Raw genomic sequence first — 57,671 nt, 5'->3', positions numbered from 1 at the left:
TGCCCATTTTTCCTTGCGCAGTGTCATCGCTGTCTACGCGACAATGCCGTACCTAAAGACTTTGATCGTGACGATCGGAGCGTCGCTCGCCGTCTCCTTCCTCGCATGTTTCATCGGGATCGCCTTGGCTTGGCTTATCTCGCGGACCGATATTCCCGCCAAGGCGTGGATGGAAAATGCAGTTATCGCACCGCTCTATCTCTCTCCATTCGTCGGCGCTCTGGCCTGGCTCATTCTCGGTTCGCCCAATGCCGGCTTGATCAATGTCCTTGCCCGCGAGGTTTTTGGCGTGACGGGCTATGCGATTAACGTGATGACGGCAACCGGGGTCATTCTCGTCATGGCGCTCTACAACATTCCTTACGCTTACATGACCGTTTCTGCTGCGCTCAAGGGTATGGACCCGTCGATGGAAGAGGCATCCTACCTCAACGGAGCCGGTGTTTTCTCAACCGCGCTGAAAGTGACCCTCCCCGTCGTACGACCGTCGATCATCTCGGCGTTCTTCTTCGTCTTCGTTCTGACCTGCGGGACATTCTCTATTCCCGCCGCGCTCGGCGGGACACAAGCTATGCCGTTTCTGGCGATAGACATTTATCGTGCGACCGCGACCTATCCGGTCGACTACGCCCGGGCTGCAGCCATCGGAACATTGTTATTTTGGATTTCACTGATAGGTGTCGCCTTCTACCGGTTTGCATCCCAGGTCGCCACGCGCTTCGTAACGGTAACAGCGCGTGGCTTTCGCACACGATTTCTCAAGCTACGAAGTTGGCGGCTTCCCGCCATCGGCTTCATCCTCACCTATGTGACGCTGGCGATCATCCTCCCGTACCTTGCCCTGTTTTATGTCGCTTTTACCCGCTTCACCTCGTCGAACATCCTCACTGCCAGTTACACACTCGATAATTTCCGTTCCGTAATCGCCTCTGTTGCGGTTCGACAATCGATCGGCAACACATTGCTGGTGGGAGTGATCTCCCCGACTTTTTGCGTACTTCTGGGGATTGTTCTCGCCTATTCGATACGGCGGCTTCGTATCCGTGGCGCAGGAATTCTCGACTATATCGCCATGTTCCCGATTGCCGTGCCGGGCATCGTATTTGGCACGGGCATTTTTTGGACCTATCTCATGACTCCCGTCTACGGGACAGTTTGGATATTGGTTATCGCCTTTGTTGCAACCTATATCCCTTATGCCTATCGCATGATCGATACGTCGATTATTCAGATCGACAGGTCTCTGGAAGAGGCATCGGCGCTTTGCGGAGCGTCCCATTATCGCACGGCATCTCAAATAACTTTCCGGTTGATCCGGCCAAGCGTCCTTTCTGCGTGGATTCTCGTGTTTATTTTCTCAATCCGGGAAATCAGTGCGGCGATCATTCTCTCGTCACCAAGCAACAGGGTCCTGTCTGTGATGTCGTGGGACTATCTGGAATTCGGCAATGTTCAAAATGCAGCGATCATCGGCATTCTCCAGACAGTTATCCTGATGGCTGGAATTCTCGTCAGCCGGTTCCTTCTTCGTGTGAAACTTTCTCAGAGTGGCTGACATGCGGCCGCGTGAATATGGAGTGATGACTTGGCTCAGCTAAGCGTTGAAGACCTCGTGGTTACCTACGGGAGCGTCACAGCCGTCAAGGATGTGAGCTTCGTGGTCGAAGACGGCGAATTTGTTTCGCTCCTTGGTCCCAGTGGTTGCGGGAAGACCACAACTCTGCGCTGCATTGCTGGCCTGGAGGCCTCCTCCGGTGGAACAATCCGTATCGACGGAGAGATCGTTGCGGCCCATGGACGGGACGTGCCGCCAGAAAAACGCGACATCAATATGGTTTTCCAATCCTATGCGGTCTGGCCCCATATGAGCGTCTACGAGAATGTTGCCTACGGTCTCAGGACGCGGCACGAGCCAGCAACAACAATCGAGTCGAAAGTAAGCGAAGCCCTGAGCACTGTCGGCCTGACGGGATATTCCGATCGCTACGGGACTGAATTGAGCGGCGGCCAGCAGCAGCGCGTTGCGCTTGCGCGAGCGATTGTTACGTCGCCGAGACTTCTATTGTTTGACGAGCCTTTGAGCAATCTGGATGCCGGATTGCGCGACCGTATGCGGTTCGAGCTTGTGGAACTACAGCGACGGCTAGGCAAGACGTCGCTTTATGTCACGCATGACCAGTCTGAAGCGATGCTGATGAGCGACCGGATCATTCTTATGAAAGACGGGAAGATGGTTCAGTCCGGAACGCCGAGGGATCTGTATGACCGCCCGGCGAGCCGGTTTGCGGCGGAATTCATCGGTAATGCGAATATCCTTGAAGGAACGATCGTCAAATCAGCGGGTGGCGGAAACACCCTTATTAACCTGACAGACGGGGTCACGATCGAGGGTCGCTTCGCCTGGCGTGCTCAATCGGCGGCACTCGGACCCGTTCTGGTCTGCATACGTGCCGAGAGCATCATACCGGTCACCAACGGTTCAAGGGTGGGCAACTGCTACGAGGCCTACGTCAAATCGGTCAATTTCCTTGGACCAATCGTCAACTGTCTCCTCCAGATTGGCGGCGTGTTGCTTCGCGCCGATTTGCCCGCGCGAAATCCTCCCGACGTCGGGCAGACAATTACGGTCCGCATCGATCCGGAGGCCGTGACACTTATTTCGGAGCACTAGTTGACACAACAAGTGCCTTATCCAAGCAAAGGGAATTCTCATGCGTATCGAAAGCGTCGAAAGCATCTTTGTCGACAAGTATCTATTTGTCGAGGTTCGCACGGACAATGGGCTTGTCGGCCTTGGTGAAGGTGGTGCTTGGGGTTTCCACGAAGCTACGGCCGGTGCCGTACTCCGATTCAAGGACTACCTTCTTGGTCAGGATCCACTCAGGATTGAACACCATTGGCAGTATATGTATCGCTGGGCCCATTTCCGCGGGTCGGCCATCATGGCCGCAATCAGTGCCATCGACATTGCGCTCTGGGACATCGCCGGGAAACATTTCGAGGCACCCGTCCATGCGCTCCTGGGCGGCAAGGTGCGCGACAAGGCGCGAGCCTATTATCACGTCTTCGGTGAAACAAAGGAGGAGCTATTCTCCGGGATCGAAGACGCCAAAAAAATGGGGTTCACAGCTGTCGGACATCTCACACCTTTTCTCGACACTCGACATGATGTGCCCTATTTTCAGACCCATGCGCAGAAGATTGGCGATGCCGTGGAGACAGTGCGGGAATACCGCAAGATCGCCGGACCGGAAATGGACCTTTGCATCGAAATTCATCGGCGCATGATGCCCTATGAAGCAGTGCAACTGGGACGGGCAATCGAACTTTTCTATCCGCTTTTCATTGAAGATCCTATCCTGCCTGACAATCTGGACGAGATGGCATACGTCGCGGAAAAGATATCGATCCCGATTGCGACCGGGGAGCGCATGACCTCTCTTTGGGAATTCCAGATGCTGCTGGCGCGGAACGCCGTCCAGCTTATCAGACCTGATGTCTGCATCGTCGGCGGTATCTCAGGCGCCCGCAAAATCGCGGCGTTGGCGGAAGCCTCGCATGCCGGTGTCGTCCCGCATAATCCACTCAGCGCGGTATCAACGGCTGCTTGCCTGCAGATTGCCGCGACAGCGCCGAATTTCGTTTTACAGGAGTTTCCAAACGACACGTGGGATGTGACTGACAAGCGTCCAGATTCCGACAGTTTTTTGATCGGTGCGGCCCGTCACGATGGTGAGGGCTTCCTGACGATCAACGATGAACCTGGCATTGGCGTCTCACTGCGCGCGGACGCTGCCGAAAGATTTCCTTATAGGCCCCGAAAAATACACACGAGGTTGCACAAGGATGGATCCGTTGTCGATCAATAGCTGCTCGGGAGCTATACGGAGGCGACTTCCATGGTAAAGTAGCATCGTGATGTCATTCCCGCCTGACGGGGGTTTCACGATCAGTCAAACAGAGAGGGTCTAGTAGCCCAAACCTGTTTTACTTGAGTAACCGTTGACTCAGGACGACTTTGAATGGCGCGCATGCGCGTTGTCTTTGTCGGTCGCGCGTATTTGCGCGATAGGACCAATACCGCACGATCAATCGTCCATCATAGCCTGTGGTACCCCGAGCAGCTTGCCGCATCGTCGTGCTGGACCAACTTGATCGCTTCCATGGTCGCTGCGTCCAAAGCCGTACTCTTGACTGTTTTCTGACGTACTGTCATACAATCCGACATCGAGACATGTGGGAGACACGGTAAGGATGACCATGAACGATCTGATCTCACCCAAAATCATGGGATTTGCCAACACTCGCGATGGAATACAACTTTCCTATCGCATTATACCTGGGAACGGCGAAGGTCGCTGTGTTCTCCTCCACTCTCTGGCGATGGATAAGTATTTTTGGGAGCCGACCGCCACGGCATTGGCCGGTGCATCCGAGATACTGATTTACGATTGCCGTGGGCACGGTGTTTCCGGCAAGCCGGCGGGGCCATACAGCACCGCACGGTTCGCCGATGATCTCGCTGACCTCATGGATCACGTCGGCTGGACGTCGGCCGTTGTCGCCGGTGCGTCGATGGGTGGTTGCGTCGCCCTCGCCTTTGCCGCCGCCTATCCGGATCGTGTAGAGGCTCTTGGCTTGTTCGACACCACGGCCTGGTACGGAGAAAACGCTCCCGCCGCTTGGGCTGAGCGCGCTGAAAAAGCCAGGAACGAAGGTTTGAAGGCTCTTGTCGGTTTTCAGAAGACCCGCTGGTTCAGCGACGGCTTTCGCGAGGCAAACCCGGATGTGGTGGAAGCCGCCGTCTCGACTTTCCTCGCCAACGAAATCGATGCCTATGCCGCGACCTGCAACATGCTCGGTGCAGCCGATTTGCGCGAAGCATTGCCGAAGTTTGACCTACCATGCCGCGTGCTTGTTGGAACCGAGGATTATGCGACACCGCCGGAAATGGCACGTGTGCTCGCAGATAACATACCTGGGGCCACGTTGACGGTCCTCGAGGGCGCCCGCCATTTCACCCCGCTGGAAGTACCGGCCATCATCGCCCACAATTTGCAACTGCTGATCGAGTCCGCCAAAGCCTAGACATAAGCGAGAGACGGCGCGATCGCGCCGTCTTGAACCTTATTCGGCCGCCTTTTTGCTCGCACCACGCGGCAGATCATACATGCCGCGCGGCAGTTCCGACAGAAATTCGATGACTTCGCTGCTGTCGATGACATCCGCATATTTTGCATTCATATCGCACAGCGTCATGGCGTGGCTTGCTTCCGAACGCTCGAAGCACCCGTCTTCGACCATCGTCACCCGCAGATCGTGGCTGAAGGCATCGACGACCGTCGCGCGCACGCATCCACTGGTTGCGGTGCCGGCTACGATGACGCTGTCACATCCGAGCAGCGTCAAATAGCTGATAAGGTTGGTCCCATGAAAAGCGCTGGGCTTCTGCTTGTAGATGACGATGTCGCGCGGTTCGGGCGCGATTTGCGGCATGATCTGGTTGCCGTCGCGATTACTGCCGCCCGGCTTTTCGCCGCTGCGTTCGTTCTTCCAGGCCCAGCTGCCCGCATCCCAATTGTCGGAACGCCGCACTCCGGTCGTATAGATCACCGGCACCTCGCGGTCGCGGGCCGTCCCGATCACTTTCTGAAGAACAGGCAGAGCATCCCAGGCTGCTTCGCCACCCGACTGGCGCCAGCGCTTGACCGATTCAAGCAGAGGTTCGCGCTTGTCACCGCAGAACGCATAATTGACGTCGACGATCAGCAGCGCCGGTCGCTTGCCAAACCCGGCGCGCGCGCCATACCCGGCCACTTTGAACACTTGCTTGTCGCGCTCGGTCAGGAACTTGTCCCAAATCCGCTCTGCCATCGAATCTCTCCTCCATTCTCTAAAAATCATTGAAAACCGTGCCATGACATCGCCGTTCGGATGAAACCACGCTTCCGCGTATCCTTTCTTCCGACAAAAAGACGCCTTGGCTTCTTGACTTCTTCCACATATTTGTTTGTATGGCAAACATACATTATAACAGAATGACAAGAGAATAAGCTTACTGCATTTTGCCTGAATGCCCGGCACGGGCGCCCTTTGAGGAGGAATTCATGATTCACCGGTCTTTTAATGCTCGTCTTGCCTGCGCTTTCGCCGGCGTGATCCTTGCGTCGACAGCAATGACTTCGGTAGCACCCGCGCAAGAGGCGTGGCGCCATGGTATTGTTGAAGCCAAGGGCGATTCCGGCTTTCTGTTCCAGGCGGCAGAAGGTGGTTTTGACGACAAGCACAGCATCAGCATCGATATGGTGCAATTCACGGGCGGTCCAACCGCGCTGAAGGCGCTCATAGCTGGCGATCTCGACAGTTTCGAAGCGAGCCCCGTTATTGCGCTCTCCGCGTTGCATCAGGGCGCCGACGTCAAGATCATTGGCTGCGACTGGCCCGGCATGACCTATACGGTTTTTTCCGGCAAGGACATCGCGAGCGCGGCTGATCTTAAGGGCAAGACGATTGGCGTTTCTGCGCCCGGCTCGCTTCCCGATATATTTACTCGCCTCGCCCTTGAAGCATCGGGTGTTGCGAGTACGGACGTGACGTTCGCCAACGCCGGCGGCAGCGCCGATCGCGTCAAGGCCGTCGGCGGCGGAGTCGTTGCCGCGGCGGCAAGCTCAAGCGAGTTCGCCGTCGATGCGGACGCCTTGAACGTAAAACCGCTTTTGAAGGGTGCCGAAGTAACGCCGCAATTCCTCAAGGTCTGCATCATGACCACCGGCAAGAAAATCGCCGAGCGCCGCGAAGCTATGACAAATTTTTTGGCCGCCGAGATGGAAGGCCTCGCCCATGCGATCGCCAACAAGGACGCCATGCTTGAGGTTGCACGCAAAGTCGGTCACTTGCCCGAGGACGACAAGACTGCGGAGTTCATTTACAATGAAGCTCTCGAGTACAAGGCGATCAACGCGGATCTGGCCATCCCCTTGGACAAGCTGCAGTGGGTTGACGATGAGATGGTCAAGCTGAAGTTCCTCGACGCCAACGCCGATACCAAAAATTTCGTCGATGACAGCGTTCGCACCGAGGCTCTCGCACGCGTCAAGAAATGACTGGAAAGAATATGGCCCATCTGGAAGTACAGAACATCACCAAGTCTTTTGGCACGCATCATGCCCTCGACGGTGTCTCCTTCAATGTCGAAAAGGGTGACGTCGTTGCCCTGATCGGCCCAAGCGGATGCGGCAAGACGACTGCCCTGCGCATCATCATGGGCCTTGAGACGGCCACCTCCGGTCAGGTCAGGGTCGCGGGGCGTCCCGTCTCCGGCTGCGGGCATGATCGTGGCATGGTGTTCCAGCATGCCGAACTGCTGCCTTGGCGCGATACGCTCAGCAATATCGGCTACGGGCTGGAGATGAAGGGCATGAAGGAGCCTGAACTTTCCCGGACGGCCATGCACTATCTCGAGCTGGTGGGGCTGACCCAGGCGAAGGACCGGCGCCCGCACCAACTTTCCGGTGGCATGAAACAGCGCGTGGGCATTGCCCGCGCGCTGGCGATCGATCCGGAAGTCCTCCTTATGGACGAACCCTTCGGCGCGCTGGATTCGCAGACGCGCGAAGGGCTGCATGGCGAATTGCTGTCCATTCATGCCAAGACGCACAAGACCATCATCTTCGTGACCCATGATCTCGACGAGGCGGTGATGCTCGCAGATCGCGTTGCCGTCATGCATGCCGGCAAGATAAGCCAGATCATCCCGATCGAACTGGTACGCCCGCGCCTCGATATGCGCGCCATCCGCACTTCGGCCGAATATTCCAAGAAACGTACGCTGATCTGGGAAGCCCTGCACGATGCGGGCGTTTCAGCGGCTGCCTAGGCGCCAGGACTTAAGGAAAGACAATGACGATAGACACAGAAATTCAGGCGCCGGCCCGAGTGGCGCGCCGCCCATCCAGGGCAAGCTGGACAACCACCATACCAGCGTGGGTGATCACCACCATATCGGTGGCCGTAGCGACCGGTCTATGGGAGTTCTTCGGCCGCGACGTCAATCCACTCCTTGGCACCTATCCGAGCGCCATCATCAAGGCGTTCTTCTCCATGCTGCAAGCCGGCCGGCTGCAGGATGCACTCATTCAAAGCAGCCAGCCATTCGTAGCCGGCTATGTCGCCGCCGCGATTATTGGCATTCCGGTCGGACTGTTGCTCGGCCGATACCGAATTCTCGAATCTGCACTGGGCATCTATGTCACCGCTGGCTATGCCACACCGCTGATTGCCCTCGTTCCCTTGCTCATCCTTTGGTTCGGTCTTGGCTTTATGGTCAAGGCCGTCGTGGTGTTTCTGCTCTCCTTTTTCCCGATCTGCATCAACACCTGGTTCGGTGTGAAGGCCGTGCCTAAGACCATGATCGAGGTCGGCACCGCCTTCTGCGCCTCGCAGACCGCCATCATGCGCGGCATCATTCTGCCGGCGACGATCCCCTACATCATGGCCGGTCTGCGTCTCGGTATCGGCAAGGCGGTCATCGGTATCGTCATTGCCGAGTTCCTCACCGCGATCTCGGGCCTCGGCGGCATCATCATCACCTCGGCCAATAGTTTCCGGACTGCCGAAATGTTCGTGCCGGTCATTCTGATCATGGTGCTTGCTGTGGCCCTGACAGCGCTGGTCGGCTGGCTGGAGAAATACGTTGCCCCATGGCAGAGCGAAATCACCGGGCACGACAGCGTCTGAATCATAGCAGCTGATGCTGACAAAAACCGCCGCGGGCACCGCGGCGGTTTTGTTTGTTCAATTCCTGCGAATCTTCGCTTAGCCCGGCAACCAAAAAGAAGGCCGGTGGCACGTGACATGCCATCGGCCCGGTCACTTGGGAGCGTCTTATCGTTTTCTATTCGATAACGGTGCCGCCGAGATGTTCCACGGCACGCCGGGTCACAACCCCGACGAGATGCGCGCGGTAGTCGGCGGGAGCGTGCATGTCGCCCATCAGATCGTTGTCATCCGGCAACAAGCCCTTCACTGCATTTGGCTCGAACTGTGCCTGCAGGGCTGTCTCGGCCTCGGCCCAGCGGAAGACGCCGGCGTTGCCGGCCCCCGTTATAGCCACACGGATATTGCCATCGCGATGCCGGGCGACGAAGGCAGCCGCCAAAGCATAACGCGATGCCGGATTGCGGAACTTGGCGTACCCGGCAATCTCGGGCACCTTGAACTCGATACGGACCAGGATCTCACCAGGCTCCAGCGCCGTGGAGTAAAGCCCGTCGAAATATTCAGAGGCGGGGATGCTGCGCCGGTCCGTATGCAGCGTCGAATCGAGTGCCAGCACGGCCGCCGGATAATCGGCTGCCGGATCATTATTGGCAACCGAGCCACCGATGGTACCGACGTGTCTGACCTGAACGTCACCGATCGAACCCGCAAGACCGCAAAGCGATGGAACAAGCGCTCTGATCTTTTCGGATGCAGCGACAGTGGCATGCGTGGTCGCAGCACCGATGATGATGCGATCGGGACCGACTGTAATGCCCGAAAGTTCGGGAATGCGGCGGACGTCGATGAGATGGGCAGGAGCTGCCAGTCTTCCTTTCATCGTCGGGATCAGCGTATGCCCGCCGGAGAGGTAAGCGGCTTCCTCGACTTCGGCGAAAAGACTGACTGCTTCCTGCAGCGTCCCCGGCTTATGGTAAATTGTCTCATACATGGGCGTGCGCCTTGTTCATGCCGCCGCGGCGGCATGCGCCGTGCGATACTTTTCAGAGGCGGAGAGCACCGCCTTGATGATGTTGTGATATCCGGTGCAACGGCAAAGATTGCCTTCGAGTTCGTGGCGAACCGTTGTCTCGTCGAGAACGCCGTCATGACGTTCAATTATGTTGACCGACGCCATGATCATGCCGGGCGTGCAAAAACCGCACTGCAATCCGTGATGTTCATGAAAGGCGGCTTGAACATCGTGCAGCTTTTCGCCGTCGGCCAGGCCTTCGATTGTGGTGACCGATGCACCTTCAATGGAGGCCGCGAGTATCGTGCAGGACTTGACAGCCTTACCATCGACGATGACCGTACATGCGCCACATTGCGTCGTGTCGCAGCCCACATGCGTACCCGTAAGGCCAAGATGATCACGCAGAAATTGCACAAGCAACGTACGGTCTTCTATCTCCTTCGTATGAGGTGTGCCGTTGACGGTGATGGCGACGTTAGACATGAATGGTACCTCTGACTATCTGGAGAACCAGCGCGCCTTGGGGCGCTCTGCCGGAGTTTCAATCGCTACAGCAGTGGGATCGGCTGGTGCCGCACGGGCAGCGAGGCTGGCAAAGAACTCGTCCGCGAGCTTCTTGGCCGTTGAATCGATGAGCCGGGAACCAAGCTGTGCCAGCTTGCCGCCGACCTGCGCCTTGGCGACATAGGTCAGGACTGTTTCACCGTTGACATCGGCAAGGTTGACGTCGGCGCCACCTTTGGCAAAACCCGCTATGCCGCCCTTGCCAGCCCCAAAGATCGTATAGCTCTCGGGCGCTATCACGTTGCTCAGAGTGACTTCACCTTCAAATGTCGCTTTGACCGGGCCGATCTTGGTGGTTACGCGAGCAGTAAAGCCATCCTCCAGCGAGCCTTCCAGGCTGTTGCAGCCGGGGATGCATTCGCGCAGCGCCTGCGGGTCATTGATCAGCGCCCATACGTCTTCACGCGGCGCAGCGATGCGGTATTCGCCTTTGAGATCCATCCAACTCTCCTCTCATTTTGCGCCGGTCACGGCCTCGTAGTGCGACAGGTCCAGATATTTTGCCGGGTCGGTCAGTGGTGCCCCCGTCGAGCCGTAACGCGAGCGCAGTTCCAGCACGCGTTTCATGCCTTCCGGGATGATTTTCGCATAGGGTGTCAGGCCCGATTTCGACGACAGCAGGCTGTTCATCACGGACTGCAGCGCAGCAGGCTGAATTTCCGGCATCTTTGCCTGCAAAAGCTGTTCTCCCGCCTGGCAATTGGCTGGATCGAGCGTCCAGGCAAGCCCCTTCAGGTAACCGCGAATGAATGCACGAACGGTTTGCGGATTCTCCGCTGCCCAGGCGCGCCTCGCTGTAACAACGCCGCCCTGATAGCTGTCATAGATCCGGGTCGACACGTCGAGGACGTTGAAGCCGGAACGGCGGGCAATGCTGGTGAATGGCTCGATCGTCAGGGTCGCAGCGTGCTCCCCGCCCTTCACCGATTGCCAGCGCTGCGGCGTGGCTCCAACCGGCGCGTAGTTCGCGTCGTCGCGCTTGAGCCCGCCATCTTCGAACATGTCGAACAGCACGAATGCGAACCCCGTCGAGAGAGCATCCAGCGCAACAGATTTGCCTTTTAGGTCCGCATACTGCTTGATCTCAGGGGCAGTGACGATCGCAAGCTCAAGCTGCGTCCCGCCCATCAGGACCACGTAGTCCGGATCGACCCCGGCGCCAGCAGCGCCCTGTCCCTCGCCGTAGGCCACGACATTGTCGAAGGCCGTAAAGACGATGTCGAACTCACCCGCAGCAGTCCGCTGCGCCTGCTCGACCGAGCTTCCCGTCAACGTTAGGTCGACCGACAGGTTCTCCTCAGTGAAGAACCCCTGTTGCATCGCTGCGAACGTCGGCAGGTTGGGAGCGCCGGGAAAAGCGATGATGCGAATACCGGCCTTGGTTTCGGGGGTCATTTGTGACAAATCCTCTCAGGACGCGCGAGCATCGCGCTCGCCTTTCGATTGATGAATGGCCCGCCAAACGGCGTGGGGCGTGACCGGCATGTCAATATCGGTGACGCCGTAGTCTTTGAGTGCGTCGAGCACAGCATTGACGACCGTCGCCAGCGCCGGGGTTGTTCCGCCTTCACCGCCCGCCTTGATGCCAAGCGGATTGGTCGGCGAAATCACTTCGGCAATCTCGCATTTGAACGAGGGCATGTTGTCGGAGCGCGGCATGCCGTAATCCATGAATGATCCGGCGAGCGGCTGGCCTGACGCGGCGTCTACGGCGCACAGCTCCCACATCGCCTGCCCGACGCCCTGCGCGATGCCGCCATGGGTCTGGCCGTGGACGATCAGCGGATTGATGCAGCGCCCGACATCGTCGACCGTCGCGTAGCTGGTGATGAGAACATGTCCGGTCTCGGGATCCACTTCGACCTCGCAGATTGCTGCGCCATTCGGAAACACCGGCGTGTGCATCTCATTGTCGCGCGCCACCCGCAGCGGTCCGTCCTTCTCACGCGTCAGATCACCGAGCGTGAAGATATCGATCGTCTGGTTGGTGCCGCGCAGCTTGAAATGGCCGCTTTCGAAATCGATGGCTTCGGAGTCCGCGCCAAAATATTCCGCCGCTCGCCGCCGGCCTTCCTTCAAGAGATCTGCAGATGCCATGGCCATCACGGTTCCCGCATGGCGCATCGACCGGCCTGAATGCGAACCACCCCCGACGCTGACGATGTCGGTATCGCCAAGCACGATCCACACCTTCTCGACAGGGACCTGGATCATGTCGGCGACGACTTGCGCGAAACTCGTCTCGTGGCCCTGGCCGCTCGGCTGGGTACCGATGACGACCTCGACCGTGCCATCTTGTTTGATCTCGATCTCGGCTCGCTCCTTTGGCGAACCGATGGAGGACTCCACGTAATTGGCAAAGCCGCGGCCCAGCAATTTACCGCGGCCGGCCGCTGCCTCGCGGCGCGCTTCGAAGCCATTCCAGTCTGCGAGCTCGAGCGCTCGGTCCATGTTCCTCTCATACTCGCCACTGTCATAAATCGACCCGACGGCGTTGGTGTAAGGCATCATATCGGGTGTAACGAGGTTCTTGCGGCGCAGTTCGAGCTTGTCGAAACCGAGTTCGCGCGCGGCCTTTTCGACCAGACGCTCGATAGCGTAAGTCACCTCCGGCCGGCCGGAACTGCGGTAGGCCTGGGTGCACATTGTGTTGGTAAAGACGGCGCGGGCGCGCAGCGTCGCCACCGGAATGTGATAGGAGCCGGTAATCAGACCGGATCCCTTGCTGAGCGGCGACAGCGACACACAGCGGCCACCGACATTGCTGAGATTGTCCGCCCGCATCGCCAGGAACTTGCCTTCGCGATCCAGCGCCAGTTCGACTTTGGTGATGAGATCGCGACCTTGATAATCTGTAAGAAACGCCTCGGAACGTGTCGCGGTGTATTTGACCGGCCGCCCGATTTTCTTCGATGCCCAGAGCACCAGGCCAAACTCCACATAGACGCGATTGCGAGCCCCGAAATTCCCGCCGACATCGTATGAAAGCACGCGCAAATTGTTCGATTCGATACCAAGAACCCTGGCAAGCTCACCCTTCTGGCGCACGGCGCCGCCGCTGCCGGCATAAAGCGTATAGCGCCCGGTTTCGTCATCGAAATGCCCGAGCGACGAGCGCGGCTCGATGGGTACGGCAGTCACGCGGCCGATATGGAACTCCGCCCTGACCACGTGATCAGCCTCCGCGAAAGCCGCGGCTGTACCGGCTTCATCGCCAAAGCTGGAGTCGATGAAGACATTGTCCGGAACTTCGTCCCAGACTGCCGGAGCGCCGGGCAAGGCGGCCTTTGCGGTTTCGGTGACGTGCGGCAGTTCCTCGTAGTCGACCAACACCCTTTCAGCCGCATTCGCCGCCTCGGCCGCTGTCTCGGCGACCACAACCGCTAAGGCCTCGCCGACATGCCGCGCTTTATCGGCCGGGAGCAGATAATGCGGGCCCGTGAAGGGCGTTCCGCCCCCGGCAGCGGTCAGTTTCACGTCGAATTTCGTCGAAGGAACCGGATTGTGCGGGATAGGCTCAAGTCCGTCGGCCAAGAGGTCTGCGCCAGTCAAGACTGCCAGCACCCCCGGGCTTAACAGCGCTTCCGACGTGTCGATGCCGAGGATGCGTGCATGCGGATATGGCGAGCGAACCATTGCTGCGAATGTCTGCCGAGGCAGATTGAAATCGTCAGAAAACCGCCCCTTGCCGGTAATGAGCCTTCTGTCTTCCTTGCGTGGAAGCGGCTTGCCGACGTGGCGGAACAGCGCATCGCGCACAAGCTTCATTTCCGGCGACAAACCGGCTGCCTCAGGCATTTCCAGCACCACTGTCCCATGTCCAGGCGTGCTGTTACTAGGTGGGCTTTCCATAAATTCTCTACCCTCGCAGGCTGAAATTACGTCGGTGACATTCTGTTGCTCTTCGTATTAATGTATGACAATATGGCGAAGTAATGCAATCGAAAAGATGCAGCGGGGCACGCAAAATCTTTCCGGTTGGGCGGATCGCTCTTATGGTTATGAGTGGGTTTTGTGCTTTTCACCTGGCCTGCACGGCATTGGAGGGGCGCATATCAGGGAGAACGGAACTTACATGACGACGCACAAGCGCAAGGCTCCACTGGACCTGCAGGAACATCTCGGAAGGCTGGACGAACGCGGCCTGCTGACGCGAATTCAGGTGCCGATTGACAAGGATAGCGAACTGCATCCGCTGGCGCGCTGGCAGTTCCAGGGCGGGTTGCCCGAAGCGCAGCGGCGCGGCTTTCTGTTCACCGACGTCAAAGATGCGAAGGGCGAGAAATACGATATTCCGGTTGCAGTCGGCGTCCTCGCCGCTTCGCCTGAGATCTACGCCATCGGGCTCGGCGTGCCCGTGGACGAGATAGGAGATGTCTGGGTCAACGCCATGGAAAACCCCATCAATCCTGTCATGGTCGAGGACGCGCCGTGCCAGGAAGTCGTCATCACGGGCGATGATCTCAAGCTCGAGGGCCGGGGCCTTGGCAGCTTGCCGGTTCCGGTATCGACACCCGGCTTCGACAGTGCCCCCTATTTTACCGCGACGCTTTGTGTCACGCGCGATCCGGAAAACGGCATCCGCAACATGGGCACTTATCGCGCCGCGCTGAAAGCCGAAGACCGGCTCGGCGTGCGCATGGCAAGCCGCCTGTCGGGTGCCGGCGGTTATCAGCATTGGCTGAAGTATCAAAAGCGCGGCGAACCCATGCCCTGCGCCATTGTTATCGGTTGTGCCCCAGCTGTGCTTTTCACCGGGCCGCAGAAGTTGCCTATTGATCAGGATGAACTTGGCGTTGCAGGCGGCCTCATCGGTGAGGCCGTCCGGATCGTCAAGTGCAAGACTATCGACCTCGAAGTGCCGGCCGACGCTGAAATCGTTATTGAGGGCTTGATTGATACCGAACTCCTCGAGCCGGAGGGTCCCTTTGGCGAAAGCCATGGCCACGTCGCACTTGAAGATTTCAATATGTCGATGCGCGTGACGGCGATCACCCGCAAGCGCAAACCCGTGCTTGTCTCGATCGTCAGTCAGGTCACCCCAAGCGAATCCAGCGTTCTCAAGCGCGTCGCCTATGAGCCGCTGTTCTTCAACCATTTGAAGAAGGTGCTCAACATCAAGGGCATCAAGCGCGTGGTGATGCATGAGCCGCTAACCAACATCCGCAAGGTGATCTTCCTTGAGTACGACCGCAGCGCGCCTCAATCGGAAATTTGGCGTGGTCTGCAAGGCGCGGCGATGCTCCAGGCTCAGTGCGGCAAGATCGTCATCGCCGTCTCTGACGATATAGACTCCCGCAATGCCGATGCCGTATTCTGGTCACTCGCATACCGTGCCAATATGATCGACGACGTCCACGTCACTCCCTACCGTTCCGGCGGGCACGGTCCGAAATCGGCAAGCAGGAACGCCGAAGGTACGCTGCTCATCGATGCCACGCTGAAGGCACCCATGCCCCCGCTCGCCCTGCCCGCGGAACCTTACATGCTGCGTGCCCGCGAGATCTGGGAAAACCTGCAATTGCCTCCGCTATCGCCGCAGCCGCCATGGCACGGCTATTCACTTGGCGACTGGAGCGATGTCTGGAGTGACTTTGCCGCCAAGGCTGTTGCCGGCGACTGGCGCTCCAACGGAGAAAACACCTTTTCGCGGCGTAAGGGCGGTATGAAACCTGAAACACCGGCGCGCGATATTGAAAAGACAGACTAATCAGGCGACTATCGCTCGATTCTGATAAGCCGGAGTGCCGATCGGACTTGGCGCTCGGGGCAACCAACACAAACGCAGGCAGCAGCATTGCGAGGGAAATATGAACGATCCGGTCATGGAACCATTTGGTCCGCTGACACACGAGTCTGCGCCTCTGAGGAACAAGATCATCAAGTCGCTGCGGCGGGCAATCGAGACAGGATTGCTGGAGCCGGGCACGCGTCTCGTTGAGAAAGATCTGTGCCAGCAGCTCAATGTCAGCCGCACATCGCTGCGGGAAGCGCTGCGCCAATTGCAATCGGAAGGCATTTTGACCGACCTTAATAATCGTGGACTTGCCGTGGTCACAGTGACTTCGGAAGACGCGGAGAATATTTACCGCATCCGCGGCGTGCTTGAACCCTTGATTGTCGAACAGTTCATCGAGAATGCTCCTGATTCAGAGGTCGAAGCCTTGAAAGCACACTTTCTGGGTTTGAAGGAAGCTTACCTGCACGGCAATGCCGAGGAAATTGTGGCCAGCAAACGCGATTTTTATGACCGCATTTGCACCGGAGCGCGCAATCCTATTGCGTTCGGCGTTCTGAGCAAGCTGACCGTTCTGACGTCCCCGCTGCGCCGGCGTTCCGTAGTGCGCCCGGAGCGACGGGCCCAGAGCATTGCCGAGATCGAAAAAATCGTCACTTCCATTGCAAAACGCGACAAGGCTGCTGCAAAGGCTGCTGCCGAGGAGCACGTGGCGCACTCCGCCCGCTCGGCGCTGCATGCTTCAGAGGCGGCGAACTAGTCATGCGCCGTCTGATTATCGCCATAACCGGCGCCTCCGGGGTCATTTATGGCGTTCGCGCGTTGCAACTCCTGCGTGATGTCGAAGACGTCGAGACACATGCAATCGTATCGCCATCGGCACTGCGCACCGCCGCTGACGAACTCGACATGAGTGCCGAAGAAATTCGCGGTCTCGGCGACAAGCTCTACAACTACCGCGATATTGGCGCGGCAATTTCGTCCGGGTCCTTTCGCACCGCCGGCATGCTGGTCGCGCCATGTTCGGTAAAGACACTGAGCGGCATTGCCAATTGCTATAATGATGAATTGATCGTGCGCGCCGCCGATGTTTGCCTGAAGGAGCGCCGGCGCGTCGTCCTGCTGCTCCGCGAAACGCCACTGCACGCCGGACATATAGCCCTGATGGATCAAGCAACTCGCAATGGCGCCATCATCATGCCGCCGGTTCCGGCGTTTTACAACAAACCAATCACCATCGACGACATGGTCAATCAGACGGTAGGACGAGCGCTTGATCTTTTCGACATAAACCTGCCATTCGTCAAACGCTGGAAAGAAGACGAAACGGATTAGACCTCATACGATGCGGGACTTGCCGGCGTGGCAACTCGGTGGGATAGTTGATAGGTCGGACGTCGTGGCTGCACGGGTAGGTTGATTCCGACGCACCGTTCCAGTCCTTCCCGATCTTCTTCCAGTTGACGATCATCAGGAATCGCCATTGGGGACACTCACTCCTCAATATGGAGGGGACTTGACACATCTTGCCTTTCGAACAGTGCATACTCAACGCCGCTGGAAATCGCAGAGGGCGAGGATCGCCGTTGGCAACGACCGTGAAGGTGGCGAGTGTCAAATACAATCAGAAAACCCGCAGCGGTCATCGGCCGACCAACCGGCCTAAATATTGGTTCATTAAAGTGCTTGGCCGGAGATGAATGTCACGAAATTGACGATACGGTCTCGCTTCTGGGTTAGGCTTGCGGCTCAAGGCAGTCGGCCTGCCAATCGATCATATGACGATTAATCTGCGGATGCTTCATCCAGATATCCTTGGTCATACCATCGCCGGGGCGCCCAATGAGCCGGTGGAGATCCGTGATCGGGAACACGGGATCGAAGTTTCGCGTGGCTTTGCCGAAAGCCCCTCACGACGCGTGATGGAGACCTGCAAAAAGATCATTGTGCAGCTTGATGATCCAGCGGCCCCTCTTGGGTGCACACAGATCTATTTGCGAAACGTTGCCTCGTCGAATACGTCTTCCTCCCGCTATGCAGTGTAGACGGTGCAGTCAGAGTGGTGTCTTTTTGCACTTGCAAAGCTCCGGGTTTACCCAGACTGAACTCGCAGTCCTCGACCGCATCGTGCCCTCGCTGCGCAATGCTTGCGATCTTCGCACTTTGCGTAGAACCTAATTGACTTTGCTCGATACCTGTAGCGGCGCCACCACCGCGCAACGCATTCCTGGAGGCAGAATGCGTCGCGGTCAGGTCGAATCGTTGGAGGCGGCGCTATTTCTATGTGATTTGCGTGGCTTCACCGAACTATCGATCGCGGCAATGCGAAGTTGGTTCTTATGCGTGACACAGTTACTGTGTCTCGCGACCAAAAATGCATATCCTGTGGCGATACAGTATTTCGTCGGACAGGAGACCTTAAGTCCGTGACGCTCCTGGGCGCGGGCCTCGGCCCACCCTCCGATGGCGCCGACGGAAAGGTGTTCGAGGTTAACGCCTATGTGATCCTGAGAATGCCGAGCCGGTCGTTTCGAAGAATGAGAGACCGGCAATTGCTCTCGGGTGGCTCAGCCACCGCCCTTTACGTTTCCCGCAAGCACCTGCCGATGGCGGCGCGTGACCTGATTGATTTTCTGTCGGCTGGTTTCGGTAATCGGGGGAGCCGCATTTTCAGAAAGTTGCGAAGGTGCTGATTGGCAGCTATCTAATTATAGCAATTGGCGAAGGAGGGACGACCTATGGCCGCAAAGACCCCCTCTCACACCCAGGTCTCCGACCGAGATGACGAGGGCACCGATTTTGGCCGCTACAGGATCTTTCCACGCCTGCGTATTCTCATGCGCAACGGAATCAAGATCGAGATTGGCCCGCGAGCAATCGACATTTTATGGCTCCTGGTAAGGGCCAAGGGCGAGCTTGTTACAAAAGACTATCTCCTCGAAATCGTCTGGTCCGGCGTTGTCGTCGAAGAAAACAACCTGCAAGCACAAATGTCAGCCATAAGACGTGCTCTTGGCTCCGATCGGGATATGATCAGAACCGAATTTGGTCTCGGATATCGGCTTGTCGAGAAACAGAACCACGAGGCAGCCCCCGAACCGGTGCTCGACAAGGCGGTAACGCGAGCGCTTCCTATTCCGCTGACCCCACTGCTCGGCCGACAAACAGAGCTGCTGGAACTTGGCGAATTGTTCGATAAGTCTCGCCTTCTAACAATCGTTGGTTCTGGAGGCGTCGGAAAGACCAGATCCGCACTCGAATTTGCTCAGCGCCTCGCTGATCGATATGGACATGATGTGCGGCTGGCGGAGATGGCCAAAATCTCCGACGCCCAGCTCGTCGAGCTATCGCTCGCAAACGCACTCCTGATCCCCAGTCTGGACATGCACCACGTCAGGCAGGCTCTTTGTGGCAGCCAGTCAAGTCAACTCACACTCATCGTCGACAATTGCGAACATTTGTCCGACGCGATCGCCGAAGCAATCGAAGCGCTGCTGACAAACGCACCGCAGATCAAGATCTTGACGACCAGCCAGGAACCACTGGGGATCAGCGGAGAGCAGGTCTATCGGCTTGGTCCGTTGGCCGTGCCGCCGCAAAATATCACCGATATCAAAACTGCTCTGCAATTTCCGGCCTTCGAGCTTCTCGTGGAACGCGCTTCGGCCAATGTGCAGACCTTTCAAATCGATGTAGAGTTGGCCAACGCCATTTGCCATCGACTTGACGGATTGCCGTTGGCTTTGGAGTTGGCTGCAGCCCGCGTCGCAACACTTGGCCTGAGTGGCGTTCTGGCAGCGTTGAATGACCGCTTCAACCTGCTGACGGCTGGGCGCAAGACTGCCCTTGCCAAGCACAGAACGCTCAGGGCGACCGTTGATTGGAGCTACCATCTGCTGGATCCGGACGAGCAATTGATGCTCAGACGCATATCGGTGTTTTCCTCACCCTTTGATGTCGTCGCCGTCCGTGCGGTGGCGACGCCGGAAAACAGCGATCCATGGCATGCGGTGGACATTCTGGGACGGCTGGTTAGCAAGTCCTTATTGGTGCTCGATCTGAGCCAGACCCGGCCGCGCTATCGATTTCTTGAGTCCATTCGATTTTACGCGTTGGAGAAGCTGGCGGACGATGCAGATCTGAAATGCATAATGGAACAATATGCCGCCCAGATCTTGACCGCTGCTCGCCATGCGAACGAAGATTGGAAGACGCTTTCGACGGATGAGTGGCGGTCAACCCACGCCGGAATCATCGACGACCTCCGCGGCGCGCTCGACTGGTCATTTTCCACCCATGGCGATATGCAGGTCGGGACCAGTATTCTGGCATGTGCCACACCGTACTGGGTGCAGCTATCGCTCCATGACGAATGCCGAAATCGTATCTCGGACGCGCTTGAGCGGTTTGCGAATTCTCTGGCGCCCAGGGAGGAGATGGCTCTGCAGGCAGCATTGGGAACCGCACTTAGCTGGGCTGTGGGACCGGTTTCAGAGGCGGATGGCGCGTGGCAAAGGGCGCTTCATCTGGCGCAGACATATGGAGCTTCCGAGATCGAGCTCCAGGCGAGGTATGGTCTGTGGCTTGTCAACCTTAGATCCGGTCGATTCAAGGCCTCCTTGGACCATTCGCGGGAAATGCTGCGGTGTTCACTCGATGCCGGTGATCACGAGGCGGTGGCGGTTGCGGAACGAATTGCCGGAGTGTCGCAACATTTTTCAGGCAATCACGATCTTGCACGTGAACTTCTCGAGCGAAGCGTTCATTGGTTTCAGGTGAATCTGCCGCCACAGAGGTTTCGGTTCGGGCTCGACCAAAGCGTCGCCGGAAAATCGTTTCTCGCGCGTACGCTATGGGTGTTGGGACGCGTCGATGAGGCGAAAGACGTTGCAGATCGTGCCGTGTCGGAAGCGATGCAACTCGATCATGCCAATACTCTATGTTGTGCGCTTGCAGAAGGAGAATGCACCGTCCACGGCCTTGAGGGCGACGTCGAGGCGGTGCGGCGCGCGGTCGCTGCCCTTCGGCATGCAGCCCGCCAGCATGGATTGGGATTTTGGGACACCTACGCCGCGGTTTTCGACACTTGGGCGACTATGGAAAGTGGACAAGTCGTTCCTTCATCTGAACTCTCATCCTTGGTCGAAGCGGTCTTCAGAGCCGGATTTCATCCAAAATACTCGAACCTTTTCAGCGACATTCTTCTCGCCGTGCAGCGAAATGCGTGGGATAAAACTCCGCTTTTGCCTATATCAACTATCCTCCTGGAAGAAACAGATGCCGAGCCGTGCTGGGCGGATGTCGAATTTCGCCGCGCCGCATTTCATCTGGCTGGATCGCCGTCGGCGACAATTGCTGACCTTTGGGACGAACTGGAACAAGCCCGCACGCAGAACGCCCTGTCATGGGCACTAAAGATCGGCATAGACCTTGCATCCCATGAAGCGTGCGGTGGGCTTCTCCATAAGGCGGTGCGTGCGCTTGCCGAACTGATCAAAGAATTTCCTGATAACTCCAGCGGCAGGTACGTCAAGGCCGCGCGTTCGATCTGCAAAAACCCTATACGTGCTGCAGTGGGTCAATAAAGTTCAACCGTTCGGCCGCCCGAGCGCCGACCGCCCTAGCTGACGGCCGGGTTAAGGGCGATCAGGTCGACGCGCCATTCACATTTTCAGACATCTGAAAATCCTCGCCATAGTCTCTGATCGAAACAGACAATACCGTCACCCTTCAATGAAGCGGTCCCAATGGCCGGACACTTGCTCGCGCGATGAAGGAGAATGAAGGCAGTGGCTGAACTTGTGGCAGTGTATGCCGTCCCACACACACCGAGCTTTGTCGCCGACGCACAGCGCGACGGCGAGAATTCGGAGGCGGTGCGTTATTTTGCGGAAATTCGTAACCATCTCGAGGCTTCGAAGCCGGATGTTATTGTGACGGTTAACAACGATCACTTCAACACGTTCTTCTTTGACAATTGGCCAACATTTGCCATCGGCACTGCCGAGATGACGGCTGGACCTAACGATCAGACCCCTGGAATGCCTTGGTACAACATTCGGGTGGAGGCCACCGCCGCCAAACATATCTTGTCGAGCTTAATAGGCGCGGGCTTCGATTTCTCTTCCACAGTCGATTTCGAAATCGACCACGGCGCGCTCGTACCTCTCCATTTCCTTACTCCGAAAATGCATATTCCGATCGTGCCCATCTTTGTAAACTGTGTCGTGCCGCCACTCCCTGCCGCGCAACGCTGCTTTGCCTTGGGCCGCGCGCTGGCTGAGGCAATCCGCTCTTGGGACAAAGATGCGCGCGTTGTGATTGTCACAAGCGGTTCTCTCAGCCTGGAAATTGGAGGCCCAAGAGTGGAGGTGGACAAGACCTTCGGCGTACCCGACCCGGCCTGGGCAGCATGGATTCTCGAAGAGATCAGAGGGGTGCGGTACGATGAAATCCTCTCACAGGCGAGCGAGCCGCGCATGCTGCAGGCAGGCAATGTTGCCGGTGAACTTCTCAACTGGATCATCGCGCTGGGAACGATCAAACCTTCCGCTCCGACGATCATGATAGACCAGCCGCAGCTCGGCAATGCTTTCGCAGCCTGGGACGCGAGGAGCGAGCGATGAATATCTATCTCATCCATACCCTTTGCCGGCGCATTCTTCATGACAAGGAGTTCCGCAAGCGTGTCCTGACATCGCCCGAAGCTGCCCTCCAGACGATGCCGTTCTCCCAGGATGAACGGGCAGCGCTTTTATCTGGGGACGTCGGACGTTTGAACCGCGCAGGCGCATCCGGCTTCCTGCTTCTGATCTTATCGCGGTTCGAAGTATTCGGCTTGGCTCTGCCGATCTTCAATCGTCGTATGCGCACCGGGGCGCCGGACTAAACCGCTCGGGTGACTTCGAGCGAATTCACAATAATAGATAGACGGATTGGAGCAGCCCTTTCAAGGGGCTGTCGCCGGAGGAAATCTCGTCGTCTGCAGGCTCATGATGGAGGATGAAATGAGCGAACGACAAGTTCAAAGCATAGGCCCTGTTCAACGACGAGCACTCTTTAGCAGCTTTATCGGCTGGATGTTCGACGGTTTTGAAACCAGTACCCTGATTTTGGTGGGCGGCGTTGCCGCTATGTCACTGCTGGGCAATCCAACACCCGAAGAAATCAGGATGGCGGTTGGTATCGCCATCGGCGCCACTCTTTTGGGGTGGGCCGCAGGCGGCACGATCGGGAGCATCATGGCAGACCGTATTGGCCGCAAGAAGATGCTGATGATATCGATCGTCGGCTACTCTGCGCTGACGGCGCTGACCGCGTTCAGCCCTACATGGACGATACTGATCGCTCTGCGCTTTCTGACGGGCATGTTTCTGGGATCTGAGTGGAGCACCGGAACCGCACTTGTGGCTGAAACCTGGCCGGATCGATCACGCGCCAAAGCCCTTGGCATAATGCAATCCGGATACGGTTTTGGATTTTTCCTCGCCGCCGGCCTGTGGCTGTGGATCCAGCCACATTGGGGACCGGAAGCATGGCGCTTGATGTTCGTCATTGGCGTGCTGCCCGCATTTCTTCTCTTGTACATCCGCCGGAAGGTCCCGGAGTCGAAGCTTTGGTTGGAGGCAGTCCGTGAGCAGGCGTCTGGTGAAACCATATCAGCAAAACACCAATCCGGCCTGACTAGGCTCTTTGGCGACCCGGAAGGACTGAAGCGCGCAGTTGCCACCTTGGTAATGGCAGCTGTAACCGTATCTGTATTTTACGGGATATCGGCGCTTATCGGCCCCTATATCGGTGCCCTCGCGGCAAAGGAAGGTCTGACTGCAAGTTCATGGGCATCCATGAGTGCGCTCGTGTACAACGGCGGATCCATTGTCGGCTACATATCCGCAGGCTTCATCGCCGATCGCATCGGTCGCAAGCCTTACATGCTGATCATGTTTAGTGGCGCAATCATTGCAGGCGTGATCCAAGCCTTTGTGCCCGAAACGCTGACGTGGTCATTGGTCTCGGTCTTTATTCTAGGAATGTTTACGCTTGGCGTCTTTTCCTGGATGCCGATCTATCTGCCCGAACTCTTCAAGACGAAAATCCGCTCAACCGCCTCAGGCATCGTCTTCAATCTCGCCCGGCTGGTCTCGTTCCCTTTGCCGATCATGACAGCTTTCCTGTTTTCGACCTTGGGCGGCTACCACATGACGGTCCTCTCGATGGTCCTTCTCTATGTCGTCGCGATTTTTGCGCTTTGGTTCTTGCCGGAGACCCGCGGCAAGCCCCTGCCCAACTGATGAACCTAATTCAATAAGGAGATGTAAGATGGACCTCGAAATCCAAGGTAAGACAGCAGTCGTGACCGGAGCAAGCGCCGGGATCGGCTTTGCGGTTGCGGAAGAACTTCTGGCCAATGGCACTCGTGTGCTGATCATCGCGAGAGACGAGGGGCGGCTGGCGGACGCGGCCAATAAGCTCGCATTGACGGCGGCTGGCCGTGCCAGCGACATCGTCGCCCTGGCCGCAGACGTCTCCAAGCCGCAATCAGCTCAGCTCATCGTCGATCGTGCTATCGAGACGTTCGGCGGGCTCGATATCCTGGTCAACAATGCTGGGCGCGCTCACGCCGGCGGGCTCCTGACTTCGACGGATAAAGACTGGGAAGATATGACTGGCGTCAAGCTGACCTCCATGAGGCGGCTTTGCAAGGCGGCAATTCCCCATATGCAGAAGAGAAAATGGGGCCGTATTGTCAATATGTCCTCTATCGGAGGTATCTACCCCAATCCTAAGCTCTTCGTTTCTCACGTCCTGAGCGGAGCCATCAACAACCTGACTAAATCACTTGCGCTGGAAGTTGCAAAGGACGGCATCCTTGTGAACGCGATCGGAATTGGCGCGGTGGCAACTGACAACTGGGCGAATAATATGGTACCTGCGGTTCGCCGGGCGCGCGCAGACTTTGCGGATCTGTCGGATGACGACGTGATTGCTCGCATCTCCGCTGAATGCACTCCAGTTGGCCGAGCTGGCTCGGCTCGCGAAATTGCAGCAATTGCAGCATTCCTGAGCTCCAACAGGAACGGCTTCGTCACCGGCGATACAATCGAGGCGTCCGGCGGCGCTGACCGCTTCATGTAACTCCACAGGCCCCCGTCGCCTGCCTGAGCTTGGAGGCGATACGGTAGGTCAGCCATCCCATCGCGCCCGGCCCCCTTCAGCCGGGCACGATGAAAGCCATTCCAGATCATTATCTATTTTTCGGAGTTATCACGATGAGCAAGATCAATATCACCGCTGAGGAAGCTCTTGCGTATCATCGCGAACCCAGCCCTGGAAAATTCCAAATCGTCGCTTCCAAGCCGTTGAGGACACCACGCGACTTGTCGCTGGCCTACAGCCCAGGCGTGGCTCACCCGGTTCATGCCATCGCAAAATGCCCTGACGCTGCTTACAATTATACCGTAAAAGGGAACATGGTAGCAGTCATCTCGAACGGTACGGCAATCCTCGGTCTCGGTAATCTCGGCGCCCTTGCTTCCAAACCTGTGATGGAAGGCAAAGCTGCGCTTTTCAAACTCTTCGCGGATATCAATGCCATCGACATCGAGCTCGACTCGGAAAAGGTCGACGAGCTGGTCAAGGCGATCCATTTGATGCAGCCGACGTTTGGCGGCATCAACCTGGAGGATATCAAGGCTCCTGAATGCTTCCTGATTGAGGAGCAACTGAAGGAAATACTGGACATCCCGGTTTTTCACGACGACCAGCACGGAACGGCTGTTGTCTGTGCCGCCGGTTTGATAAATGCGCTGAAGCTCGCCGGCAAGACGATCGACAACGCTAAAATCGTGCTCAACGGCGCCGGTGCTGCTGGAATTGCGTGCTTAAAACTATTGCATGCGATGGGTGCTCGTCCGGAAAACACCATCCTGTGCGACTCACAGGGGACCGTCTGGTCCGGTCGCGAAAATGGTATGAACCGCTGGAAGTCCGAACTGGCAGTCGAGACCTCCGCAAGAACATTGCCAGAGGCGCTGGTCGGAGCCGACGTTTTCATCGGGGTTTCTGTCAAGGGTGCCCTGACGAAACAGATGGTGTGCGCCATGGGCAATGATCCAATTATCTTTGCCTTGGCAAATCCAGACCCCGAGATCACCCCGGAGGAAGCTCTTGAGGCTCGCAGCGATGCGATTGTTGCAACCGGTCGATCCGACTATCCCAATCAGGTGAACAATGTTCTCTGCTTCCCCTACATCTTCCGGGGAGCGCTCGATGCGAAAGCAAGAGAAATCAACGACGAGATGAAGATTGCGTGCGCGGTCGCTCTTGCTCACCTTGCTCGCGCGACGGTGCCAGGGAGCGTCAAGCGCATTCACGGCAAAGATCTCTCGTTTGGTCGAGACTATATCATTCCATCGCCATTCGATCCCCGGCTGTTGAGTGAGGTTGCACCTGCCGTCGTGCGGGCAGCTTTTGAAACCGGAGCGTCGCGGAATGCGATAGACCTTGACGAATACCAGAACGCGCTGAGGCTTCGCATGGTCTAAGAGGAGGAGCGTTCTGCTTGCGGAACGTTCACCGCGAAGACTGGCCTTCGCATCGATGCATTCTTCGCCGGCGTGGGTGTTGTGATGTAGCGCCTTGAGAAGAGCGAACATGCAGATGTCGTGGTTTTGACACAGCCTGTGATCGCCGAGCTCGGCGGCCGCGGCCTCATTGCCGGCGTATTTCTCGCGACGATCGGCGCGGCCGCGACCTTGCTCGCCGTGAAAACCGGCTATCCGCCCTCAGGCGTGCAGAACCGCGAAAATCTGGAGGCAGCGCTCAAGGCCGCCGCGATCCATGTGCCGGATTTCGAACGACGGTGGGCCAGCATATGCAGTATCCTTGCGGTCATAGATCAATGAACCAAGCATGCTGCTCCAATAGCTATCGCGAAACATGAAGCCATTCGGCGTATCGTCAGGGTCTCCTTTAAAAAGAACTTTCCAAGTAGGGCCGCAAAGAGGACACTGGTTTCCCGCAAAGCGGAGACTACACCCATCGCATCATATTGCATGGCCCATATTACGATTCCGTAGGCAAACAATGAAACGACTCCCCCCGTCATCGCCATAACGGTTTGGCTCCTGGTGTAAGTTGGAGGCCTTCGCCGTAATATGAAAAAGATGACCGGCATGGTAATGCTCCATAGGAAAAACATGCTGGCCGTGTACGAAACACTGTTGCCGGAGAGCCGCACGCCAATCCCATCAACCACGGTATACGCACCTATAAGAACGCCTGTTGTTAGAGCCGCGGGCAGAAAATCTTTGCGCATCTTCCTTCCTTGGAAAGCCAAAGAAAGAATTCCGCCTGAGACCAATGCAACGCCAAAACACGACACCATATCGAGTTTCTCTTGGGCGAAAAAGGCGGCCGCCAATGCGACTAAAACGGGTGATGAACCTCTGGAAACGGGGTAAGTTTGGCCAAGATCCCCGGAACGATAGGTGCGTACCAATGATAGGTTATAGCCGATGTGGATGATCGCTGACGCTATGACATAAGGCCAACTGGCGGGATTCGGCAAAGGTACAAAGACAAGAGTAATTCCTGCCACGACTGTAATGGTCATCATCATCAACGTCATTGACCAAAGTGGATCGCGTCCCCCGCGAAGGACTGCATTCCAGCAGGCATGCATCACAGCGGCACACATCACACAACCGAGAACGAGAGGGGTCATACCGCTTGCTCCCGTCTGATTGTGTGCCGTGTCTGGTGACGCAACGCTTGAACCAGCCCGGAGCGCGGCGCCGCTTGTGGCCCGGCAACAGTGCAGATTGCGCTGCCGTACGCAACAGCCAATTCCAGACATAGTTCGGGAGAGTTTCCAGCTTGCAGCGCAGCGACAAACGCACCAATCGCCGCGTCGCCGGCCCCTATCGTATCAACTACTCTTATTTGTGGTGCTTGAACGCTGACCATCGTGCCCTGGTGAGCCAATAATGCACCGGCAGCTCCAAGCGTGCAGACAATGGTGAGATCGTAGGCAGCGCTAAGGGCGGCCACCTTGTCCCTCAGCGACCCTGCCGATGATCCAGCAACGATTGCGAGCTCCCCTTCGTTCACTATCAGGAGGGCAACTGCTTCGAGAAGTTCATCAGGCAGTGGCAAGGGCGGCGCAACATTGAGAACCACCATGGCCCCTGCCCGCTTTGCTTGTGTTGCTGCCTCAACTACGGCAGCTAGCGGGATCTCAAACTGCATCAGCAAGATGTCACCCGCTTGGACGTTCAGCCGTTTCGGATCAACAAGTGCGTTGGCACCCGGCACCACGACAATTGTGTTTTCTCCCATTTGATTGACTGTAACAAAAGCTGCACCTGTTCTCGCTTCGACGGTCTGCAGATGCGCGAGCGAAACCCCGCTGTGGTCGAGCGCAGCGGTGGCCTCAGCAGCGTATCTGTCGCCCCCGATGGCGCCTACAAACGAAACAGTTCCCCCGCACCGTCTCGCGGCCAGCGCCTGATTGGCACCCTTGCCTCCGGGAGAAGTGCTGAAGGACTTTGCCTGGACGGTCTCGCCAGACTCTGGAAAACGCGATGTATTGGTGATGAAATCGACGTTAATGGAGCCGAATACTGTAATCATGTAGCTATCTCCGGCGACATCTCGAACCGGCGCCGCTGATTGTCGAATACCTGGATTGAATTGAATGATAAATTTGTGGGTTTAAGCCTTGGATCTGAGTTTGGCGAAGCCACCCAGTCATTCGACCATCGATTGATCCCCGTCGGCGCGCTGCTTGAACAGATGTCGTTACGCCTGGGTTTAGTTGAGTAATCCCTGTTTGAAGGATATGACCTCTGATGTTCGCGGTTGAACGTACGTAACCCTTCCACCTTTTTCGCTCCTTAGCTGTGGCTGACCTCTGTGGTTAGCTGGCAAACACCAGGGAGCCAAACGCTGTGTTTTCACAAGCTCTATGAGGGATTGCTCATCTTGACGAAGATGCGTGGGTCCAAAGAACCGGAACAATATTTCTGCAGCAAAGCAGCTTGCAAGAAACGCAGGTCCGCTTACCAACGGCCATAAAAGGTCACTGCGCCTGGTCCAGTCTTACCGAGCGCTGCGTCAAAAAATGACCTGACGGCCACCGTATCTCCAGCAACCACAGTCGGACTTACTCACGTACAAGCGATCCACCGTCATTTGATGAGATCATCAACGATGTCGACCATGGATTGTACCGTGGTGCGCTCATTCAAATCGGCTCCGCGGCCGTTCTGAAACAATTGCAGGGCAAGCCCGTGCTTGCCCTACAAGGCCATTGTTGACGGATAAAGTCGCCGTCACCTGTTGGCCATTCTCTATAAATCTAAAGTCTTGCAGCCCTTACGAAGCGCTGAATTACTTCGTCGCCTCTTCGCACCGCGTCGTCCAAGCCTTGTTGCGCCGTCTTCTTCTGAGACCAGATATTTTCAAGTTCCTCATCCAAGATATCTGTGATCTTTCCATAATCGCCTATGCGAAATCCGCGGCTATTGTCGGTTTGGGGACCCCGCAAGAGTTGTTTAATGGCAATTTCCTGGATTGGTTTTTGCTTATAGTATTGTTTTTCTGATGCATATTCGTAGGCCTTTCTGGTGATGGGCACGTAGCCCGACTTATCGTGCCAATCAAATTGTTTCTCCGGAGTTGCAAGGAAGGCAAAAAACTCAGCTACGCCCTTGTAGACTTCCGGCGAAAACCCCTTCATCACATACATAGAACCGCCGCCAACTTGCGTGTTCAGCTGCTTGACACCCGGTTCGGAAGGATAAGGGGCGGCATCAAATCTGAACTTTGCGTTGGTGGTAATTCCACCAAGGCCGGCTGACGACTCGATAAACATCGGGCATTTCTGACTGTAGAACGCTTCGTTGGCGCCCTGCCAACTCCGCCCTGTGTATGTGAAAATACCCTCTTTGGCCCAATCCTGAAGTTGGGAAATGTGGTTTACCAAGCTTGTCTTGTTGAACAGTAGTTTGACGTTGAAGCCATCCATGCCATTGGCTTCGGTGGCCAAGGGAATATCGTTTGCAAAACTGTAGGCCTCTACTTGGCTGTAGATCTGCCATGAAACTGTGAATCCACAGGGATATCCGGCAGCCTTAAGTTTACGTGCTGCTTCGCCGACTTCTGTCCACGTCTGGGGGGATCCTTCAATACCGGCCTTGTCGAAGGCGTCTCGATTAATCCAAAGAATTGGCGCCGATGCGTTGAAGGGCATGCTGACGATCTTTCCGGACGGATCGCGATATATATTCAAGACCGAGGGGATAAAATCCGCCCAATCAATCTGGTATCCGCTCTCCTTGACGAGATCTTCAACCGGTACGATGGCACCGGAAAGCATCATGGTCAGCGTGAGGTTGCCGAGCACCTCAGTGATGGCCGGTTGTTTTTTTGCCCGATAGGCGGCGATCGTAGCATTCAGGGTCTCGTAGTATGTGCCTTTGTAAGTGGCAACGACCTGGTATTTAGCTTGGCTCGCATTGAATTCTTCGGCAAAGCGTTCCATGGTCTTACCGATCAGGCTGTCGGATGGATGCGAATGCCACCATTGGATCTGGATCGGCTCTGCGCGCGCGCCATATGCAAGGCAGACGCCCAATGCCAGCGCCATCATTCTAACAACTCGAAAAAACATTTCTTCCCCCTTGTGTGTTTTGTGGTGCGAGCCCCAATCGTGGCAGCAAAATTTCTTGATTTACAAACGAAAAGGATTCAGCACTCTGTTGAGCGTTTGTTCATCTATGTAGTCACGAGGAAAAAAGTTGGTTGTACATCTCCCACCCGCCGCGGCGTTGCGCGCGTTTGAAGCTGCTGCGCGCCACAACAGTTTTACAGCCGCCGCGAATGAACTGAACATCACCCCGAGCGCGGTCAGCCATCAGTTGCGGCATTTGGAGGACCTGTGGCAGATGCCTCTTTTCACCAGGACGCGAAAACTGTCGCTTACTTTTGCTGGTCAGCAGCTTGCCCCCATCGTCAGGCAATTTTTGAACTCGTTGGAAGATACGCTCGCAGATTTGCGCAGCCCGGACTTGGTTGAACCATTGAGGGTCAGTCTCACCCAATCATTCGCAGTAAAATGGCTGCTTCCAAGGTTGCCCGAGTTCTCCGAAAATACACCCAATGTGAACATCTGGATATCAACGACAGACCAACTCGCGCGATTTGACGTTGAAGACATCGATGTCGCAATTCGTTTGGGAACTGGCCCTTATTATCCTCTTCACGCCGAGCCCTTGCTTCGGGAGTATATCTTTCCGGTCGCGAGTCCGAAATTGATTGGGCAGTACGGTGAAGTCATAAACACCTCGGACATTCTGCGTTATCCGCTGATCTTGCGATCTGGCAATAGTGCCGTGCCGCGATGGGAGCTCTGGTTCGAAAAACTCGGCTTCGACTACGTGGTGCCATCCTCAGGACCAAGATTTCCCGACACGGCCATGACTATAGAAGCGGCCGTTGCGGGCCAGGGTGTAGCGCTTGTCAGAAGTGCTCACATCACGGATGAATTGGCGTCGGGTAGACTGGTAAAGCTTTCCAAGATGTCGGTTCCCTCGCCGCTAGTCTATCACTTCGTCTGTGCTTCCGGCGCAGAAAAGCGCCCGAAAGTTGCTGCATTCAAATCCTGGATACTAAAGCACGCTGCTGTTGCCCAAGCGCTTTACGACGAGCGGGACGGTGGCAACAGTTCAGATTAAGGAGGTTTGAGCCAGGATTCGCAACATGAGGATTCCTTCATAGCCGTTGTGAAAACACGTCGTTTGGCTAGTACGCCCTTACGAGGTACACCCAAGGCATAATCATGAAAAGCTACGGGAGGAGCGGACGGTATGGATGGGTCAAGTACGTTCAACGGCCATAAAATGTTGCCCTATATCTTACTGGCACCGCAAGCGATTATCTTGATTGTTTTCTTTTTCTGGCCCGCCGGTCAGGCGGTAAAAGAGGCGTTCTTTATCACTGACCCGTTTGGCCAATCATCACAATTTGTCGCCTTCGAAAACTTCCACTATCTCTTGGGCAACGCGGAGTACTATGAGGCGATCTACAACAGTGTCGCCTTTGCAGTTGCAGTAACCGTTCTATCGATGGGAACTGCTTTCGTACTTGCATTCATTGTAGACCGCACCACCCGCGGGAAAATGCTCACCCGTACTCTCCTTATCTGGCCATATGCAGTTGCCCCCGCGATCGCAGGCATTTTGTGGCTCTTTCTGTTTCATCCCACATACGGGGCCATTGCCAATCTTCTGATTTCAGCAGGCTGGGATTGGAACCCGCTGCTCAATGGCACTCAGGCATTTTGGTTGGTCGTCGGGGCCGCCGCGTGGAAACAGATCAGCTATAACTTCGTCTTCTTTCTTGCGGGTTTTCAAGCCATTCCTAAGTCACTTCTGGAGGCCGCTGCCATCGACGGGGCGGGCGTGATCCGCAGGACCGTTTCAATTGTGTTGCCACTGATGGCGCCCACGACATTTTTTCTCATTACGATGAACGTCGTTTATGCATTTTTTGAAACGTTCGGGCTGATTGATGCAATTACGTCTGGAGGACCAGGCGGCGCCACCATGACATTGGTGTACCGCGTCTATCTTGATGGTTTCAAATCGCACGATATTGGGGGCTCGGCGGCGCAATCAGTCATCCTCATGGTAATCGTCGGTGGGCTCACGTTCATCCAGTTCGCTTACATCGAAAAACGCATATCGTACCGGTAACAGCCATGATCGAGAACACCCGAACCTTTGACCATGCATGCGGCGTGATCCTCATCATCGGTATCGCAGCTGTCTGCTTCCCAATCTACTACGCATTCATAGCGGCCTCGATGCCTCCGGGGAGCGAACGGGATGCCGCAAAGCTCATCCCAGGCCCGGCCTTGTTCCAAAATCTGGAGGCCGCATGGATTAACCGCGATCTGGGTCGACAGCTATTTAACTCGTTAATCATGGCGGCTGGAATTACCGTCGGGAAGCTTTTTGTATCGATCCTATCGGCTTTCGCTATTGTTTATTTCCGCTTCCGCTTCCGAATGATAGCTTTCTACGCAATTTTTATAACGCTGATGTTGCCGATTGAGGTTCGTATCGGACCAACTTACAGCGTGGCCGCCAACATTCTTGATCCCGTCATTTCGCTGAGCCATGTCACCGGACTGAATGCCCTGATATCGATGATCCTTGGACGTGATTTCTCGATATCTGCGGAATGGAGCTTACTTGATAGTTATCCAGGATTGATTTTGCCGCTGATAGCATCAGCGACAGGTACATTTCTGTTCCGACAATTCTTCATGACAATCCCGCCTGAGCTCTGCGAGGCCGCACAACTCGACGGCGCCGGCCCGATCAGGTTTCTGTGGAGCATCCTCTTACCCATGTCTCGCACGCCCCTTGCTGCATTGTCCGTCATCGTTTTTATCTACGGTTGGAATCAATATCTTTGGCCACTGTTGATCACCACCGACCCGGCGATGACTACCGCTCTGATTGGTATTGCAAAGTCGTTGCCATCATCCGACGCGGAGGCGCCGTGGAGTATCACCATGGCCGGGGCCCTCATCGTTACATTTCCGCCCGTGCTCGTAGTTCTGGTCCTGCAGCGCTGGTTCGTCCGTGGCTTGGTTGAATCCGAAAAATAGGCAAGTTAAAATGAAAATCATCTCTTACAACATACAGTTTAGTCTCGGACGCAACCGGCAATACGACATCGAAAAAATTGCGGACACTATCAGGGGCGGCGATATCATCGCGCTTCAGGAGGTGGAACGGCTTTGGGACAGGTCAGGCAATGTTGATCAGCCCGCAGAACTTGCCCGATTATTGCCCAATCATTTTGTCGCATTTGGCGCGACAATAGATATCCTGAAAGGGGGCTACCTTCAGGATGGAGCGGCAGACAATCGCCGTCGCCAGTTTGGCAATATGATCCTATCGCGCTATCCGATTTTGACAGTGAGAAATCATCTTTATCCAAAGTTCGGCGCGCTGGAACAGCACAGCATTCAGCGTGGTGCGATTGAAGCGACGATAGAAACTCCGCTGGGTTTAATACGCGTCTATTCAACCCACCTTTGTCACCTGTCACCGCGTCAACGTGGCATACAAATCCAGCGATTGCTTGAGGTCAACCAAAACGCTCCTTCTGAAGGCTCCGTCGACTCGGGTGTCAATCTGACCAATGGCTGGAACGAAAAATTATTGCCTGCGCCTCCCACCGAAGCGATCTTACTCGGTGATTTTAATCTCGAAAGCACAGAATGCGAATACGATCTTATCGTGGGTCCCATGTCAGCGATACCCAACCGCGAAACGCAGCGATTAAATGGCTTCGGAACTTTCGTCGACGCATGGGTTGCTGCCGGTCATGATGAGCGTTCTGGCGTCACGCTTTTCAAGGATGTGCAGGCTGGTATTGGTCCGCGTATCGACTACTGCTTCGTGACGCCTGGCTTGGCCAAGCGAGTCAAGGCTGCCCACATTGATGCGGAGGCTGACGGGTCGGATCATCAACCTCTGCACGTCGAGATGGCATCGGAGTGATGCGTTTATCGATCCTGTCCTGAAGAGCATACTACACGATGTGACTCTGCTGACCTCCACATTTGCACAGTTAGAAAATATATCCGGTACTTTTACGGTTTGAATAGATCAGCGCTTCCCGTTGGCCGTTGCCCAGGCAAGAGACGTGCCCGCGCTGGCTGTCGGAAAATTCGTGCAGAAAACGATCGGGCCATCGAGACGTAAAGAGACCGACACCCTCTAAAAGCTCGCCGACACGCTGGCGGGCTTGCGAAGCTGTCGCGTGCCCATGGGTGACGATTGGTCCTGTAATCGCCTGGCCGGGATGTGCGGATTGCGGCTTTAGAATAGGTCCCGAAAGATCATCTGCGCTTCGCGGATATCGGTGAAGATTTGCCCGCTTTGAGAAAATTCTTGCTATCGATGCGCACGTCACTGGAAATTGCGTCCGTCAGGCGGATGATCGAGCGGCCGGGGGTGGGCTTACCGCCCTCATAAATTTCACGATCCATTCTGTCAGTAGTGAACGGAACCCATCGCGAACCTTCCCATTAGGCCATCGATGTCCTCAATGAAGAAGGAAGAAGCATGACAAGCGGGCTTGTACATCACAAAGAACTGAACCTAGATGGCATCAAGATTTTCTATCGCGAGGCTGGGCCGAGAGACGCGCCGGTCATCCTGCTTCCCCATGGTTATCCGTGTTCATCTTATGAGTTTCGCAACTACATGCCTCCGCTGGCTGACAGGTGGCGGCTAATTGCGCCGGATTTTCCTGGCTGCGGTTACAGTGATACGCCAGAGGAATTCGACTACACCTTTGACGGCTACACTGATTTTCTGGAACGTTTCACGGCGAAACTCGGACTTAGCAAATTCACCCTGTATCTCCATGACTTCGGATCACAGATTGGATTACGGTTCGCCATCAGTCGCCCCGATTCAATCGCATCATTGATCATCCAGAATGGCGACATCTACGAAGATGTTTTGGGGCCAAAATATTCAACCTTGAAAGCAATCTGGGAAAAAAACCCTGAGAATAGCTTTGCAGAAATCAGGCAGGGCATCTCCAAGGAAGAGTTCCAACGTGAATTCCTCAACGATGTTCGACCAGAACTGGCGGCCGCGATTGCGCCCGATCTTTGGATGCTGCATTGGTCGTTAATGACCGATCGACGGAAAGATATATCGGCCCATATCATCGCTGGATTAAAGGACAATTTAGACTGGTTTCCTCGATATCAAAGTTATCTTCGAGACCATCGGCCGCCAACTCTGATAATCTGGGGGCCGCAAGATGGCTACATGCCTGAAGCATCAGCAAGAGCATATTTGCGAGACTTGCCCGACGCGGAATTGCATTTTTTAGACGGCGGCCATTGGCTGCTGGAAACTAACCTCGACGAAGCTGTGAGCTTGACGCGAAACTTCTTGATTCGTCACGGTTAGAAGCCAACTGAAGCTTTGAAATCACCAAAAGCGCCCGACAGTCGTAATCTCGGAGCGAGGGAACCGGACAGTCATCGGGCCGTTTTGACGATGAAGCGATCTCGATGCGATGGAGAAAAATCGTGACAGTTTACAAGTTTGCCCTCGCGGATGCGTCTTTCGAGCGTTCACCAGGGCAGCAGGCCGACATCTTTACCGGCAATGTCCTGGACCAACGCCATGGTGGACCGGTAACCGTCGGCTTTGGGCGATACGGACCAAACCAAATCCTCGAAACGACTATTGCAGTACATGACACGATGGTAATCCTTGAAGGGGGGTTATCGGTCACTAGCAATGGGGAAACGTTCAATGCAGGACCAGGCGAAATTATCGCGATGCAGGACGGGGATCGAGTAACGATCCGTTCGCACGAAGACGGAGCAGTGACCGCTTACGTTACCTACCCCCATTGGCAGGAAGCCGAATCTTAGCCCAGGCATGTAGCGAAGTCACTATCCTCTGGTTTATCCGAGACTATTCACCCTGGCCCCGGACCGCGACGGCGTTAGCCCCATGGCCATGCTCTCGCTTATCGTGGATGCGCTGCGCTCTCGCGCCAAGGCGGCATCGGCCCCTATCGGCCTCGTAGGCTGGCGATACAGGTCTCCACGAGCAGCGCAAGCGTCCATAGGGAATGAACTCAGGCTATGTGGCTCGGTTCGCATGAGGTGCAACCGAACTCGCATTGGAGATGTGGAGTTGTTCGCCAGCTTGCAGGAACATCGCAGTGCAAGCCGGCTGCATGCCAGACGGCGCAGCCGCGCAGCCTTGCCGACGAGCGCCATGTCTACTTGCCATCTCGCAGCGACTGCGGTTCACCGAAACGCTTATAGAGCCGGCATCCGGTACTAATCACGGTTATATATCGGTTTGATCGTCGACCAAGAGGAAGGTGCCGGCCCGATTGTAATGCGGGGCGGACAAAGGCCGGCTAAGGCCGATAGCTCCGATGCGAAGGCGTCGAGCGCCCTCCGGTCAGATCCCGTGTAGCATGTTGCGAGGTACAAATAGTTTTCCAGCTGTTCATGTATGACACTGTCTGCATCGTTGTGCACTTCGTTTTCTGCTTTGCGCCCTCATGTCGGCCGTTGAGGTGAGTTTTGCCACCGCCTGAAAGCAGACATTGCCGACGACCACGCTGAGGTCGCGGTTGCGCCAAAACGAGACGCCAGCCACATTTGGCTAAACGTCCAGATATGCTTTGTAGACTGTGTACATTACGCCGAAGTCGAGGTGCTACGTTGATGAAATGGATAGTGCCAGCGAGACCACGCAGCCAATCACAACGTGCCATGTATAGAGACCGTCGCACGCTCCAAGGTGATGAAACGTGAGCTCTCGCAAAAAATCGCAACCGCGAGGCGGCACTCGGCGGAGGCACGGGTTCAGTCTCTTGGTGAAACCTTCGAAAGCGGTCCACTGACAACGCACCGCAGGCCGGCAGGATCAAAAGTCACAAGGGGCTTTTCTCCAAAGACGGCAGCCAGCGCCGCACGCACGTATCTGGTTCCGTAACCCGCCCTCGTCGGCGGCGCGACAACCGGCCCCCCGGTCTCGGCCCACTCAAGGGTCACCGTCTGTGTGTCGGTGGGAGAAATTTCCCAGACCACGCTTACCCTCCCCTCGGGGGTTAAAAGCGCACCATACTTGATGGCGTTTGTCACAAGTTCATGCAGGCATAACGCCAGGGTTGTCCCCGCGTCGCGGGTGAGCATCAGATCAGGCCCTTCGACATAAAACCTATTAGTCCCGTCGGCACGATAAGGCTCCAGAGTGAAGTTTATTATGTCTCTCAGTGCGACGGCGTCGCCCCCTGCTTCGAATACTGCGGAGTGGACGTTGGCTAGCGCGCTCAGGCGGCCTTCAAAATCTGCGGTAAGAGCGTCGATCGTGTCCGAACCGCGGCGGGTCATGCGAAAAATCGATGTCACACTGGCAAGGATATTCTTGACGCGGTGGTTGAGTTCGAAACGAAGTTCCCTTTCCCGCTCTATGGAGTCTCTGACTTCCCGCTGGCGCAACCGGACAAGGAGAGCAGACTGAATGCCGCTCACAAGCTCCAGGGAAGCGACGGGTCTTTGAATGAAAAGTTGGCGTGACCGTGGCCATCGCCTGTCCAATTCCGCTCGGATTCGCGACTGCTGTGCGGATCGATCCAACAGCACAAAAATTGGCAAGTCCGACCAGTTTGGCTGGGTGGTCAAATGGTTTGCGATGGCCTCGATCGTCGGGGGATTCAGCGACTCGTGGGTGGCAATGATCACGCCCGGCGATTGCGGAAGCAACCGCACTAGATCCTCCGTATCGGCACAGGCCCTGACGACCATGCCATGCTCCACGAGCAACATCTCGATATAGGCTGCGTCTTTCCTGTAGGGGGCCAGGACAAGCACCCAGTCCAGTTCGCTGTGATTGCTGGCGTCCATTACGCCTCTGGCAGGGGGTTGTACGCAACAACGGTAACGCCCGAACTTTCGATCAGGAGCTCCCTGACGTCCAGGTCATGCGGACCGTGCCGTTTCTTGACGACCGTAATGCTGCGTCTGAGCTTTCCTTCGTGCTCGGAAATTCTGAGAAGCAGGACCGTGTCTCCAAGGAAGCTGACATCGACGTCAATGCCAACATTTTGCCCAAGCAAACCGTGTTGCGCGACGATCAACATGGTCAGTACGCCCGAACGGGCGAGATATTTCAGCAAAGACTGGATATCGCGCACTGCCTTCTCGCGGTGTGGCAGTGAATTCAGATATCCGGTGAAGCTGTCGATCACAACAACGCGCGACTTCTCCCGGGTGACCACCTCTTGCGCGATCTTGCCAAATTCACCGGGCGATATCTCGTTGGGGTTGAAATCCCGTATGATCAGCTGGCCATCCTTGTGGAACTGGCGCAGGTCCATGCCAAGTCCCTCGGAACGCCGGAAAAACGTTTCCAATCTTTCCTCAAACAGAAAAAGCGCAACGCTCTCGCCCCGTTTCAATGCAGCTGTCGCGTAGAGCGATGACATGGTCGATTTGCCGGTCCCCGACTGGCCGATAACAAGCGTCGTCGTTCCCGACTCCTGTCCGCCGCCAAACATTTCATCGAGGGCTGTAACGCCCGACTTGATCAGCTGCGGTTTGACTGTTTCGGATGCCGCCCCGGGAATTATCCTGGGGTAGATGATAACCCCCTCTCCTTCCCGTATGGCCATATCATGATAGCCGTCGGCAACGGGAACACCGCGCATCTTGCTTACCTCCACCCGGCGACGGACCCCGCCATATTCCTCGAGCGATTTGTCGAAGCGGATGACACCATGGGCAATCCCCTCGACCTCCTCGCCGCTGCGCTCAATTGAGCCGTTCGTCTGTGTATCCAGTAGCAAGGCCACCACCTGCCGCTGCGCCAAGAAAGACTTAAAACCCAACAGTTCTCGTCTAAAGCGCGGGGAATCTCCTGTGATGAGGCGGATTTCCAGAAGCGAGTCATAGACAAGCCTGTGGGGCTTGTGATCTTCAACTGCCTGCTCAACGGCTTTCCGGGTTTCGTCGAGCCGGAGCTCCGTGGTTTGAAAGATCGTTTGATCCGAAGCGCCATTCACAGCATCGGACGCCGACAACTCTTCAACTCTGATACCCTTGAGGCTCCAGCCGTGAGAAATGGCGATCGATTCAAGCTCTGCCGCGGTCTGGGAGAGACTGACGTAAAGGCAGCGTTCCCCGGCATCGACGCCCGCGAGCAGGAACTGTAGCGCTGCAGTTGTCTTGCCCGATCCGGGAGCACCTTGCAGGATGTAAAAATTGGAAGAAGGCAAGCCGCCTCGGAGGATTTCATCCAGGCCGGCAATGCCGGTTTTCACGACAGATTGTTTTTTACGCGTGACCACGTCGATCGAATCCATTTCATTGAAATCAAGTAAGGGGAGACCGCCAGACGGCTGCTGCAAACGCTTCCGCTTTATATTCCACATTGACCATCGTCAACATAGCGATCGACAGCATCCGCATTCACACGCCCCTCAAGTCGCTATATGGCCACCTCCATCAATTCATCAATCCCATCTCTCGTACGGCCTTTATGATGTGTTCGTGGTGATAAGGCTTTCCGAAAAATCGGCCCTCGACCGGAAGGGTGTCGGATGGCGCGATCGTCGCTGCCGCAAAACGCCGTCGGCGCCTCTAGTGTCGGCTTTTCGACGCTATGAACGCACCCCAAATCGGACGAATTCCTGGCTCTGTCGTAGCACCATGAGGAAGGCTCACTCCTAGACTAAACCGCTTTATTCGAGCTTCCAGGAATTCAATCGCGATGTTTGTAATGGGCAAACATCGCGCCAAAAGTTTGACGCGATGCCATGATACCGGGAACTGGGATTTATTATCCAGTACTTCTTGCGTCATTCATTCCGAGTGCTGCCGAGGGTGAAATATCGGCGATCATGGCTTCCGCTGTGATCAAAAGCCCGGCAATCGAGCCCGCATCCTGAAGGGCTGTGCGGACTACTTTAGCCGGATCGACGATGCCAGCCTCAATCATATTGACATAAAGTTCTGTCTGCGCGTCGAACCCCTGATTGGGTTTCTTGCTGTCCAAAAGTTTGCCGACAACGATCGAACCTTCGACACCGGAATTTTCGGCAATCTGTCGGATCGGCGCTTCAAGCGCTTGCAGCACAATCGAAATACCGGCGGTCACGTCGGCATTTCCACCGGTAAGGGCAGCCAAGGATGCCTTGGCACGCAACAGCGCGACACCGCCGCCTGGAACAACGCCCTCTTCCACCGCAGCACGCGTGGCGTTCAGCGCATCGTCAATGCGGTCCTTCTTTTCCTTGACCTCGGTTTCGGTTGCACCACCCACACGGATCACCGCAACGCCACCGGCAAGTTTTGCCAGTCGCTCCTGCAGCTTTTCCTTGTCATAGTCTGAAGTGGTTTCTTCGATCTGCGCTTTGATCTGCTGGACCCGCGCTGCGATGGCGGCCTTGTCGCCTGCACCCTCGACGATCGTGGTGGTTTCCTTGTCGATGAGGAGGCGTTTTGCCCGCCCGAGCATGTCGATCGTGACATTCTCAAGCTTGATGCCGAGATCTTCGGAAATCAGCTGACCGCCGGTAAGGATCGCAATATCTTCCAGCATTGCCTTGCGACGATCGCCGAAGCCAGGAGCCTTGACCGCTGCGACTTTGAGACCGCCGCGCAACTTGTTGACGACAAGGGTTGCCAATGCTTCGCCTTCAACATCCTCGGAGATAATCAAAAGCGGTTTGCCGCCCTGGACCACCGCTTCGAGGATCGGCAGCAAGGCCTGCAGATTGCCGAGCTTCTTTTCGTGAAGGAGAATATAGGCGTCCTCCAGTTCGACCCGCATCTTTTCGGCATCGGTGACGAAATAGGGCGAGAGATAACCGCGATCGAACTGCATCCCTTCGACAACTTCGAGTTCGGTGTCGGCGGTCTTTGCCTCTTCAACGGTAATAACACCCTCATTGCCAACCTTCTTCATGGCCTTGGCAATCATCTCACCAACGGTGGCATCGCCATTGGCGGCAATGGTTCCGACCTGGGCAATCTCTTCTGAAGTTTTGACCTTCTTTGCCCGCGCCTGAATGTCGGTGACGACAGCAGCCACGGCAAGATCGATGCCGCGCTTTAGATCCATGGGATTCAAGCCGGCGGCAACTAGCTTTGCACCCTCGCGCAAAATCGAGGCGGCCAACACCGTCGCCGTGGTGGTTCCGTCGCCGGCGAGGTCATTGGTCTTTGACGCGACTTCGCGCACCATCTGTGCGCCCATGTTCTCGAACTTGTCGGCAAGCTCGATTTCCTTGGCGACTGTTACGCCGTCTTTGGTTATGCGCGGCGCACCAAAAGAGCGGTCAATGATGACATTGCGTCCCTTTGGGCCCAGCGTCACCTTGACGGCGTTGTTCAGTATTTCGACACCGCGAAGGATCCGGTCGCGGGCATCGGTGGAAAATTTGATTTCTTTGGCAGACATGTTGTTCGTCCAGTTCGTTCTTGAAGTTGAGAAGTGCGGCAATTGCCCGTAAGGGCATTCTTCGTTCCGCCTACAGGGTCTCGACGATGCCCATGATGTCCGTCTCCTTCATGATCAGGAGATCGTCGCCGTCAATCTTAACTTCGGCACCGGACCATTTGCCGAACAGAACGGCATCGCCTGCCTTGACATCGAGTGCAATCAGGGCGCCGCTTTCATCACGGGCTCCCGGTCCCACCGCAATCACTGTGCCTTCCTGCGGTTTTTCCTTGGCAGTGTCGGGAATAATGATCCCGCCCTTGGATTTGATATCGCCTTCAGAGCGTCGAATGACGACGCGGTCGTGAAGTGGCCGGAATTTCATGGGGAACTCTTTCTGCAGCCAGACAATGTGGCTCACATGCCTTCATACCCTCATTGGCACTCGAATGATAGGAGTGCTAAAAAACCCCGGCGGTCTTTTGTCTACGTGGGGGATAATATGATCACTCGTTGCCATCTGCGCTATCAAGGCCGAAGATATCTGACGAAGTCTGAAACGGTTTTCTCCCCAGATCAGCCGATCAACCTCATCCTGAACTCGGACAGGTCCCGATTCACATGGCTGACCTCAGCCGTTGGCTATCTTCATCACGAAGGCTGATTTCGGGCACGCGGCCGAACGTCGCTTTCCGTAGAGTTCGATCCCAAGACCGGATGGTCCGCTGCCGGCCCAAGTCGGCCGTCCGTGTTGATGGTCATCGCTCCTGAATCTGACCTAGAATTTGACACTTGTCATCGGCAATATCTGATCCAGAAATCAAACGTCAACTGTCGTTAGCAATAGGGAGTTCAGCGACAGTAAAGGGATATTCAGATGCGCTTTTTGTCACCGCGGCCCGGGAGGGCCCACCGCAGGCCCGCCAGGTGGCTGACCGTTTTCATCTGGTCCAAAATCTCAGGGCGGCGATCAAGGAACAGATGAGCGTTTATGGCCACGCCCATGTTAGATCCATTCTCTCCGAAGATGCGATCGCCAGCGCTACGGCACAACATCGCCGAGCCCGCTTGCAGCACAGACAATCCCGTCAGGAAATATTTGCCACGCTTCAAGCTTTGCGCCAGCAGGGCCTCACCTACAGCGAGATTGCAAGGCGGACCGGATACGAGCGCCGCAGCATCGCGAATTGGCTCACTTCTAACGCACCTCGAGACAGAAACCGGGCAGCATTGAATCCGACATCGCCGTTGTATTTTGAAACTTTTCTGGCTGAATGCTGGAACAATGGAAACCGCCTGGGGCGCCATCTATTTCACGATATCAAAAACCGCGGCTACACGGGTAGCCGTTCCAATCTGGAGCGCCTGTTGAAGGTGTGGCGTGAAGCCGAAAACATCCAACCCGACGACCCGCCTCTAGATGTGCATGTTTCAGAGCCCGTCCGCGATCCTGATACCGGTCATGTGATTTCGTCTGTGGTGGCCGCAGCTTTGTGCATAAAACCGCGCTGCCTGCTGACAGATCTTCAGACCAAAAAGGTCAATGCTTTGAAGCAGGGCTCGACAGTGTTCGCCACAATGCGTGACTTGGCCATGCGCTTCAACGGCATCTTGCGCAGCAGGAATTCGGCGGCACTGGATGGATGGATCGATGATGCCATTGACACCGAACTCACGGCGATCATGCGTTTCGCCAGCGTTTTGCGCCGGGATATTGATGCCGTCAAAAATGCAATCGAACTCCCTTGGAGCAACGGTCAGGCCGAAGGACAGATCAATCGTCTCAAGATGCTGAAGCGAGCAATGTACGGTCGCGCCGGCCCAGAACTGATGAGGGCAAGAATGCTGCCGCTGAATCACAGAAATTGAGGATGAACCCCTTTAAGAGCAAAGCGACAGCCGGTCTCGGCCAAGCGAGGCTTTACCTGGACGGGGCCGACCGGCATGCGGCAGCCGTTTTCTTTGTTGGTCTGCTCCTTTTCCATCTTTTCTTCCTTCTCCTGCGTCTATGCATTGCTGAATGGATCAGAGCACAGACTGTTTTCATTTTGAGTGCATTCATACTACAGGCTTAATTTTGTGATTGAAACTCAATCTTCCGACTGATAGTTTTGTATTCAGATCAGCCTGTAGTCTGCTTAAATAAGATAAGGAAACGACGATGAAGGGCGAGGCACGCAAGCGAGCGCGAAAACGGCTTGACGAACGTCTTCGCGTCCTGCAGCCGGCGGAGGGTTTTAGGGCGCCGCCAAAAGGATGGGTTCGGGCCTTGCGCGATGCGCTCGGCATGACCGGCGCGCAACTGGGCGCGCGGATGGGGATCCGGCCGCAGACGGTGGAAGCAATCGAGAAGTCGGAAGCGTCTGGCACGATCCAACTCAGCACGCTGCGCCGCGCGGCCGAAGCGCTCGATTGCACCCTCGTCTATGCTCTGGTCCCGAACGCCTCGCTTGAGACTGCCGTCAACGAACGTGCCCGCAAGATCGCGCTGCGCGAGCTCAAACGCGTCGCCCATACGATGCGGCTGGAAGCGCAGGGAACGGACGATGCCGATCTTGAAGCTCGCGTCCAGGCCTATATCCGCGACCGGCTGACCGAGCGGGACCTTTGGTCAGAACAATGACCGATCTCTTCCAAGAACCCGAGGATGCAACACCGCTCGAGCCGCAGGAACGCGAGGGCCTGCTCCAAAGCTGGATCACCCACAGGCAGGATCTCAATGAGGCCGAGCAGGAAAACATCGTCGATGGCGCAGCCTGGGCCCGCGGCCGGCGGCGCATGCCGGTCGACCGTATGCTGACCAAAGATTTTATGAGCACATTGCACCGGCGCATGTTCGGCGACGTCTGGCAATGGGCCGGCAGTTTCCGCACGACGGAGCGCAATATCGGCATCCAGGCCTACCGAATCCCGGTTGAGCTCGCGGCCTTGCTCGATGACATCCGGTACTGGGTCGAGCATCAAACCTTTGCACCGGACGAAATCGCAATCCGGTTTCACCACCGTCTGGTAGCTATCCATCCGTTCCCGAATGGCAATGGACGCCACGCGCGTATGGCGGCTGATCTGCTCGTGGAGAAACTGGGCGAAAAGCCCTTCAGTTGGGGCAGCGGCAGCCTTGGCGACGTGGGCGAATTGCGCACGGGCTACGTCGCGGCACTTCAGGCCGCGGACAACCACGACATCCGCCCGCTTCTCGAATTCGCGCGCAGCTGAGCACGAAGATCCTGGTTCCAGTCCTCACGATCCGGACGAATGCGCTCGAAATCGCACTCTATCTCAGTGGCGATCGCTTTGAGACGCTCGGCGTAAACATTGCCCTGCGTGTTATTGTCGATGGCGGCGACCAGCGGCACACCTTGCCGCGCCGCCGGCAGCCGGATCGCCGCATCGTTGGCGGGAGCAAATCCTCCACCGGTCTGAGATAACGGCTGTCACGCCGCGCCGTCCAGTGCCGCGAGGCACATGGCGACGATTGCTGCCTCGGTCACACAGAAACGCAATGCACCGGAATGACCGAACGGAACAGCAGCTTCGCGCCGCCGGTGGAAAAACGCCGCCATTTATCGCCGATCCGTAGGCAAGCGTTGGAAGAGCCCGGCGGACATCCGTCGGGCTCTTCGGGCTTATTCAAAATCCTTGACGTTTTCCCGCGTGACGAGCCCCGCCCCGGTGTCGACGTTGGCCTCTACTGGCTCACCATGAATAGCCTTGACCACGGTCGCGATGCCGAGCTCTCCCATCTTTGCGGGGAATTGCGCGACGCTTGCATCTTCTGTCCCATCCCTGATCGCTTCCAGTTCGCCGCAACAGGCGTCAAAACCAACAAGGATGATTTTGTCGTTGGCAATGTTCGCATTGGCCAGCGACTTGACGGCTCCGGGGATGGGAGGACCACAGGCCGCGTAGATCGCCTTCAGATCCGGATTGGCTGTCAAGATGTCTTCGGTGACGGAGGTACCGAGTTCGAGCGTGCAGTTGGTAGCGCCCTTGGCGACGACGTTGACCTTGACGCCGCCCAAAGCCTCCATCATCCCGGTGACGCGTTCGTCCAGCGCCGGCACGCCCGGGACCCCTTCGAGAATGGCGATCTTGTCGCCATCCTTGAGCTTGGTCTTGAGGAACTCCCCGGCGATCTTGCCGCCGTTGAGGTTGTTCGTGGACACCAGTGCCGCCTGGCCCTTCCAGCCCGGGATGCTGTTGTCGACTAGCACTACCTTGATGCCGGCGGCGACAGCCTTGTCAAGCGCCGGCGCGACGGTAGGGTCGACGGGCGTGACGGCCAATCCCTTGACGCCTTGCGTAACCATCGATTCGATCAGGGCGATCTGACCCTCTATGTCAGTCGCCGATTGACCTTGGCCGGTGAGGAGCTCGATACCCGGGTGGTCGGCAGCGTATTTTTTGGCCGCCTCCTCCATCGTTGAATAGAACGGCACCGGAAACTTGGTGATCAATCCGATCTTAACGCTCTCGGCCGTCGCCGGGTTGGCCAATACTACGGCCAGCGCCGGTCCTATAAAGAACTGCAGTTTCATCGCGCTTCCTCCCTGTTTGACGAGCCCTGCGGCGGCTCCTCGCGGCCGCCTTTCGAACCCGCAATTTTTTCGGCTCAAGCCCCTACGATCATCGAGACCAGTTCCTGTTTGTTATCGCGTGTCGGAACGAGCTCGCCGACTCTCCGCCCTTGTCTGAGCACCACGGCTCGACAGGCTAGTTCCGTTACGTGCTCCATGTTGTGGGTGATCAAAATGATCGCATTTCCGCGGTCGCGCAGCGCCCCGATGAGGTCGAGCACCTTGCGAGATTCGCGCTGGCCAAGCGCCGCGGTCGGTTCATCCAGGATGACCACCTTGCGGGCAAAGACCGCCGAGCGGGCGACGGCAATGGCCTGGCGCTGTCCGCCGGACATCAACGCCACTACCGCGTCAAGGTGGGGCAGCGACACGTTGAGCGATTGGATCAAAGAGCGCGTCTGTTCGTCCATCTTCCGCTTGTTGAGGAAGCGCATGGCGCGCGGGAACCACCGAGGACCCGCGATCTCCCGTCCGGCGAAGAAGTTCTGTGCCGGGGTAAGGTTGTCAAAGAGCGCGAGGTCCTGATACACAGTCTCGATGCCGGCCAACCGCGCGTCGGCGGGCGATCTCAGAACGTTGGCCGCGCCGTCTATCACGACGTCGCCTGCGTCCAGCCGGTGAACGCCGCTGATGCACTTGATAAGCGTGGATTTACCAGCGCCGTTATCTCCTAACAGGGCGAGGATCTCGCCGCGATGGACGTCGATGCTGACGTTATCGAGCGCAACCACCGAGCCGAAGCGCTTGCAAGCACCGCTGACGGACAGGACCGGATGTTGGGGGTGTGCTTCCGGCAGGTGCTGCGTCATGGTCCGGTCTCCGCCCGCAGCACACGCATGCGGGACTCGAGATGATTGCGCAGGACGTCCGCTTCGACGGCGATGACGATGACAACGCCGATGACGATCAGCTGGTAGAACACCCCGACGTTCAAGAGATTGAGGGCATTGCGGATCACGCCGATCATGATCGCGCCGATCAAGGCATGGCCGATGTGCCCGCGACCCCCGAGAAAACTAGCCCCGCCGATGATGACCGCGGCTATGGTATCGAGCTCCAGTAGATTACCGAAGAGCGGCGATCCAGCATCGGTGCGGCCTGCGAGAAGTACGGCTCCTATGCCTGCGCAGGTTCCTGAAATGACATAGGTCGAAACAAGGACCGCGGAGACCGGAATGCCCATGCGGACGGCGGCGTCGGCCTTGCCCCCTACGGCATACACCCAGCGGCCCCAGACCGTCGACTGTGTCAAGACAAACATCAGCCCCGCAACCCCCGCGACCACGAACACCGACCCGGGAAGCCCGGCAAACGCCTCTTGGCCCAAGCTCCGGATGGCTGGCGGCATCCCTGGAATGGCGCGGCCGTCGGCAAGCTGGAGGGCGATGCCTTTAGCGATGCTGAGGGTCGCCAACGTGATGATAAACGGGTGCGGCAGACGTCCGTAGACATAAAACAGGCCATTGACGGCACCGACGGCCGCGCCGGCCACGACCATAACGGCAACGACCGTCAGCGTCGAGGCGCCGGCGTGAAAGCTCAGCGCCCCGAGCACCGAAGCCAGTGCGAGGTTCGATCCGACCGAAAGGTCGATCCCCTTGGTCAGGATGACCAGATGCTGTCCCATGGCGACGACGCAGACCACCGCGGTCTGCGCGAGGATGTTGCCGAGATTGCGCGGCGACAGAAAGTATGGCGACAGGAGGCTTAAAACCAAAACCAGCCCGATCAGGATGAGGACAGCACCGGCACCGAGCAGCTTGAGGCCAACGGCGACCGCGATGTTCTCGCTGTTGGCAACAGCGGCCGAGCGCGGTTCAGCGACTTCTCGTTCGAGCGATTCGTCCATCCCCGTCAACACAACCTCCTGATGACAATGCAACCCGGGGCTTGTATACTTATCGATAAAAAGCGACAGGACTGGACGAAGGTCAAGTTGTTTTTTATAAGTAATATGCAAGCCAAAAAAGACAGGCGCATTCTGTGAAGCCCGATTCAGTTTTCAAGAAAGCTTTCAACCGAACGCTGCAACTGGTCGAGGCTGGCGACGTCGACATCGGCGCAACCTCCGAAAACGCTCTCCGGGCAAGGATCGGCGTCAGCCGCACCACCGTGCGCAAGGTGCTTAGCGAGCTTGATGCCCGCGGTATAACGCAGGCGACCGGCAAGCGACCGAGGGCAGGCAAGCCCATACTGAAATCCGACTATTTTCCCGATCCGGAGACGACATCAAAACGCCAGCATGTCGAAGAACAGTTCATGGAGTGGATGCTGCGCGGGGACACCCAGCCGGGTACGCTCATTAATGAACTGCAGCTGGCGAGGCAGTTTGGCGTGGCTACAAACGGCATCAGAGAATTCCTGATTCGCTTCAGCCGCTTCGGGCTCATCGAGAAAAAGCAGAATTCAGGGTGGCTGTTCAAGGGATTTACCGAGGAATACGCGCTCGAACTGTTCGAGATCCGCGTCATGTTCGAGCTGCGCTCGGCGGTCCTCTTCTCCGAACTACCCGATGACTCGCCCTTTTGGACCGAACTTGCCGAACTCAAGACCGCGCACCAACAGTTGCTGTTGGAAATAGGCCGGCGCTTCCACGATTTTTCGCGGTTGGACAATCGTCTGCACCGTCTTATAAACCGCGCTGCTCCGAACCGCTTCATCGATGATTTCTATGAGGTCATTACCTTGATTTTCCACTACCATTACCAGTGGAACAAGAAAGATGAACTACAGCGCAACGAGGCGGCGATACGCGAGCACCTCGCCTACATCGACGCTCTGTCGAGCGGCGACGCGCATGAAATCGAGCGCGCTTGCCTCCGCCACATGACCTCGGCGCGAACGACGTTGGTCCGTTCGATCGATGGGGCGGGCTGAGCTTCCGCCTATACGCCGCGCAGCTCGATGCCTCTTCCATGCTGATGGCGGCGTGAAGGAGATCGCTGCCAGAACACCGTCGTTGTGGAACGATGAAGCCAACGGTGGGGGATGTCACACGGTCCAAATTGTGGGCAACAATACCCGCAGCTTCGACACGGGGTTGCGCACCAATGAAGTTGTCGAGGCTACTGCCACATCCACGATGGCACGCTGATCCGTATGGAATGTCATCCGGGTACGCCCATTTTCCGGGCTGACTTGCGAACCCTCATCATAATTAGGTGGAGTACGAACCGGCGCCGAGGATGACCCACCGCCACTATGAATTTGTCGTAAGTCATCCGTTTAATGGCAGTCGGCTCGAGAGTCGGCGTTCGACGCCAATTCACCCATATCTTGCGAGACTTGAACTCACCTTTCGGACCAGGTACCAATTAGCATATTGAAGGCCGCTCTGCAGCCGGCGACAGGGTGCCTCCGCCACGCCTCACTATGCCGATTGTTCTTGGAATTGCCCGATTGCGTATCGGGCAGCTAGTGAGGAAGGGAGTTCCCCTTGGGGCCTTGCCATCTGCGGCAGCACAGATATGCCAGGCCCGGCTTCGACAAGACCAAGGAACGTCGAACGGTGCGTTACTTCATAGAACCATCGAAGTTTGATGCTGGACTTAGCCAAGGCCGCATCGAGAAGTGTGCGGTTCGGGCTTGACCGGTGAAGGGTGAAGCCAAGAGCCGCTATCTTCGACTTTGAATGATCATAGGTGAATGACATCGCCCGAGCTCGAGTATCGCGACCCTTCGACTGGCCAGAAAATGACGGTTGCAGCTTCCAAGAAGCTCACGTTCGGCGGCGCCGTCGTTGATGCTAGTCCCGGTTCGGCCAGACCAGTTGAGGGAGAGGCCTCCCTCGCCTGCGACCCGATTAGGGTTGCGTAGGTCGGATCGTCGAACTTGACCAAGCGGTCGTCGCGGCCTTCGTTCGAGGTTTTCTTTCAAAACTGCGCCGAACTCGACGTTGCCGGCGAGGATGCGAAAGTCAGGATCCTTTTCGGTTGTGCGTTCGACTGCGCGGAGAGTTGCCTCGGCATTGTGGTTCAGGGTCTTGATGGTGGCGTTGAAGCTGTTGCCGGAAGCGGTGGAAAGAACCGGTGGTTGCCATTTGTTGTGTTCCTTTTCTGTTGGTCGGGCCACGCGCCCATCGCGGTCTCGATGGCTGTCGACCAGGCTGAGGACGATCGGCCTGCACCTGAAAGGCCCGAAACGCCGTGTAGGACGGCCACGGGAGAGGCTTTCTTGGGGACGGCGACAGGCTCGTCGGCCGGCTCTAAGGGCTTTTGCCGGATGCCGTGTTCTTTGGCGCCTCGATGTTACATCGTATGACCTAAGTGAGGATCCCGCTCGTCCATTCGTCGGGCCACCGGGCGCGGTTGCTACGTGCTCTGCGACCACCTGCGCACTTTGGGCGGCAGCAAGCTTAGTCCGCGAGCCGGAAAGCAACCTCGGTTACCGGGTCACCCGAGGGATCCTCGCCGGGGTCCTTGCGATAGATCTCGATGCGGTTGGTCCCGATATAGCAGTCCCCCACCAGCGTCCCGTCGAGGGTCAAGCCTTGCGCCTTTACCCAGGTGCCGAGCTTCATGTTAGCTTCATGGAGCTCGTGGTAGGGCCCTGTGTGCGTCAGCGACGCGTAGCGCCCGCCGGGAAGCGTTCCAGTCGACACCTGCTCGTCCCTTGGGAGCACCGTGGTCGTCGGCATGCCAACCTGCATGGTCATGCGCCCGCCCGGCGCGAAAGCCACGTAGTTGAAAAACGGCGGCCCTGACATCTTGCCCCCCTTGGCCTTCACCCACCGGATAACATCGTCGGTAAGCGGCGGGGCCGTTTCGGCAATCTCCGGCTGGGTCAGCTCGAGGATAATCGCCGCATAAGGTTGAGCGGGCTTGGTGATGATCTTGGGTTCTGTGAGCATGACTGGCAGTCCTCTTCAGGAATGTGGGTGCGATACTTTCAGGGCGCTTTTCTTCCGGAATTTCTATCGCTGCATTCCGGTCTCGTATTTGCTGCTTGTTGAGGTATTTCCAATAAGGTGGCGTGTGCAACGATCCCACGAGAAACGATCCGACATGTCCATGCGTGCTGCCAGCAACTGCCCGGCTCGATCAGCGCCGATAAAATCGCATCATATTCCCTCATGACACGGCCGCCATAGTTAGAAACGCGAGTGCTATGGCAAAACCGTCCTCGATAAGGGCCGCAGGCAGGGTCATGCCCAAAGTGATGGGCGAGATAAGCACGGCCAGCCCCGCCACCACAGGTCCCTATTACAGCGCCAATGATCCCTGCGATCAACCCGATTATGATCGGGCCACCAGGCCGCTGCAATTGTCGCGCCGCTCAGCCCACCCATAATAATGCGTGTGTTGTATCGGAACCTTGCGGGACGGCGTGCTAGGCAGCTGGTCGGTTACGAGTTCCACTACCGCAAGGATCGTGAAGATGGCCGCTGTCCACACCGAACCCATGAACAACATCGAACTGTGGGCAATGTCTAGCCACCCAAAATAGGCACCCCATGCTACGGCGGCTGGGGCGGTCACGCTCGACGTAGTTGAGGCCGATGCCATGCCCTCATCCCCGCTCGAGGCCGACCAATTTCGCTCATGTCGGAGGTAACGGCCAGCCCATGCATCGGCCGGACCGATCAGACCAGGGGGAACGAGCGGGACAACGCCGATCGGCGCCCAGATGGCCTCCGGCCGAGCGGAAGGCCTGGTGATCACCCCGAGCGCCCTTAGCCCAGCCATGCCCCAGGTCATGGTCAGTGCGTTCATTGTATTTCCAGAATGCGTCTTGAGGTCGTGCCGCCGCATCCATATCGTTCTTTTGCTCCGGCGCACTCTCGGCCAATCAGGAAGGGGCGGACGACCTGGACGTGCTTAGACCACCGTCAAGCCGCAAAATCACAGGCAGCGATCATCTCAATCCCTAGAAGCCAAACGTAAATAACCAGAGGATTTTTTTGAATATGGGATCACGGTTGCATTGGCGGACATCGAAGCCAAACCCACTTCCGGGACTTGCAATAAGATCGTCCAGCGGGAACGACTTGTGCCATAACCCACGCTGCCGGCCATCCCCGGTCCCCTCGATGGCTTCAGCGGCGGGGCGTGTGAATTCCACATCGACAGCCTCGACGCTTTCACCTCGGGTCAGGAGGTGTCGGCCAGACACTGTGTCCTGACCCAAGGTTAGGAGACAAATCCATCCAAAGAGTATCGGTGCAGGCTAGGCATGATGTTCGTCAGCAAATTGCCGGTACTGCAGCTGATCTGGGCATCCAGGTGGCTTCATTTTCATATTAACTGCAGTGCGACGTCGTCATTTCGGCGGAGTTCGCCGAACCGGGTCCAGACATGGACCTTTCCATCAGTAAGGCAGGCGCAAGCAGCAGCGCGCAGATTATCACGCTTATCAGGTATTTTTTGCCAAGCTCGCGCGTCCCTTCGATGCCATTCCGCACATAATCGGGTTCATCCGTATGAGGCATCGTGCTTCTCCAAGTTTTTGGGCGCAGCCAAATTCAACTGTAAGGGCACGTGATCGCAATTGCTCACATGGGTGCGACGCGTGAGCTGGTCTGCGTTGACCCGTCTCGTGGTGCCGTGGGTACGCAAGCTGTGTGGGCGGCAGAACATCCCGCCTGCTGGTCCGTGCTCTGCCGGGGAGGCGCCGATGGGTTCTCGGTCTTGGCACTCGCCAAACCGACCTTGGAGCAGGCAAACGCTGATCCGGCGGAAAGTGTTAATCCGACGGCTGCAGCAAGCGTTATCAGGTGTTTGATCATAGCATCTCTCATTGTAGTTTTTACCTAACTGTTGGCAGGCCATCGAAACAGCTGCGGCAGCCGTTCCCGTTTCCCGCACTATTGAGCATAGGCGGGGTTTGTCGCAGGGGTTTGTCAGGACGGCGAAAACTTGTCGCGAAGTGTATCATGCCTTGCTGGACCGCGAGCCCCTGGCTGCTCAGCAATCTGCTGGCGCCTCGAGCTCCGTGGCAAACCTGTCGCACGCAGGATCTGTCCGGATGACGGTTGATACAATTAGCGACAAAATTCGGTCGCAACGGCACAGCTCTGCGACAACCTCCCGCTATGAGTCATCGTATTGGAAAATCAGCGAGGGTTGATCATTTGAAAGTGCAAGTAACGTTCCGGCCCGAAAATGGCTAGGCAACTGACGGCCGTTTGCCCGCCTCCCGCAGAAGGCTTCCACATTGACGACGGAGAACGCCGCAATGAATCGGACCAGTCCCATGAAGATGGAAACGCTGCAACCTCATCCTGTCGCGAACAAAGGTTGCTCCCGATGCGGGCAAAAACAAATTCCGGTCCAAAGGCTAACCTTCTGAACGGCTCGCCTCGCCTTTCATATAAGCCGTCCCGTTTTTTCACGCCCAAGAAGCTTGCTCTTCTTTCCACTGTCGCCATTGCGGCCACAATCGGCTTGTCCTTGTTTGCGTCGTCCTCGACCAGTCAGTCGCCAATTGCACCGCCCCGCAAGCCCGTGGTCCCCGTGGTGACGGCCCGTGCGTCTGCTGGCAGCGTGCCCCACCTGACCGGCTTTGTGGGTATCGTTCAGTCTTTGCAAAGCTCGCTCATCCGACCCCAGATAGACGGCGCACTTACGCAGCTCGTGTTCAACGAGGGCGACCTCGTTGCAAAGGGTCAACTTCTTGCCACCATTGACGATCGACCCTACCGGGCGGCACTGGAATCCGCGCAGGCCCAGCTGGCCCGTGACAGAGCACAGCTCAAGTCAGCCGAAAGCGATCTCGGCCGCGCAAAGGCACTGCGCCAGCAGAACACGGTTTCGCAGCAGACTGTTGACCAGCAGACAGCAGTCGTGGACCAGTTGCGCGCGACTACCGCCATCGATCAGGCCAACATTGATATGGCCGAAGTCAACCTTTCCTACACCCGGATCCATTCGCCCTTGAACGGTCGTGTTGGGCTTCGCCAGGTGGATGCCGGCAACACCGTCCGTTCATCCGATGCCAACGGCTTGGTCTCTGTCGTGCAGGTCAGCCCGATTTCGGTGGTTTTTTCAGTACCCCAACAGATCCTCGCGGAGCTCCGCGCGCATTCGCGAACCGGGGCCGGGGCCGATATCGAGGCAATCGATCGGGAAAAGCAGACCGTTATGGCGCGGGGCAAAATTGTCGCATTCGACAACCAGATAGACAGCATGACGGGCACTGCGCGGGTTCGTGCTGTCCTCGACAACAACAACGAGGAACTTTCGCCCGGCGCATTCGTGTCGGTGAAAGTGCAGACCGGAAACAGCGACAATGCAGTAGCTGTTCCGAAGATCGCCGTCAGGCCGGGACCCGGGGGCAGCTTCGTTTACCGTGTGCGTGACAAAGTCGCGGAGCGGGTCGATGTCAAGGTCGGGTACACGAATGACGATATCGCGGTTATTTCGGAGGGGATTTCCGCTGGCGACACGGTAGTTGTTGACGGTCATTCGCGGCTGAGTGCCGGCGCGCAGGTTGAAGCCACGTCACAAAACGCGGCCGCTGATGATCCTTTGGGAGCGAAGGGAGCAACCGGTTCATGAGCGCTCCCATGGAAAAACTCTCGAGCACAAGCTTCTCAGCATGGTTCATCCGCCATCCGGTGGCAACAATACTGCTAACGATTTCTGTCGTTCTGATGGGGGTGTTCGCTCTTCCAAACCTGCCTGTCGCGCCGCTCCCGGAAGCAGACTTTCCGACTATTCAGGTAACCGCGAGCTTGCCCGGCGCTAGTCCGGAAACGATGGCGTCCTCAGTTGCCACGCCCTTGGAGGTAGCCTTTACGGGCGTACCTGGCATTGTCGAAATGACCTCGACTAGCGCGCTGGGTCAGACCAACGTCACTATCCAATTCAATCTCAGCAAGAATATCGATACCGCAGCCCAGGAAGTTCAAGCAGCCATCAACAGCGTCGCGGGACGCCTTCCACAGGACCTGCCAAATCTGCCGACATGGCGCAAGGTCAACCCGACCGACGGTCCGGTCATGGTTTTGGCGGTGACGTCCCAGAGCATGCCCACAACCGAGCTCAGCGACATCGCCGACACTCAGCTGGGACGGCAGATCGGTCAGATCAGTGGCGTCGCGCAGGTCTTCATCGCCGGCCAGCAGAAGCCTGCGATGCGGATTCAGGCACAACCTGACCGCCTCGCCGCCTATGGCCTCACGCTCGCTGACATCCGCACCGCCGTGCAAAGCGCCAGCGTTAACCAGGCAAAGGGCGCTATTTTCTCCAACGACGCCGTTTTGACTATCGAAACGAACGATCAGCTTTTTACAGCAGACGAGTATAAGGGCATCGTTGTCACATGGCGGAATGGCGCCCCCGTCAGGCTGATCGACGTGGCGAACGTCATAGTCGGGCCCGAGGATGCCTATGTCGGCTCATGGCCCGACGGGCAAGCTGGGCTGGGCATTATCATCTTGCGGCAACCTGGCGCCAACATCATCGAAATCGCCGATGCGATCCAGGCCGCATTGCCGCGTCTTACCGCTGATCTACCTGCGGACGTTCAGGTGAGCGTCCTCAACGACCGTACGCGAACCATCCGCTCGTCGCTTCACGAAGTCGAACTGACGCTGGTCATCACGCTCGTTCTCGTTGTCGGGGTGATGGGGCTGTTTCTGCGGCAGGTAGCGGCCACCGCGATCGTCGCCGTCGTGCTGGGCACCTCAATCGTCGCAACGTTCGCCGTCATGTACCTTTTGGGCTTCAGTCTCAACAATCTGACGCTTGTCGCCCTGGTCATCGCTATCGGCTTTGTTGTCGATGACGCCATTGTTGTGGTTGAGAACATCCACAGGCATATGGAACTGGGCGCTGGTGCTGTTGAAGCAGCGCTGGAAGGCGCACGAGAAGTGGGTTTCACCGTCATCTCCATATCGCTTTCGCTCGTCGCCGCCTTCACACCGCTCCTGTTCATGGGAGGCATCGTCGGACGCCTGTTCCGGGAATTCTCTTTGACCGTGGCTATTTCACTGGCGATTTCCGTCGCCAGCGCGCTCACTGTCGCTCCAATGTTATGTGCGCAGTTCATGAAGGCGCCCGCTCACGCACGATCCCGGGGAAAGCCGACTCTGTCCGACCGGTTGGTGGAAGGTTACGCCCGTGCTCTCCGATTGACGCTCCGCCATAAGCGGCTGACGCTCGCTGTTTTTTTGGTCACCGTCGGCGTGACCGTTGCCGCATACATCGCGGTCCCAAAAGGTTTCTTTCCGCTTCAGGATACCGCGTTTGTAACGGGGAACACGATCGCCTCCGAAGACATTTCCTACGAGGACATGCGCGCGAAGCATCTCGTTTTGTCCAGGATCATTCAAGACGATCCAGCTGTACAGCGCTTTACCACGTCTATCGGCCGAACCGGAGGCAGCCAATCGCTTGCCAATGGAAGGTTTTGGATCGTTCTCAAGGACCGGGGCGACCGCGACGTATCTTCAGAAGGGTTTATAACACGCATCCGCTCGAAGCTCGCCGGTGTGCCTGGAATCGCGGTGCAGTTGCGTTCGGCTCAAGACATCAATTTAGGTGTGGGCGGGGGCGGCGCACAGTACAACTATGTTGTGACCTCCCCGGATCCCCATGAGCTGGCCGTATGGACGCAACGACTGACGCAGGCGATGAGTCAATCTCCGGTTTTCCGCGACGTCCGCAATGACATGCAACTGGGCGCACGGGTGCAGCGCATCACCATCGACCGCGTTGCCGCGGCCCGCTTCGGACTATCAGTCGAAGCCATCGACGACGTGCTATATGACAGTTTCGGGCAGCGTCAGATCAGCGAATATCAGACGCAGCTCAACCAATACCGGATCATCGTCGAAGTGGATCCTGCCTATTTCTCGGAAGTTTCGGCGCTCAATTCCCTTTATGTCCGTTCCGCTGTCAGTAATGCGTTGGTCCCTCTTTCCTCTGTCGCAAAGATTGAATCACAGACATCAGGACCTCTACTCATCACGCGGACGGGACAGTCTCCCGCAGCGAACATCTCCTTCAATCTGCCGGCCGGAACCTCGCTTGGAGACGCCGTGGCGGCCATTGAGCCTCTCAAAGCTGAGCTAGGCGTTCCTTCCAGCGTCACCGGAAAAACCC

Annotated in this window: 48 protein-coding genes and 4 pseudogenes (2 of these 52 only partly in view); 29 read left to right on the top strand and 23 right to left on the bottom strand. The window is 56.9% G+C overall.

What is annotated here, in order from left to right:
- The 4 genes from CU100_RS14740 to CU100_RS14720 form a co-directional block, all read left to right on the top strand.
- A protein-coding gene (locus CU100_RS14740) for an ABC transporter permease (RefSeq protein WP_187445974.1) crosses the window boundary here: on the top strand, positions 1 to 1,555 show its 3' portion. 107 nt of this gene lie to the left of the window's left edge; the window shows 1,555 of its 1,662 coding nt (coding positions 108-1,662); its start codon lies off the left edge, out of view; it ends in the stop codon at positions 1,553 to 1,555.
- Between the two features lie 30 nt (positions 1,556 to 1,585).
- Positions 1,586 to 2,671, top strand: a complete 1,086-nt coding sequence (locus tag CU100_RS14735) for an ABC transporter ATP-binding protein (RefSeq protein WP_146141853.1) — start codon at positions 1,586 to 1,588, stop codon at positions 2,669 to 2,671.
- A 40-nt stretch (positions 2,672 to 2,711) separates the two neighbouring features.
- Positions 2,712 to 3,869, top strand: coding sequence for a mandelate racemase/muconate lactonizing enzyme family protein (locus CU100_RS14730; protein WP_106717379.1), 1,158 nt, complete (start codon positions 2,712 to 2,714; stop codon positions 3,867 to 3,869).
- A 385-nt stretch (positions 3,870 to 4,254) separates the two neighbouring features.
- Entirely contained in the window at positions 4,255 to 5,088 is an 834-nt protein-coding gene (locus CU100_RS14720; protein WP_245419041.1) for an alpha/beta fold hydrolase, read from the top strand.
- A gap of 39 nt (positions 5,089 to 5,127) precedes the next feature.
- Here CU100_RS14720 and CU100_RS14715 read toward each other — a convergent pair whose 3' ends face one another.
- Positions 5,128 to 5,874: an isochorismatase family protein gene (locus CU100_RS14715; RefSeq protein WP_106717377.1), complete on the bottom strand. Its 747-nt coding sequence runs from the start codon at positions 5,872 to 5,874 to the stop codon at positions 5,128 to 5,130.
- A 233-nt stretch (positions 5,875 to 6,107) separates the two neighbouring features.
- On the opposite strand from CU100_RS14715, the gene CU100_RS14710 reads away from it, so the two are divergent.
- Genes CU100_RS14710 through CU100_RS14700 form a run of 3 tightly spaced genes read left to right on the top strand, consistent with a single transcriptional unit; the run spans position 6,108 to position 8,736 of the window.
- The gene (locus CU100_RS14710) at positions 6,108 to 7,103 is read left to right on the top strand and encodes an ABC transporter substrate-binding protein (RefSeq protein WP_106717376.1); all 996 of its coding nucleotides are present in this window, start codon (positions 6,108 to 6,110) and stop codon (positions 7,101 to 7,103) included.
- An 11-nt stretch (positions 7,104 to 7,114) separates the two neighbouring features.
- Entirely contained in the window at positions 7,115 to 7,876 is a 762-nt protein-coding gene (locus CU100_RS14705; protein WP_106717375.1) for an ABC transporter ATP-binding protein, read from the top strand.
- A 23-nt stretch (positions 7,877 to 7,899) separates the two neighbouring features.
- Positions 7,900 to 8,736: an ABC transporter permease gene (locus tag CU100_RS14700; RefSeq protein WP_106717374.1), complete on the top strand. Its 837-nt coding sequence runs from the start codon at positions 7,900 to 7,902 to the stop codon at positions 8,734 to 8,736.
- 157 nt (positions 8,737 to 8,893) lie between these two features.
- Here CU100_RS14700 and CU100_RS14695 read toward each other — a convergent pair whose 3' ends face one another.
- From CU100_RS14695 to CU100_RS14675, 5 genes are read right to left on the bottom strand one after another with little or no spacing between them, the layout of a single operon-like run.
- A complete protein-coding gene (locus tag CU100_RS14695) occupies positions 8,894 to 9,709 on the bottom strand; it encodes an FAD binding domain-containing protein (protein WP_106717373.1) in 816 nt (271 codons plus the stop codon).
- Positions 9,710 to 9,724: 15 nt separating this feature from the next.
- A complete protein-coding gene (locus CU100_RS14690; RefSeq protein ID WP_106717372.1) occupies positions 9,725 to 10,216 on the bottom strand; it encodes a (2Fe-2S)-binding protein in 492 nt (163 codons plus the stop codon).
- A 15-nt stretch (positions 10,217 to 10,231) separates the two neighbouring features.
- Entirely contained in the window at positions 10,232 to 10,738 is a 507-nt protein-coding gene (locus CU100_RS14685) for an SRPBCC family protein (protein ID WP_106717371.1), read from the bottom strand.
- Between the two features lie 12 nt (positions 10,739 to 10,750).
- Positions 10,751 to 11,692, bottom strand: a complete 942-nt coding sequence (locus CU100_RS14680; RefSeq protein ID WP_106717370.1) for an ABC transporter substrate-binding protein — start codon at positions 11,690 to 11,692, stop codon at positions 10,751 to 10,753.
- 15 nt (positions 11,693 to 11,707) lie between these two features.
- Positions 11,708 to 14,095: a xanthine dehydrogenase family protein molybdopterin-binding subunit gene (locus CU100_RS14675; protein WP_245419040.1), complete on the bottom strand. Its 2,388-nt coding sequence runs from the start codon at positions 14,093 to 14,095 to the stop codon at positions 11,708 to 11,710.
- Positions 14,096 to 14,372: 277 nt separating this feature from the next.
- Here CU100_RS14675 and CU100_RS14670 point away from each other — a divergent pair, with 277 nt between their 5' ends.
- The 10 genes and pseudogenes from CU100_RS14670 to CU100_RS14610 all read left to right on the top strand — a co-directional run bounded on the left by CU100_RS14670 (position 14,373) and on the right by CU100_RS14610 (position 26,938).
- On the top strand, positions 14,373 to 16,007 hold the full coding sequence (locus CU100_RS14670) for a UbiD family decarboxylase (RefSeq protein ID WP_106717368.1): 1,635 nt from the start codon (positions 14,373 to 14,375) through the stop codon (positions 16,005 to 16,007).
- A 100-nt stretch (positions 16,008 to 16,107) separates the two neighbouring features.
- Entirely contained in the window at positions 16,108 to 16,794 is a 687-nt protein-coding gene (locus CU100_RS14665; protein ID WP_106717367.1) for a GntR family transcriptional regulator, read from the top strand.
- Between the two features lie 2 nt (positions 16,795 to 16,796).
- A complete protein-coding gene (locus CU100_RS14660) occupies positions 16,797 to 17,369 on the top strand; it encodes a UbiX family flavin prenyltransferase (protein WP_106717366.1) in 573 nt (190 codons plus the stop codon).
- Positions 17,370 to 18,772: 1,403 nt separating this feature from the next.
- Positions 18,773 to 21,619 carry a winged helix-turn-helix domain-containing protein gene (locus CU100_RS14640; RefSeq protein ID WP_106717362.1) on the top strand — a complete coding sequence of 949 codons (2,847 nt, stop codon included), beginning with the start codon at positions 18,773 to 18,775 and terminating at the stop codon, positions 21,617 to 21,619.
- Positions 21,620 to 21,823: 204 nt separating this feature from the next.
- Positions 21,824 to 22,660, top strand: a complete 837-nt coding sequence (locus CU100_RS14635) for a DODA-type extradiol aromatic ring-opening family dioxygenase (protein WP_170113845.1) — start codon at positions 21,824 to 21,826, stop codon at positions 22,658 to 22,660.
- Complete coding sequence (locus tag CU100_RS14630) at positions 22,657 to 22,923, top strand: hypothetical protein (RefSeq protein ID WP_106717360.1); 267 nt, start codon at positions 22,657 to 22,659, stop codon at positions 22,921 to 22,923. Before CU100_RS14635 ends, CU100_RS14630 begins: the two co-directional genes overlap by 4 nt.
- Before the next feature lie 118 nt (positions 22,924 to 23,041).
- Positions 23,042 to 24,325, top strand: coding sequence for an MFS transporter (locus CU100_RS14625; RefSeq protein WP_170113844.1), 1,284 nt, complete (start codon positions 23,042 to 23,044; stop codon positions 24,323 to 24,325).
- Between the two features lie 28 nt (positions 24,326 to 24,353).
- Positions 24,354 to 25,169, top strand: a complete 816-nt coding sequence (locus CU100_RS14620) for an SDR family NAD(P)-dependent oxidoreductase (protein WP_106717358.1) — start codon at positions 24,354 to 24,356, stop codon at positions 25,167 to 25,169.
- 134 nt (positions 25,170 to 25,303) lie between these two features.
- Positions 25,304 to 26,569: pseudogene (locus CU100_RS14615) on the top strand (malic enzyme-like NAD(P)-binding protein); the annotation flags it as partial.
- A 129-nt stretch (positions 26,570 to 26,698) separates the two neighbouring features.
- Positions 26,699 to 26,938, top strand: a complete 240-nt coding sequence (locus CU100_RS14610; RefSeq protein WP_106717357.1) for a hypothetical protein — start codon at positions 26,699 to 26,701, stop codon at positions 26,936 to 26,938.
- Here CU100_RS14610 and CU100_RS14605 read toward each other — a convergent pair.
- The 3 genes from CU100_RS14605 to ugpB form a co-directional block, all read right to left on the bottom strand.
- Positions 26,932 to 27,759, bottom strand: coding sequence for an EamA family transporter (locus CU100_RS14605; protein WP_106717356.1), 828 nt, complete (start codon positions 27,757 to 27,759; stop codon positions 26,932 to 26,934). The two genes, CU100_RS14610 and CU100_RS14605, sit on opposite strands and share 7 nt — an antisense overlap.
- Complete coding sequence (locus CU100_RS14600; protein WP_106717355.1) at positions 27,756 to 28,667, bottom strand: ribokinase; 912 nt, start codon at positions 28,665 to 28,667, stop codon at positions 27,756 to 27,758. The genes CU100_RS14605 and CU100_RS14600 overlap by 4 nt, the downstream gene beginning before the upstream one ends.
- A gap of 727 nt (positions 28,668 to 29,394) precedes the next feature.
- The gene (gene ugpB / locus CU100_RS14595) at positions 29,395 to 30,687 is read right to left on the bottom strand and encodes a sn-glycerol-3-phosphate ABC transporter substrate-binding protein UgpB (protein ID WP_170113843.1); all 1,293 of its coding nucleotides are present in this window, start codon (positions 30,685 to 30,687) and stop codon (positions 29,395 to 29,397) included.
- 148 nt (positions 30,688 to 30,835) lie between these two features.
- On the opposite strand from ugpB, the gene gcvA reads away from it, so the two are divergent.
- The 6 genes from gcvA to CU100_RS14565 all read left to right on the top strand — a co-directional run bounded on the left by gcvA (position 30,836) and on the right by CU100_RS14565 (position 36,519).
- Positions 30,836 to 31,771 carry a transcriptional regulator GcvA gene (gene gcvA / locus CU100_RS14590; protein ID WP_106717353.1) on the top strand — a complete coding sequence of 312 codons (936 nt, stop codon included), beginning with the start codon at positions 30,836 to 30,838 and terminating at the stop codon, positions 31,769 to 31,771.
- Positions 31,772 to 31,903: 132 nt separating this feature from the next.
- Entirely contained in the window at positions 31,904 to 32,791 is an 888-nt protein-coding gene (gene ugpA, locus CU100_RS14585) for a sn-glycerol-3-phosphate ABC transporter permease UgpA (protein ID WP_106717352.1), read from the top strand.
- 5 nt (positions 32,792 to 32,796) lie between these two features.
- Positions 32,797 to 33,714, top strand: coding sequence for an ABC transporter permease subunit (locus tag CU100_RS14580; protein WP_106717351.1), 918 nt, complete (start codon positions 32,797 to 32,799; stop codon positions 33,712 to 33,714).
- A gap of 10 nt (positions 33,715 to 33,724) precedes the next feature.
- Complete coding sequence (locus CU100_RS14575) at positions 33,725 to 34,615, top strand: endonuclease/exonuclease/phosphatase family protein (RefSeq protein WP_106717350.1); 891 nt, start codon at positions 33,725 to 33,727, stop codon at positions 34,613 to 34,615.
- 567 nt (positions 34,616 to 35,182) lie between these two features.
- Complete coding sequence (locus CU100_RS14570; protein WP_106717349.1) at positions 35,183 to 36,046, top strand: alpha/beta fold hydrolase; 864 nt, start codon at positions 35,183 to 35,185, stop codon at positions 36,044 to 36,046.
- Between the two features lie 122 nt (positions 36,047 to 36,168).
- Complete coding sequence (locus CU100_RS14565; RefSeq protein WP_106717348.1) at positions 36,169 to 36,519, top strand: AraC family ligand binding domain-containing protein; 351 nt, start codon at positions 36,169 to 36,171, stop codon at positions 36,517 to 36,519.
- Between the two features lie 954 nt (positions 36,520 to 37,473).
- Here CU100_RS14565 and CU100_RS14560 read toward each other — a convergent pair.
- The 4 genes from CU100_RS14560 to CU100_RS14545 all read right to left on the bottom strand — a co-directional run bounded on the left by CU100_RS14560 (position 37,474) and on the right by CU100_RS14545 (position 42,434).
- A complete protein-coding gene (locus CU100_RS14560) occupies positions 37,474 to 38,514 on the bottom strand; it encodes a sensor histidine kinase (protein WP_106717347.1) in 1,041 nt (346 codons plus the stop codon).
- Entirely contained in the window at positions 38,514 to 39,956 is a 1,443-nt protein-coding gene (locus CU100_RS14555) for an ATPase domain-containing protein (RefSeq protein WP_170113885.1), read from the bottom strand. The genes CU100_RS14560 and CU100_RS14555 overlap by 1 nt, the downstream gene beginning before the upstream one ends.
- Positions 39,957 to 40,447: 491 nt before the next feature.
- On the bottom strand, positions 40,448 to 42,070 hold the full coding sequence (gene groL / locus CU100_RS14550; protein WP_106717346.1) for a chaperonin GroEL: 1,623 nt from the start codon (positions 42,068 to 42,070) through the stop codon (positions 40,448 to 40,450).
- Positions 42,071 to 42,140: 70 nt separating this feature from the next.
- Positions 42,141 to 42,434, bottom strand: coding sequence for a co-chaperone GroES (locus tag CU100_RS14545; RefSeq protein ID WP_106717345.1), 294 nt, complete (start codon positions 42,432 to 42,434; stop codon positions 42,141 to 42,143).
- A 497-nt stretch (positions 42,435 to 42,931) separates the two neighbouring features.
- On the opposite strand from CU100_RS14545, the pseudogene CU100_RS14540 reads away from it, so the two are divergent.
- From CU100_RS14540 to CU100_RS14525, 3 genes and pseudogenes are all read left to right on the top strand, one after another.
- Positions 42,932 to 43,918, top strand: a pseudogene (locus tag CU100_RS14540) (transposase); the annotation flags it as partial.
- A 292-nt stretch (positions 43,919 to 44,210) separates the two neighbouring features.
- The gene (locus tag CU100_RS14530; protein ID WP_106717343.1) at positions 44,211 to 44,672 is read left to right on the top strand and encodes a mobile mystery protein A; all 462 of its coding nucleotides are present in this window, start codon (positions 44,211 to 44,213) and stop codon (positions 44,670 to 44,672) included.
- Positions 44,669 to 45,265 carry a mobile mystery protein B gene (locus CU100_RS14525; protein ID WP_106717342.1) on the top strand — a complete coding sequence of 199 codons (597 nt, stop codon included), beginning with the start codon at positions 44,669 to 44,671 and terminating at the stop codon, positions 45,263 to 45,265. The genes CU100_RS14530 and CU100_RS14525 overlap by 4 nt, the downstream gene beginning before the upstream one ends.
- Here the strand turns inward: CU100_RS14525 and CU100_RS27260 are convergent.
- From CU100_RS27260 to CU100_RS14505, 5 genes are all read right to left on the bottom strand, one after another.
- Positions 45,211 to 45,405, bottom strand: a complete 195-nt coding sequence (locus CU100_RS27260; protein ID WP_245419039.1) for a toprim domain-containing protein — start codon at positions 45,403 to 45,405, stop codon at positions 45,211 to 45,213. The genes CU100_RS14525 and CU100_RS27260 overlap by 55 nt on opposite strands.
- Positions 45,406 to 45,483: 78 nt before the next feature.
- Complete coding sequence (locus tag CU100_RS27500) at positions 45,484 to 45,612, bottom strand: hypothetical protein (RefSeq protein ID WP_280951611.1); 129 nt, start codon at positions 45,610 to 45,612, stop codon at positions 45,484 to 45,486.
- Positions 45,613 to 45,675: 63 nt separating this feature from the next.
- Entirely contained in the window at positions 45,676 to 46,587 is a 912-nt protein-coding gene (locus tag CU100_RS14515; protein WP_106717341.1) for a sugar ABC transporter substrate-binding protein, read from the bottom strand.
- 74 nt (positions 46,588 to 46,661) lie between these two features.
- Positions 46,662 to 47,435, bottom strand: coding sequence for an ATP-binding cassette domain-containing protein (locus CU100_RS14510; protein WP_106717340.1), 774 nt, complete (start codon positions 47,433 to 47,435; stop codon positions 46,662 to 46,664).
- On the bottom strand, positions 47,432 to 48,475 hold the full coding sequence (locus CU100_RS14505; RefSeq protein WP_106717339.1) for an ABC transporter permease: 1,044 nt from the start codon (positions 48,473 to 48,475) through the stop codon (positions 47,432 to 47,434). Before CU100_RS14505 ends, CU100_RS14510 begins: the two co-directional genes overlap by 4 nt.
- A 134-nt stretch (positions 48,476 to 48,609) precedes the next feature.
- On the opposite strand from CU100_RS14505, the gene CU100_RS14500 reads away from it, so the two are divergent.
- Positions 48,610 to 49,503, top strand: coding sequence for a GntR family transcriptional regulator (locus CU100_RS14500; RefSeq protein ID WP_106717338.1), 894 nt, complete (start codon positions 48,610 to 48,612; stop codon positions 49,501 to 49,503).
- A 414-nt stretch (positions 49,504 to 49,917) separates the two neighbouring features.
- Here the strand turns inward: CU100_RS14500 and CU100_RS27255 are convergent.
- From CU100_RS27255 to CU100_RS14470, 5 genes and pseudogenes are all read right to left on the bottom strand, one after another.
- A pseudogene (locus tag CU100_RS27255) lies at positions 49,918 to 50,227 on the bottom strand (LysR substrate-binding domain-containing protein); the annotation flags it as partial.
- Positions 50,228 to 50,241: 14 nt separating this feature from the next.
- Positions 50,242 to 50,697, bottom strand: coding sequence for a DUF736 family protein (locus CU100_RS14490; protein ID WP_245419037.1), 456 nt, complete (start codon positions 50,695 to 50,697; stop codon positions 50,242 to 50,244).
- 283 nt (positions 50,698 to 50,980) lie between these two features.
- Positions 50,981 to 51,475, bottom strand: a complete 495-nt coding sequence (locus CU100_RS14485) for a GyrI-like domain-containing protein (RefSeq protein ID WP_106717337.1) — start codon at positions 51,473 to 51,475, stop codon at positions 50,981 to 50,983.
- A 220-nt stretch (positions 51,476 to 51,695) separates the two neighbouring features.
- Positions 51,696 to 52,130, bottom strand: a pseudogene (locus CU100_RS14480) (DUF4126 domain-containing protein).
- A gap of 734 nt (positions 52,131 to 52,864) precedes the next feature.
- Positions 52,865 to 53,053 carry a hypothetical protein gene (locus tag CU100_RS14470; RefSeq protein WP_106717335.1) on the bottom strand — a complete coding sequence of 63 codons (189 nt, stop codon included), beginning with the start codon at positions 53,051 to 53,053 and terminating at the stop codon, positions 52,865 to 52,867.
- Between the two features lie 817 nt (positions 53,054 to 53,870).
- Between CU100_RS14470 and CU100_RS14465 the strand changes: the two genes are divergently transcribed.
- Together CU100_RS14465 and CU100_RS14460 are read left to right on the top strand one after the other, a co-directional pair.
- A complete protein-coding gene (locus CU100_RS14465) occupies positions 53,871 to 55,121 on the top strand; it encodes an efflux RND transporter periplasmic adaptor subunit (RefSeq protein ID WP_170113842.1) in 1,251 nt (416 codons plus the stop codon).
- On the top strand, positions 55,118 to 57,671 hold the 5' portion of the coding sequence (locus CU100_RS14460) for an efflux RND transporter permease subunit (protein WP_245419036.1). It continues 566 nt past the right edge of the window; the window shows 2,554 of its 3,120 coding nt (coding positions 1-2,554); it begins with the start codon at positions 55,118 to 55,120; its stop codon lies off the right edge, out of view. The genes CU100_RS14465 and CU100_RS14460 overlap by 4 nt, the downstream gene beginning before the upstream one ends.

This window comes from Phyllobacterium endophyticum (assembly GCF_003010935.1).
Classification (GTDB): Bacteria; Pseudomonadota; Alphaproteobacteria; order Rhizobiales; family Rhizobiaceae; genus Phyllobacterium; species Phyllobacterium endophyticum.
The sequence above is the reverse complement of the archived record's forward strand: the minus strand, read 5'-3'. Positions and strand labels throughout refer to the sequence as shown.

What these genes read in the sequence shown, in the direction of transcription:
- CU100_RS14730 (WP_106717379.1), top strand. Translation starts at nt 2,712, where the DNA reads ATGCGTATCGAAAGCGTCGAAAGCATCTTTGTCGACAAGTATCTATTT.
- CU100_RS14720 (WP_245419041.1), top strand. Translation starts at nt 4,255, where the DNA reads ATGACCATGAACGATCTGATCTCACCCAAAATCATGGGATTTGCCAAC.
- CU100_RS14715 (WP_106717377.1), bottom strand. Translation starts at nt 5,874, where the DNA reads ATGGCAGAGCGGATTTGGGACAAGTTCCTGACCGAGCGCGACAAGCAA.
- CU100_RS14710 (WP_106717376.1), top strand. Translation starts at nt 6,108, where the DNA reads ATGATTCACCGGTCTTTTAATGCTCGTCTTGCCTGCGCTTTCGCCGGC.
- CU100_RS14705 (WP_106717375.1), top strand. Translation starts at nt 7,115, where the DNA reads ATGGCCCATCTGGAAGTACAGAACATCACCAAGTCTTTTGGCACGCAT.
- CU100_RS14700 (WP_106717374.1), top strand. Translation starts at nt 7,900, where the DNA reads ATGACGATAGACACAGAAATTCAGGCGCCGGCCCGAGTGGCGCGCCGC.
- CU100_RS14695 (WP_106717373.1), bottom strand. Translation starts at nt 9,709, where the DNA reads ATGTATGAGACAATTTACCATAAGCCGGGGACGCTGCAGGAAGCAGTC.
- CU100_RS14690 (WP_106717372.1), bottom strand. Translation starts at nt 10,216, where the DNA reads ATGTCTAACGTCGCCATCACCGTCAACGGCACACCTCATACGAAGGAG.
- CU100_RS14685 (WP_106717371.1), bottom strand. Translation starts at nt 10,738, where the DNA reads ATGGATCTCAAAGGCGAATACCGCATCGCTGCGCCGCGTGAAGACGTA.
- CU100_RS14680 (WP_106717370.1), bottom strand. Translation starts at nt 11,692, where the DNA reads ATGACCCCCGAAACCAAGGCCGGTATTCGCATCATCGCTTTTCCCGGC.
- CU100_RS14675 (WP_245419040.1), bottom strand. Translation starts at nt 14,095, where the DNA reads ATGCCTGAGGCAGCCGGTTTGTCGCCGGAAATGAAGCTTGTGCGCGAT.
- CU100_RS14670 (WP_106717368.1), top strand. Translation starts at nt 14,373, where the DNA reads ATGACGACGCACAAGCGCAAGGCTCCACTGGACCTGCAGGAACATCTC.
- CU100_RS14665 (WP_106717367.1), top strand. Translation starts at nt 16,108, where the DNA reads ATGAACGATCCGGTCATGGAACCATTTGGTCCGCTGACACACGAGTCT.
- CU100_RS14660 (WP_106717366.1), top strand. Translation starts at nt 16,797, where the DNA reads ATGCGCCGTCTGATTATCGCCATAACCGGCGCCTCCGGGGTCATTTAT.
- CU100_RS14640 (WP_106717362.1), top strand. Translation starts at nt 18,773, where the DNA reads ATGGCCGCAAAGACCCCCTCTCACACCCAGGTCTCCGACCGAGATGAC.
- CU100_RS14630 (WP_106717360.1), top strand. Translation starts at nt 22,657, where the DNA reads ATGAATATCTATCTCATCCATACCCTTTGCCGGCGCATTCTTCATGAC.
- CU100_RS14625 (WP_170113844.1), top strand. Translation starts at nt 23,042, where the DNA reads ATGAGCGAACGACAAGTTCAAAGCATAGGCCCTGTTCAACGACGAGCA.
- CU100_RS14620 (WP_106717358.1), top strand. Translation starts at nt 24,354, where the DNA reads ATGGACCTCGAAATCCAAGGTAAGACAGCAGTCGTGACCGGAGCAAGC.
- CU100_RS14605 (WP_106717356.1), bottom strand. Translation starts at nt 27,759, where the DNA reads ATGACCCCTCTCGTTCTCGGTTGTGTGATGTGTGCCGCTGTGATGCAT.
- CU100_RS14600 (WP_106717355.1), bottom strand. Translation starts at nt 28,667, where the DNA reads ATGATTACAGTATTCGGCTCCATTAACGTCGATTTCATCACCAATACA.
- ugpB (WP_170113843.1), bottom strand. Translation starts at nt 30,687, where the DNA reads ATGATGGCGCTGGCATTGGGCGTCTGCCTTGCATATGGCGCGCGCGCA.
- ugpA (WP_106717352.1), top strand. Translation starts at nt 31,904, where the DNA reads ATGGATGGGTCAAGTACGTTCAACGGCCATAAAATGTTGCCCTATATC.
- CU100_RS14580 (WP_106717351.1), top strand. Translation starts at nt 32,797, where the DNA reads ATGATCGAGAACACCCGAACCTTTGACCATGCATGCGGCGTGATCCTC.
- CU100_RS14575 (WP_106717350.1), top strand. Translation starts at nt 33,725, where the DNA reads ATGAAAATCATCTCTTACAACATACAGTTTAGTCTCGGACGCAACCGG.
- CU100_RS14570 (WP_106717349.1), top strand. Translation starts at nt 35,183, where the DNA reads ATGACAAGCGGGCTTGTACATCACAAAGAACTGAACCTAGATGGCATC.
- CU100_RS14560 (WP_106717347.1), bottom strand. Translation starts at nt 38,514, where the DNA reads ATGGACGCCAGCAATCACAGCGAACTGGACTGGGTGCTTGTCCTGGCC.
- groL (WP_106717346.1), bottom strand. Translation starts at nt 42,070, where the DNA reads ATGTCTGCCAAAGAAATCAAATTTTCCACCGATGCCCGCGACCGGATC.
- CU100_RS14545 (WP_106717345.1), bottom strand. Translation starts at nt 42,434, where the DNA reads ATGAAATTCCGGCCACTTCACGACCGCGTCGTCATTCGACGCTCTGAA.
- CU100_RS14530 (WP_106717343.1), top strand. Translation starts at nt 44,211, where the DNA reads ATGAAGGGCGAGGCACGCAAGCGAGCGCGAAAACGGCTTGACGAACGT.
- CU100_RS14525 (WP_106717342.1), top strand. Translation starts at nt 44,669, where the DNA reads ATGACCGATCTCTTCCAAGAACCCGAGGATGCAACACCGCTCGAGCCG.
- CU100_RS27500 (WP_280951611.1), bottom strand. Translation starts at nt 45,612, where the DNA reads ATGGCGGCGTTTTTCCACCGGCGGCGCGAAGCTGCTGTTCCGTTCGGT.
- CU100_RS14515 (WP_106717341.1), bottom strand. Translation starts at nt 46,587, where the DNA reads ATGAAACTGCAGTTCTTTATAGGACCGGCGCTGGCCGTAGTATTGGCC.
- CU100_RS14510 (WP_106717340.1), bottom strand. Translation starts at nt 47,435, where the DNA reads ATGACGCAGCACCTGCCGGAAGCACACCCCCAACATCCGGTCCTGTCC.
- CU100_RS14505 (WP_106717339.1), bottom strand. Translation starts at nt 48,475, where the DNA reads ATGGACGAATCGCTCGAACGAGAAGTCGCTGAACCGCGCTCGGCCGCT.
- CU100_RS14485 (WP_106717337.1), bottom strand. Translation starts at nt 51,475, where the DNA reads ATGCTCACAGAACCCAAGATCATCACCAAGCCCGCTCAACCTTATGCG.
- CU100_RS14470 (WP_106717335.1), bottom strand. Translation starts at nt 53,053, where the DNA reads ATGCCTCATACGGATGAACCCGATTATGTGCGGAATGGCATCGAAGGG.
- CU100_RS14465 (WP_170113842.1), top strand. Translation starts at nt 53,871, where the DNA reads ATGCGGGCAAAAACAAATTCCGGTCCAAAGGCTAACCTTCTGAACGGC.